Here is a 57,083-nt window from a genome sequence, read left to right as displayed (position 1 = left end):
ATTGAGGCGGTTGCTACGAATTTTGACTAATTTTTCTGGCTCACAGACCAGACCGATGATCCTACGCTTGTCCACCTTGTCTAAAACTTGAGGAAGCGGAACTTCTGGAATCAAAGGTAAATTGGAAACTTTGTAGCCCTTATTGGCCAAAAAAATGCTGAGAGGAGTTTTTGAAGTCCGTGAAACTCCCAGTAGAACTAGATCCGACTCCAAAAATCCTTGCGGAGATTTTCCATCATCATGCTTTACTGCAAACTCAATCGCTGATATTTTATTAAAATATTCCGTATCCAAACGGTGCAAAGTTCCTGGTATCTCAATCGGGCTAATCCCGGTCTTTTCTCCTATGATTTCAAAGAACGGGTGCATGAGATCAATGTATGCCAGCTTGTGGTTTTGGCTAAATTCTCTAGCTAGTCTAGCTAATTCTCCATTTACCAAGGTACTGATGACCAAGGCATCATCTTTTAAAGCATCTTGCAAAATTTCCAGCAATTCTTGCTCTTTGTCTATAAAAGGAAAACGGTAGCTATTATTAAATGTCAAATCTGGATACTGCGCACTTACAGCTGACAAGAGTCGCTGCGAGGTTCCTCCTAGAGAATCCGAAATGCTATATACAATAATTTCTTTCTTCATTGTCACTACTCCTGTCTCTTTACTTCCGCTTGGCGCGCTTCCTGAATGATATAGTCCAGCAGAGCTGTCTTAGTCACCGTCCCTAAAATCTTGCGCTCATTATCTTCCTCTACCACAGGCAGGGAGTCAATGGCAAAATCCTGCAAAAGAGCGGCCACCTCTAGTATATTCATATCCTTATGGCAGGTTCTAAGATGAGGCATCCGCGTCATACAAACTGCAATAGGCGTTGTTCCTATACTACTGGATAAAGCCGCCCGTAGCAAATCCTTGCGCGAGACAATTCCTAAGAGTAGCTTCTTTTCATCAATGACATAAAGAACATCCGCGTCATACATAAAGAGCCTTATCACCGCATCCTGTATGGAAGTGTCTTGAGACACCAAAACGGGAGAAATCATAATATCTTCCGCTTTCTTGCGAAAAGTATCAAAGAAAAACAAGGTTTCTAAATCATTCCCTGAATAAGTATAGCCAACCTTTGGCGTCGCTTTTAAAATGCCAACCAGCGTCAAAAAGGACAGGTCTGAGCGTAAAGTTGCTCTAGAAATCTCCATCAATTCCGAAATCTTTTCCCCGCTGACGGGCTGCTCTTTCTTGACAATGTCAACAATCTGCTTTTGGCGTGCTGATAATTCCAATGCAATATGTCTCCTTTTTAGAGATAGAATACTCTATTTTTCATCTTTTTCTGTCATATTATATCATATTTTTATCTTATATCAATGAAATATAACGATTTTTTCCATTGACAAATATATGTGATGTATATTAGAATATAAACCAGATATATATGACACATTTTTGTCTATTTGGAGGTAAGATATGACGAAATGGATTTATTCCTTTGAGGAAGGACGAGCCGAGCAAAATGCTCTTTTGGGTGGTAAAGGGGCCAATCTGGCTGAAATGACCAATTTGGGACTGCCAGTTCCACCAGGATTTACCATTACGACGCAAGCCTGTATTCATTTTTTAAACAGCCCCTATTTTTTTGAAGAAACATTAAGAGAGAATATTTTGCAGGCTATTTCTGAACTGGAGCAAAAAACCGGCCAATACTTCTCAGGAAACGAAGAGGAGCAACTGCTAGTCTCTGTGCGCAGTGGTGCCAAGTTTTCTATGCCTGGTATGATGGATACGATTTTAAACTTAGGACTAAATGACCTGCGAACCCAAACCTTGGCTTCCAAAACCAATATGGCTTTTGCCTATAATTGCTACCGCAGGCTGCTCCAGATGTATGCAGACGTCGTTTTCCAAATTCCCAAAGAGGACTTCGATCACTTGCTCTCCTATTTTGAGAAGAATGCTGGTAAGACTGCCAACGAGTTTAGCTTAGAAGAGCACCAAGCTCTCATCGATCAATACAAGCAGCTCTATCGTGAGCATTATCAGACTTTTCCTCAAAATCCTAAGGAACAACTCTTCGCTGCTATCAAAGCCGTTTTCCGCTCTTGGAATAATCCACGCGCCCAAGTCTATCGCAAGCTCAATCAGATTCCAGAAGATTTGGGAACCGCCGTTAATATTCAAGTCATGGTCTTTGGCAACTTTGATCAAGAAAGTGGAACTGGTGTCGTCTTCACTCGAAATCCAGCAACTGGTCAAAAAGGCCTCTTTGGCGAATTTCTTTTAAATGCCCAAGGAGAGGATGTCGTTGCTGGTATTCGTACGCCCGAACCTATTCAAAATCTGCAAGAAAAGATGCCAGAAGCCTATGCTGCTTTTCAAGAATATGCCCACATCCTTGAAGATCACTATAAGGATATGCAGGATATCGAATTTACAATCGAAAAGGGCAAGCTCTATATCCTGCAAACCCGTAATGGTAAGCGAACGGTCAAGGCTGCTTTGAAAATAGCTCTACAATTAGTGAAAGAAGGCAAGATAGACAAGTCCGATGCCATTCGTCGGATTAGCCCTGCTCATATCAATCAGCTGATTCACCCAGTCTTTGATGAGAATAAGCTCCAGCAAGCGACAATTTTAGCGCAAGGATTGCCAGCCAGTCCCGGTGCTGCAACAGGAAAAATTGTCTTTACTGCCAAGCGAGCTAAAGAACTACATGAAGCTGGCGAAAAAGTTGTGCTGGTCCGGCAAGAAACTTCTCCCGAAGACATAGAAGGAATGATTGTTAGCCAAGCAATCGTCACTAGCCAAGGTGGGATGACCTCACACGCGGCAGTTGTCGCCCGAGGGATGGGAACCTGCTGTGTTACAGGATGTGGAGATCTGCTTGTCCAAGAGGACAGCAAGACCATCCAGTGCGGAGATATCTTGCTCAATGAAGGAGATATTCTATCTGTGGACGGTCGGACTGGTTTTCTTTATCTGGGGCAAATCCCGACTGTCTCTGTAGAAAATGATCAGGATTTGCAGCTCTTGCTGACTTGGGCTGATGAAGTAGCTAAACTCTCCGTCCGCGCCAATGCTGAAACGATCCACGATTTGCAAACCGCTATTAGCTTTGGAGCTCAAGGAATTGGACTAGCAAGAACAGAGCATATGTTTTTCGGTGAGGAAAGAATCCTGCAAATGAGGAAATTAATTCTGGCCGAAAATGAGATAGAAAGACGAGAGGCACTTGCCCATCTCCTTGATTACCAAGACGAAGACTTCTATCAAATGTTCCAGACTGTTGGCCAAAAGCCCATGATTGTCCGTCTATTGGATCCTCCAATGCACGAATTTCTCCCTAAAGACCAACTTGAAATTGCCCTACTGGCTGAAAAGCTCAATAAAAAAGCCAGTCAACTAGAAAGAAAAATCACGCAATTGCAAGAAACAAATCCTATGCTAGGCCATCGCGGCTGTCGCTTGGGAATCACCTTGCCAGATATTTATAAGATGCAAATAGAAGCTATCTTTAGCAGTGCCATTAGACTACAGCAAGAAGGAAATCCAGTCCGTCCTGAAATTATGATTCCATTGATTGCTACAAAATCAGAGCTTGTCTACCTCAAAGAGCTGCTCATCAAGCATATCGAATGGATTTTCAAAAAGTATCAATGCCCTCCATTCCCATATGATATCGGAACCATGATCGAACTGCCGAGAGCCTGCTTCATTGCTGATCAGCTGGCTCAGGAAGCGGACTTCTTCAGCTTTGGAACCAATGACTTGACCCAGATGACTTTTGGCTTTTCAAGAGATGATATCGGAAAATTCCTCAATGATTATAAAGAGAAAAAGTTGCTGACGCAGGATCCCTTCCAAAGCCTTGACCAAGAAGGTGTCGGCCAATTGATGAAATTGGCGATTGAAAAAGCTCGCCAAGTAGATCCAACCTTGTCCATCGGAGTTTGTGGCGAAGTTGGAGGTGATCCGACTTCCATTCCTTTCTTACAAGAAATCGGAGTCACTTATGTCTCCTGCTCCCCTTATCGAGTCCCAACAGCTCGGCTAGCTGTAGCCCAAGCTGCCCTTAACTCTGAAACAACTCCAAAGCAGCTCTAACATTTTGATAAAACAAACAGCTCTAAGAGGCTTATCTCTCCGCCTTTTAGAGCTGTTGTTCTTCATTCTTTTGTGTGCGTTTTCATTTAAAAAATTCAGATTTTTGGAAGACTTTTCTAAATAAAAGACGTATAATAAATTAAGAACGAAAAGGAGCGACTTTTACATGGAAAACTATTCTCGCAAAGAAAAAAATAACGGCACTTCAAATCGAAAACCGACTAGTCAGCATATCAAAACTGGCTTTTCTGCCCTACAAAAGACTATTGCTACAATTGCCAGTCTTCTTTCAATCGTCATTGCTTGCTTTACCATCATGAACCTTATGAACAACAATGACTCAAAATCAAAAACTGATACAGGCAACTCGACTACGACTACTACCATTATCAAAGAGGTAGAAAAAGAGTCTACATCTGTTAGCTCGACTCCAACAGAAACTTCTGCTGCTACTGAGACCGAAACATCCTCAAGCTCTTCAAGCGCAGAAACGAATACGAGCCATACAACTACTTCCACTGACAGCAGTTCGACAAGCCAAGACCAGCATACAACAACAGAGTCCAGCACTCAAGCATCCAACTAGGAACATTTGGAAGAGTGCCCCTTATCCAATCTGTCCAAGAAAGCCTGAGTGTCACTCAGGCTTTTTTCTATTGCCAACCTTATTTTACTATTTGAGAAAAATTCTTGGCCTTTCTCTGATTTTTGGAGCCAAAAAAGCTGTGAGGCCAAGAAGCCTCACAGCTTTTCCAGAAATCAAAGTTCCAAAATTTGATAATCATAGCCCAGATGAGTCAAGAATTTAAAAAGATCTCGGGTCGCGACAAAAATCGTCTTTTCATTGGTATTGGGATGGAAAGTCATGGTATCCTCTGATACAATGTCCCTATCAAAATAGACCTGAATGTCTCGCTCAGGATTATTGAGAAGGCCAAAAGGTGATACTGTTCCTGCTGGTAGGTTCATCTTCTCTGCCAAGGAGTCCAATGAGGCCATGCGAATCCGATCGGCTCCCACTTGAACTTTAAAGTCATCCATATCCAAACGTTTCTTGTCGTCCATGATGAGCAGATAGTACTGGGTTTTCTTCCTGTTAGTCAAAAACATGGACTTAGTCCGGACTCCTTCCATTCCTTCAATATAGCTATCTGCCTGCTCTGTCGTAAATACAGGTGGGTGCTCCACCACATCAAAGGTAATTCCCAACTCTTGCAACTTGTTAGCTACTTGTTGATAAGCATCCATAGTTTTCCTCCTTTATTGATGGATAATCTTTTGTACCAATGCTTGCAATTCTGGCACCACTTCTGCCTCAAACCAAGGATTTTTCACCATCCAGATTTGGTTGCGGGGCGATGGATGAACCAAGGGAAAAAAGTCTGGCAGGTAGTCTTGATAATGCTGGACCGTCTCGGTCAGCTTAACTGTACCTTTTTGATGCAGATAGTATTTCTGTGCATACTGGCCAATCAAGATAGTCAACTCAATATCTGGTAGGAGCTCTAAAATCGGCTGGTGCCATTTGTCTGCAAAGCCCTTGCGAGGCGGTAAATCTCCAGACTTGCCATGCCCTGGGAAATAAAAATCCATGGGCAAAACCGCAAAATATCCAGACTGATAGAAAGTTTCCTCATCAACACCCAACCATTCTCTCAAGCGATCACCACTCTTGTCCTTCCAGTAAAGCCCCGCCTGCTGGGTTTTCAGCCCCGGCGCTTGACCGACAATGTTAATCCGAGCATTCTTAGGCGCTGCAAAGAGTGGATTAATGCCCTGCTCTGTGAAAGCTTTATTCTGTGGGTCAGCTATAATGGCCTTGGTAATATCTTCTATTGTCCGCATCATATTTCCTTCCTTGAAAAGAAACTCACCTGGCATAGCCAAATGAGTCCTTATTTTATTTGATCAATTCGTAAATGGCTTCAGCATAAATGGCAGCCGCGCGAAAGAGATCTTCTACATCGATAAATTCATTGGCTTGGTGCATAGTGTCGATATAGTCTGGGAACATCGCGCCGTAAGCGACACCACGTTTCAAGAGGCGTCCAAAGGTACCACCACCGATAACTTGCTCATGACCTTTCAGTCCAGTTTGTTTTTCATAAACAGCCAGCAAGGTCTGCACCAGCGGATCTTCCATTGGTACATAGTGAGGAGTATGTCCATGCTCAGACAAGGTCACTTTGGTCACTGGCAGCTGCTCTAAAACATTTTGAATGGCTTCTGGACTAGTTCCCTTAGGATAGCGAATATTGAGGGCAATTGTATTGTCCACCTTGCTTTCGTCAAAACGGAAAACGCCAGCATTCATTGACAGAGCTCCCATCTTCTCATCCACATGAGCAATCTTCAAGTTCTTACCCTCATGGTCATTTAGGAGAATATTTCCAGCCACATCTAGGTAATCCTTAGCAGGACCCGCAAATTCAAATTGCGTTAGGAATTTGGCCAAATAGGTTGCACCATTGACACCAGACTGAGGAGAAGCACCGTGAGCAGACTTACCGATAATGGTCACAGTGACTTGGCCACCAGCTAGTTCTTCACAAGTAAAGTCTAATCCATTTTCCTTAGCAAACTGCTCCAATTTATCAACTAGATTTGGCAAGTGACCTGACAAGACAGCTGTACCAGACTCAGGAACCATGTTCTCCCGCAAGCCACCAGTAAAGCTATGCAGGCGTGCTGCGCCAGCATTTTCACCAGCAAAATGCAGGTACTCTGTGATATTTCCTTTTTCACCATTGATAATCGGAAATTCAGCGTCTGGCGAGAAGCCGAAATCAGGCTCAGGCAGGCCTACATGAGCAAAGTAATACTCCATGTCTTTCCAGCCAGACTCTTCATCTGTCCCGACCACAAAGCGCACGCGCTTAGATACAGGCAAGCCCAATTCTTTGATGATTTTCAATCCATAGTAACATGCCATAGTTGGTCCTTTATCATCACTAGAACCACGGGCATAGAGACGACCATCCTTAATCGTCGGTGTATAAGGATCTGTATCCCAACCACTTCCAGCAGGCACCACATCCATATGGGCAAAGATACCCAGTTCTTCTTCTCCTTGACCAAATGTAAAGTGACCAGCATAATTGTCCACATTTTGAGTCGGATAACCATCACGTTCAGCAATCTCCAAGAACTTATGCAAGGCCTTTACAGGACCAGGTCCAAAAGGATGCTCCTTATCTGCCTTAGAATCATCCCGCTCTGAATTAATTTCTAAAAGGCTGAACAAGTCTGCCAATAGAGCCTCTCTACGTTTCTCAACTTCTGCTTTAAAATCAATTGTCATTTTCTCACCTCTATAAAACACTTTGATTTAAAATGAATATTTTGAATTAAATCAAACTATTAAAATCTTACTTTATTAACGCTTTTCGATAATCTCGTCAACTGGTAAACGATAGCTAGGTTCTAGCTTGTCGTCTGTATAACCAACAGTAATCAAGAGTTCCGGACGGAAACGCTCATCAATCTCCAAAACTTCGTTGACTTTTGATTTATCAAATCCTAGGATGATATTAGAGCCAATACCTTGATCAGTCAAGGCCAAAACAAGGTTCATAGCGACCAAGCCAGCATTAAGGGCCAAGTAATCGCTCTTTTGTTGGTCATTATAACGAGCAAACTCAGCTGGTAAATTTTGCATGTAAAATTGCAGCTGCTCATCAGAAAAATTTCTTACCCCAGCGACACGCGCGATCTTGCGTGCCCGCTTAGCCAAATCTGTATCTGTAAAGAGGGCAATTGTCACTGGAGCTTCCTTGATTTGCTCTTGGTTGGAGCCAAAAGCAATGCCCGCTAGGGCTTCATTTCGCTCACGCACTACTACAAACTTCCAAGGCTGACTATTATGAGCACTTGGTGCTAAGGTCGCAATCTCAATAGCTGTACGGACATCCTTAGGATCTACCGGTTTGTCATTGAAATGCTTAGTCGCATGACGCTTTTTGTTTAATTCAAGAAATTTCATAATTGATTTCCTTTTCTAATTTCTGTTACTCTTATTTTACCACAAATTGAAAGAGCTTGCAGAGGTTTTTCACAAAGGATTTTTTCATTCTCTATCAAATAAAGCTGTCTGCCCTTGCCACTTGATAAGATTATTCCCTGGTAGAAGTTTCACTTTATCCATTCTGACTACTTGACTCTCTCAGCGCTTGATCAAATCACTACAACTTGAGTTTCTTTCTTACTCAAAGCCTCTATATAGTTCTTGACTTAACTTATGAATTTCAACTTTTGGTTCAGGTTTCCGCACGGAAAAATCAATAGTTCCAAAGAGTAGAACCAGCAACAAGACAAATATCGTCCACAAAGTCTCTTTTTCTGGAAGAGGCACTCCTTTGGTCGGGAAACCTTTCCAACGAGGATACTGCTGCAAAAATTCATTTATCTTCATCTCATTGGGATAGAGTGTCAAAAAACCATACATGGTAAGAAAGAAAAACGAAAAACTATGCATAGATACCCAACTAAACTGAATCCTCATTTTGAAGGCTTTATAGCCTGACCTAGCCATATAAATCTCTAAGCCAAAAGCTATAATCATCAAGATAAAGAACATAAAGACCTGCAGTTTCCAGAGCTTTCTCAATCCTAAGTAGGACCGTTTATCTGCCTGCTCTTTCACACTGTCTTTAGCTTCTCTCTCTTGAGTCTGAATTTTTGGTGTAGGTTCAGTTACTTCTTGACTTGCTTGAATCTCCTGAACCACCTCATTTTCAATCTGTGGCTTATGTTTTAGACCATACCCCATCACTTCTTTTAAGACTAACTTAAGATTTGCTTCGGTTAGTTTGTAGGGATACCCGCGTAAGGGCCATTTCTCTCTTAGTTCTGGATGATCTGGACGAGACACTATTACGTAAAAGTGCTGCCCAATCAACGTAATCGTGAAAGAAACCCGATAAAATCTAGATCTTACAAAGAAATATGCCCTATAAAGGGAGTCACCTTCCATTTCCTTCGTCGTTTTGTCAAATTCAATCTTACCTAAAAACAGCTCTTCTATAATTTTCTGTATTTCTAAAACCTTTGTATCAACCGTATCCAGACTAAGGGGAGCCTTTAAAATCTGCTCTAAATCAGACATATAATCCATAGAAAAACTTATGCTAGATTTGTCTTTTTCTAAATGTTCTTCTAAATAAGTCTTACACTTGCTCAGAAAAGAGGATAAATTGGAGGAATTTAACTGTACTGGATAATCAAGCAGCAATTCTTGACTTCCTACACTAGAATCTAAGGGGACAATATCTCTCACAATGAAATCTTGTTCTAGTAGCTCCAGAGTAAAAGAAGCTTTGTAGCTAGGTAGGATGCTTGTAATAATGACTCGATAATTTTCGCCCTTTTCGACAGGTTTTTCCCACTTATCCGTTTTCGTTTTCCCATCAAAAATATTCTCAATCATCGCTTCAATAGCTCGTATTTTCAGATAATTATTTTCGGGAGTAAGAGGTTCAAGAAAAATCTGCTCTGGCTTATCTAGGTAGTTTTTTATTCTTCCCAGTCCTTCCGCCAATGTTTCTGGCCGATACTTGTATTGTATCCCGTATGTAGGCTTTTCGCCCCACTTCAAGTGTAAATCGCTACCGTCTACTAAAATATCCAATTTTTCTTTATAATCTTCTAGATTGATTTTAAAGAGAAAAGTCGGGCAGTATGAACTCAAGACAATATCAGAAATGCCTTCTATTTCAAAACCAGATCCAAATTTTTTTCGGAGCTCTGCACGGATATCCTTCTCCAAATGTTCTTTATGCTTGTCAAAATTCAGCCCCATCTGTCTTCAACTTTCTTTTTACTTTTCAAAAATAGCCCCACCACACACTTGGTCGCATGGAAAGCATTTTGCCTCTACTTTTCTATCATTCAACTAGAGATTGTCGCAATCATTAAGCTTGAGTACTGTTCTTCGCTTCCTCAAACCATTTTTCAAACTCTAGACGTGGAAGCAACTCTTCATCCTTGTCATAACGCCCTTCATAGCTATAGCGACTGTCAAGACTATTTGTCTGAGCATCATAAATCAGCCACATTTCAGTTGGGTGTTCACGATTATATTCTTGGCATAGCTTAACCATTCTTTCTATATCTTGTGCCCCAATTCCTAATAGACTAAACTGAATTTCATCTGAACTATCTATTTCATTAGGAAGGTAACTCGCAATCTCATCTCTATCCAGATAATGATTGTTCGTTTTAAAAAATACATCAAAGCTATAAAAACCATCAGCAACACAATAAATAAAAATTTTATCTGCTTGATTTTGGACATATTCCATAGCTAATGAAACCATGTCAATCTGGATTTCCATAAATTTATCTTCAAATTGTATCATATTATTCTCCTACAGTTGCTCGCCTTTCACTTCCTCAAACCATTTTTCAAATTCTAGTCGTGGAAGCAATTCTTCATCCTTGTCATAACGCCCTTCATAGCTATAGCGACTATCAAGACTGTTTTTCTGTGCATCATAAATCAGCCACATTTCAGTTGGATGTTCACGATTGTACTCTTGACAAACATCAAGCAATTTCTGTATATCTTCAGCTCCATATCTCAATAGAGCGAATGCCATATTATCAGAATCATCTACTTTTTTTGTTGCAACCTCATTAACTTTATCCATTTCTATTACAACATCATTAATCTTATAAAATACTTTATATGATTGTAATGCTTCTTCAGAAATGCAATAAATATATACTTTTTCTGCCTGATCTTGTACATATTCCAGTGCTAACGAAATCATGCTAGCCTGAACTTCCATAAATTCATCTTCAAATTGTGCCATGGTCATCATCCTATCTAGTTTATTTAGCTTTTGAAGTTAGTGGATACTATTGATAAAGCGCTCAACCTTTTCAACATGATTATAAAAATCGGTCTTTAGCTCTGTTCGCCAAAAAACTCCAGCTATATCAAGTCATAATAGAAGGTATCATCTTCCATAAGCCGTTCTAGAAGCTCAACTAAATTAGGAGCAATTTCCTCATCATAATAGTAGATTTTCCCTTTATTTTCAGCAACAAATCCGATAGATAGCATTGCTACTTCATTGGCTTCAAAGAAAACTAATTTATCATCCTCAAATTGATTGTAGATTTCAATATCTGAATAAAACTCAAAATCATGTTGCCTCAATCTAAAGTCTAATACGGACTCTGGATCCATGATGCGATTTATATTGTCCACCTTGCTTTTTAGAAAGCCATATCCAACTTCTGCATAAAATTCTTTAAGGAGCTCAGGGATTTGAATGCCCAGCTTTGATTCACTATCCCTAATCTTATCCAGATTCACTTGATAAAACTGGTTTAAAGGATCTAATTTAATCTTCTCAAACATCTAAGCCCTTCCTTTAAAACTCAATGCTCTCTCTTCAACTTTCACCTATCTGAAAAACTGCTTAACATCCTCTACGTAACCATACTTGTCATTCAAGTAAGCCAATAATTCTCGGTTGTGGCCTTGGTAATTATCTTCGCGACGTAATTCTTCGTACATTTCGATGAAAGGAAGAGCTTTTTCTTTGGCCAATTCCAACTCTGCCTCGTAATCATAGGCGACTTTTCGGAATTGGATGTTTACCAGTTCCCCGTCTTCAACTTCTAGCAAGGCATACTGGGCACGGTGATTTTTCAAGGCTGGCCAATCAAAATAGGGCATGCCAATTGAACCGGGATTGATAATTTGTTGCCCTTGGCTGCCATAGCGAAGCAACTGCTTATGGACATGACCGTAAACTGCCACATCTGTTTCCTCATCAAGTAGCTGGTCAAAGTTGTCCGTATCATTGTCAACCAATAAGTCACTCCCATAATTCTTGTCAGGCAAGTTATGCGAGAGCGAAAAACGCAGGCCATCAATTTCTTTCCTCGCAACCATCGGCAGACTTCGTAGCCAAGCGATCTGACCGGGATCCATTCGCTCCATCAAATACTGCGTCATACGCAAGAGCTGGACTTCCTGTGGGTCTTCTATGCCATATTGCCCATCTAATGCCTCTAATACACAATCATCCCAGTTTCCGCGGACAGTCGCTGTGATAGGAAGGTCTTTTAACAAGGCTAGCAAATCATTTTCCCCCGGACCAGGGAGAAAAATGTCTCCTAAAAACCAATATTCTGTCGCTTCCTGTCTTTTAGCATCTGACAGAACTGCCCGCAAGGCCGTGGTATTCCCATGTATATCAGAGAGAATCGCGATTTTATGTTTCATTCTTACTCCTTCACCAACGATTACTAAGTTTGAATCTAGTATAACAAAATATCTCAAAAAACGTAAAAACCATCCCTAGTCCTTTGGATGGCTCTACCATTTATTTCATTAAATGACTACATTCAAATCTTTGCCCGAAATGCCTTCAAGGAATCGTTCATCAATTTCTGGTTTTAATTTTTTTAGTTTAAATTTTTGAATCGTCGTTATTTCAGGCTGAAAAGAAATAGTCCCACTTGGAAAATGGCCTCTGAGCATTTTATCATAGACATCTTTTACAAAACCTTCCCACTCCTTTGATAGCGAATTTGCAAAGGCTGCCTCTCCCTCAAGTAAATACCTGATACCATCTGCACGATAAAAAGCTAATAAAGCCACTGAAAGACTACACTTGGAATGAGTTAGCACTGCTTTTGGCACTTCAAATCCATTATTCCAGTTAAAATTGTCTAGCAAGACAAACAGTTCATCCTCTGTTTGAAGCTGCTCAAGGCTCGCCACAACTTTAGCATTGCTTTCAGCATACAAAATATCAGATATTTGTTGAATTTGTCGATTATCCATTTCAAATGTCAACTCCCTTCTAATAATCCTAAGCTTTCTAATATTTGAAAGTCAGTATTTTTTGAAGGCGATGAAGCAATACGCACAAAATTTTCAATTTCTTCAAGATGATTATAAAAATCGATATTGATTTCTTTTAAATTCACAATAAATAAGTCTATTAAGCTTGAATCAATATTTTCCAAAGGGGAAGGCAGTTGTTGCTGATTGTCCAGCAGATAGGCTTCTTTAGCAGTTGCTCCGATTGCATAGCTAAGATTGTCCCAAGATAGAAGATTAGCCTCATTCTCGTCTAATTGCATATAGATGAATATTCCCTTAAAATCGGTTCCAGCATCTAGCAGACTATAAAGCTCTTTGCCCGTTTTGTTTTTATTTTCCATAAAACTCCAGCAAGCATCCAAGGCAACTCGTATTTGAGGCTTATATTCTGTTTCCATATGGCTTAAAATAGCTTCTGAATAGACCAGCATGAGATAAAGTTGATTGGTATTCATATGCTCGCATTACTCCTCAAACAAAAATTCTAAGTAAGGGCTAACAGACGGATCTAGGAAGCTCGCCTCCTCCTCAAGCAATTTCGTTCTCCTTGCAATGTCATTGTACCTTTTAACCAATTGCTTATAATGAATAAAATAATCTTCGAGCGTATCTTCATCCACACACTCTATTGTTTGGGGCAAGTACCGCTGTCCAACAGCTTTGTATGACTGATAAACTACTAACGCAATGAAAGAATCAATACATCTCCACACAGCTGGATCTATGCTTTTATCCAGCTCCGAATAGGTTAAGATGTCTTCCTCGTCTAAATTTTCCAGTCTACCATACAGCAAGTCTGGATCGGACTCACTAAGCCTATCAATAAATCGGCCTGCAATTTCTAACGTTTCATGCACATATTCCTTATAATCCGAGTTTCCTATATATGTTTCTAGCGGTTCTGTTAATTTTCGCATAAATTGCAAAAGATCGAGATTAAGAGTAAATTCCATTTTGATTCCTTTCTGAATCTAGGACACTGAAAAAGCTATCACAGCTCTAGAAAGTTGATTTGCATTCAAGCTAGTATCTAATTTCATTCTTCATCTCCTGTAGCAGCTTTCAAAAATGCTTGCTTGAAATCTTCATACATGTCAAAGGCGATTTTCATGACATCTCTAAAATCAACGTAATCAGAAATTACAGGATCCAAAATGATATAGTCCCTTGAGATTAGCCATTTGGCATAAGATGCAAAGGGGCTACCCATGATGGCTTTATTTCCCTCGTAGATAACCCAAATCAATTCCAATCTTCCGCGTTCAAAAGCAAAATGAAAGCCGAAGCGAAAATTTCCGATTTCCTCCAAATCAATATGGAAAAAGCGTTCTCGTTTATCATACTGAACTTTGTAGCCTAATAATTCCACAATTTCCATCAAAAAATCACCGTCAAAATAATCCAATTCTTGACCTTTCGGAGTTCTTTTCTGGCTATAATATGTCGATAATTTTTCATATCTCTCTACAAAGTTGATGTCGATTAAAGCCTGTTTAATTCTAGTATCTAATTTCATTCTTCATCTCCTGCAGCAGCTTTCAAAAATGCTTGCTTGAAATCCTCATACATGTCAAATGCGATTTTCATGACATCTCGAAAATCAACATAGTCGGAAATAATTGGCTGTTTTATAATATAATCACGCACAATCATCAACCTTGGATATCTAGTCCAAGGAGAACCAAGGACAACCTTATCTCCTTCATAAACAACCCAAATCAATTCTAATCGACCATACTCAAGAGCAAAATGAAAGCCAAAACGAAAATTTCCGATTTCCTCCAAGTCAATATGGAAAAAGCCTTCTCGTTTATCATATTGAGCTTTGTAGCATAATAATTCCACAATTTCCATCAGAAAATCACCGTCAAAATAATCTAATTCTTGGCCTTTTGGGGTTCTCTCCCTATTGTATTTTTTAGAAATATTTTCATATCGTTCTACGAAATTGATTTCTATTAAAGCTTGTTCGACTCTAGTATCTAGCTTCATTCTTCATCTCCTGCAGCAACCTTCAAAAAGGCCTGCTTGAAATCCTCATACATGTCAAAAGCGATTTTCATGACATCTCGAAAATCAACATAGTCGGAAATAATGGGATCCATCATCTTATTGTCAGCTGAAGTTAGCAATCTTATAATGGTAAACAAATTAGTCCCTAGCAAGACATTTTGGTTCGAATCTTTTAAATCCCAGATGAATTCTACCATTCCATATTCCAAAGAAAATTTAAAGCCGAATTCATATTGACCATTTTTTTTCCTTTTTTAGCGCGAAAAAATACTCTTTTTTGCTAAATTTCACTTCATAACCTAAGGAATTGATTATTTCCATCAAAAAATCACCGTCAAAATAATCCAAAGCTTCTTCTTTCGGAGTTCTAGCCCTACTAAATGTATGGGACAATGCTTCATATCTCTTTACAAAGTTGATTTCGATTAAGGCTTTTTCAACTCTAGTATCTAGCTTCATTCTTCATCTCCTGCATCCACTATTTCTACATTTAAAATACCATCATTCAGGAATTCTTCCTCGGATATTTCTCCACTTTCATACATAAAGTGTTTATTCATTGCTATTGACATGTGTTTTAGTTCAGAAAATGCATCCTCCAGACCGTCCAGAGCTAAAAAGATATCTACAAATCCAGATGTATAAGAGGGATCTTGAGATAATGAAATTTCATTTTTCTTTTTTTCTAACAAGCCAAGCCCGCTATTTAATTGATTCAAACATTCATTTATAGCTTTTTCACAGCTTTTTAAATCATCTAGCATCTCATCACTCAAGAGATTTCCATTGCAGTTCTGATTTAACTTCTCACAAAAGTTGATATATCTCGTTACTAGCTCATTCATTATCCTACACCTATCTATAATCAACTGTCGCAATAAATTTGATATTGGGCTGCTCTTTGACTAGCCCACAATATTTATAATTGTAAAACAAAATAATGGAATTGCTTTCAGGTATAGCTAAGTCATCTTCAATCTTCTTTAAATTATCTATGACAACATCTGCATATGAGGCATCGATTAAATGATCATATACATTTAAAAATCTTGAATCAAAATATTCTTTTTCAATTAGGTAGTCGTCAATATCATCGATATCAATTTGAAAAGCGTCATAAAACTTGGAACTGACGATTTCTCCGTCATCATCATATCTTAAGTCGATATAGGTATCCAGCTCTTCCCTACTTGCAAAATTTCCAACCCAAATTGATACTGTATTTTCAGTCTCCATATTCTCACCTCTATTTATACTGAAAGTCGCGATATTAAAAATTTTAAGCTTATTCTAAAAATGCTACTGATGCTGGAATTTATAGCTTTTATACCTCACTATCGAGCATTAGTCCATCTAGTTTTTCTCTGTCAATCGCAATATTTTTATAGGTTTCAATGGTATTGTTTAGAAATACCATGTCCACTTCAGCTTGTCCTTTGTACAAGTTAATCTCTGCACCTAAACCTATGAGACTGACAAGAATTTCTTGCATAACTATTAACTGGTCTAGATCCAGATAATCACTTTCTAACAAAGTCTCATTTCTCTCTATTCTCGTCTTGATTTCACCAATTGGCAAAGTGCTATGTTTCCTCATTATTTTACATGCCTGTAAGATATTATCTGACATTTTGACCTTTGCGTAGATTATTGACACCACTCGCTCCTTTATAAACATCTTCCATTAAAAGCATTCCTTCACTCGGTAAACCCATCTTTAGTTATGCGAGAAAAGTGATTTAATCTGAGTCACCATCTTCATCCAGATATTTAACATTTAGGATTCCATCATCTAGGTATTCTTCCTCGGATGTTTCTCCGCTTTCAAACATCAATTTCTTATTTAGGGCTACCAGCAAGTCATCAGCATCATCCAATAAAACCTCTAGTCGTCTCAGTCCCCAAAAAATTTCAAGAATCCCTTTTGTATAGGCTCTATTTCTTGAAGATTCAATTGATTCAACCTGACTTTCCAAGATCTGAAGACCACCTTTTGTTCAAAACTTGAATTCCAGTCATCACGAATGTCCTCCAAAAAATCATTTAACTTCTCCTGATCAAGCAGTTTTCCATTAAATTTATCATTAAGTGTTGAGCATACCTGATGCAAATTTTCTAGTACTTCTTTCACTTTCTACTTTCCTTATATATTTATCATCTACTTCTATCTTCAAAGACCACAATCTTGACTGAGAGGGAACAATTCCGCATTATTTCTATATTGGAAAGTCGGAACCATTACTTCGCATCATCGAACATATAGAAATCGTCTTCCTCAATTTGATTTTTGGTATCTTCTTGTGACTCAATGACATGACTCAAAAATTGCATGGTTACCTTTTCATCTTCAAGGAATAATTGAAGCTCCCCACCCAATTCTATTATCTCTTCTACTGTCTTTTTAAAGCTCTTTAGGCGCTCTAAATTCAGATATTCTGTTTCAAGCACAGCCATATGATGAGTCATTTTTTCCTTGATTGCTCCGATTGGCTCATGACTGAAATCTCTAATTATTTTCAAAATTTTCGTATCGCTATTATCTGACTTTATTTTGGTAATAAATTTATGCATGACTGCTCCTTTTTAAAATTATCCATTCACCGAGTAAACTCATTTTCTATCTTCTCTGCCAGTCACATCTTCATCAACAATTTCGCCATTGATTTCTCTAATCTTCTTTGAAATTTGAATGTGAATCTCCCTTAAATCAGCTATATAATTTTCAATATTTAGCAATGAAGTATAGATATCATACATCCCATTTAGATAAGCTTGATTAGCAGTATCATGTATTGATTCTAAGTCTAAGTTCTTCATTGTAGCAAGCCCTCTGGCAAGATTATCGAAGTCTTCTTGGAAATCTTCATGAATGTCATCATAAACATCCGCTATCTGCTCTGGATTTATTAAATGCTCATTATAATGGGAATTTAATTTGGAATAAAGGGTTGTTAACTCTTGCAATAATTGTTTCATAAGTATCCTTTAGTTCATTCTATTCAGGAAAGTATTTGACTTCAAAACAATATCTGCCTCTCGCAAAATAGGCAGGTTGTTAAAAATCAATGTCCAATAAAACTAGTATAACAAAAACTCTAGGAAAAATGAAAATGTGATAACGTCAGGTTATCACATTAAACGAAATAAGACTATAGCTTAACAATCACTTGGTCACGACCAGCATACCTATCGATTTCTTCTTGCCAGACTGCTTTCAATTCATCGTCAACAATGACTGGACTATTTACCTCTTTCATTTTATGAATTCTTTCGTCAATAGATTTAATCTTACACACTTTACTTTTAATAGTGGCCAGAAATTCTTTAAACGAAAGATGGAAGGGAATCGTTTTTTGTTTTTCATGATCAAAAAATGCTATGATATTATAATTTTGTTTAGAAATTCCCAAAAGAATATAATTACCAAAACTATCCTCTGCAATCGGTAGGTAGCCAGCTTGAATATGCTCGGATAGAAAATCATGGTCAAGGAAATACTGGAAATTGTATTCGTAATCAGCATTTTCAAAGCCATAAAAGGCTCGAATATCAGAACTCTCTTTCTTTATTTTAAAGCTTGTCTGTAAGGTATTTCCACCATTATAGTTTATTAAAAAGGTTCTATATTCTTCCGGCAACAAAATGTCATGATTTTTTTCAAATTGAACCACTGCCTCTGAAACACCTGTTTTATCAAATGGAAAAATTCTTAGCATTTTTCCTCCTTTTCTTTGACCTTGAAAGTCAGCATACTTGAATTTCAGCTTTTTCTATCTATTTCATCGGAAAGTTTAAGCAATATGTCACATAATTCCTCAAAATCCAAAGATAGATTGTGTAGACCTACTATCATCTGTGAAATTGCTTCTCTATCCAACTGATTGTCTTTTGTAAGGGACTGAACCAGCTTTTCATTTCCCTTTTGTATCCAACCTACATGATTTGGAATATAGTATCTTAAATAGTCTGTAAAGTCTTCTAAAGCCTCTTCTGAAAACGGCACCTCAGCTTGGCTCGTTTGAATCAATGAAATGCTTTCTGCTATTTTATTTAACTCTTTCTCAATTGTCATTTTATTCTTCTTTCATGATAGAAATATGTTCCGATAAATTATCCATCTTTGACTGAGATAGATTGATAGTGCTAGTTCCTTCAGGGGTCTAGCTTAGAAGGTCAATGATGAACAAATCTAGTATAACAGAAACTTTCGAAAAAATAAAAATGAGTCTGGGACAAAAGTCCTAGCCTCTCAATTGTCTTTGGATTGTCGAGCAAGACGCAGTGGTTGAGTGGGCTCTACTACGCTAGCTTTTACAGCCCTACTCAACTGTGCGGAGGTGGGACGACGAAAGCGAATTCTAACGAATTGCCGATTTCTGTCCCACTCTCATTAAATCAAATAAGACTACAACTTAACAATCACTTGCTCACGACCAGCATACTTATCAATTTCTTCTTGCCAGATTTCCTTTAATCTAGGTGTAATTTCTTTTTTACTGCCTACGGCTCTCATATCAGCGATTCTTTCTTCAATCGTGCGAATTTTTTTCTTTTTGCTTGTAAGTTTAGCCACCCAGTCTTCAAAATTGATTTCTAAAGGCTGCACGAGCTGACCTTCATGGTCAAAAAAAGCTAGCTGATTGAAATTTTTGTCTGTAACACCAAGAAGAATAGAATTCCCAAAACTATCCTTCGCTACGGGAATAAAGCCTCTTTCTAAAACTTCTTCTAAAAAACCATTATCAATCAAATATTGGAAATTATTGTATTGGCTCGCTTTATTAAATCCATAAAATGCTCGAATGTCTGAAGTTTTACGATTTATACTAAAACTAGTTTGTAAGCTATTCCCACCATTATATTTAAGTAGAAATTCTTTATATTTTTCTGGAAACTTGATTGTAAACTCATCTTCAAAATCCGCTATAGCCTGATCTACACCTTCTGTATCGTAAGGAAAAATTCTTAACATTTCTAACTCCAAATTTTGTACTATCTTGTGAAGTTTTAATTCAATCAATCCACTATTTTTTAAAATAATTACTGAATAAAAAGAGGGACTACACATTATCCCTCCCATTTTAACATTAATTTTGGACTAATTCTAGAAATTCGGTAAAAGTGCGAGCTAGAAAATAGGCATTGTTTTCATCACTTGAAGCTTCTAGATTATATGTATCATCATAGTAATAGATACCTTCATCCTCATCACCACTCAACCAGAAAACTAGAAAACCATGTTGCAAGGAATTGCCTATAATTATTGAATGAGAAAAAAGATCATCTAAATATTCATCGGTCCAATCTTCTATATCAGAGTTTTTTACGCCAGTCTTAATCCCATATAAAACAACAATATTAATTTCTTCATTGATGTTCTTTATCTCAATAGAATTTTCAAACTTATAGGAAGGACATCGTCCACCATTGTTTTCTTTCAAAAAGTTTTTATAATCTTCTGGAAGAGTTAGGTTGTATTTCTCTTCCAAATCTTTTATTTCCTTATCACTAGCACGACCTAGTGCATGGATCATTAAGCTCATCTTATTTTCCTCTTCTTTTTAATTTCTGGCTTGTAATCTTTGTTGCATATATTCCATTTGAAGGGCCATTTTACTTAAGGCACTTGATTTTTAAGACCATCTTGCCCATCTTTCGCAAAAGCAGAATAAACTCGGAAAGTCAAAAATCAATAAAGCTAGTAAAGAATAGTATTACAGCTTAACAATCACTTGCTCTCGGCCTGCAAATTCATCGATTTCTTCTTGCCATAAAGCTTTTAACTCATCATCCACTACAACAGGACTTCCAATTTCTTCCATTTCTTTCATTCGCTCCTCAATGGATGGAATATGAACAACAGGACTTTTTATCTTTTTTAGAAATTCAGTAAAATCGATAGTGAATGAGATATACGTTTGCTTTTCATGATCATAAAATCCTATTTTATTATAAGTACTAGCGCTGATGCCAAGTAAAATATTATTAGCAAAACTATCTTTAGCTATGGGTAGATAATGATTTTCAATAAAATCTTCTAAAAAGCCTTTTTCGACTAGATAGTTAAAATTACTAAAATGGTTAGCCAATGAGAAACCATAAAACGAGTGGATATCTGAACGAATTTTCTCAATTTTAAATCTTGTATCAATCGTATCTCCGCCATTATACTTTAATAAAAATTCTTTATATTTTTCAGGCAAAGAAATAGAATAATTTTTCTCCAATTGTTCTATTTCAGTTATGACACCATCGGTTTTAAATGGGAAAATTCTTAACATATCTACCTCTTTTCACTACTGGCATCAAAAATATCCTCCATCAATCTGGTTGAGCAATATCGATGAGTACTTGAAAGCTGTATCTGAATCTCTCTAAAAGATAAATTTTTCTTTCAATCTATGCCTACAATAGGTTCCGCCACTTCTAACAAAGGTCGGGATGGCTCTGTTTGATTGAGTTTTGCCTGCACAGCCTCCGCCACTGCTCGCGGCACGCCCACTTCGACGATTTCATCGACACTGGCTTCTTTAATCTTAGTCAGAGATTTGAAATGCTTCATGAGATTTTGCTTGCGTTTTGGTCCCAAACCTTCGATACCATCGAGTTGCGATGAGAAGGAATTCTTAGACCGAAGCTGGCGGTGGAAGGTAATGGCGAAGCGGTGGACCTCATCTTGGATGCGCTGGAGGAGGAAAAATTCCTGAGAATTACGGGACAGTTCTACGACTTGAAGAGGATCGCCAAAGAGCAATTCATGGGTCTGGTGCTTGTCATTCTTTTGCAGTCCAGCGATGGGAATATCAAGCCCCAACTGGTTCTGGATAACTTCTTTAGCAATATTGACCTGGCCTTGTCCTCCGTCAATGACAATCAGATCTGGTGGCGTCAGACCGTCACGAATCACCCGACTATAGCGGCGCTTGATAACCTCTCGCATACTGGCGTAGTCGTCCGGCCCTACTACGGTCTTGATTTTGTATTTGCGGTAATCCTTCTTGCTAGGCTTACCATTGACAAAGACCACCATAGCTGATACGGGACTAGTTCCCATAATATTGGAGTTATCGAAAGACTCAATCCGAACCGGCGTCGGAATGTTGAGGAGCTTCCCTAGATTTTCGATAGCGCCCTGCGTTTTCTCAACGGATTTCTCCAAAAGATCAAATTTCTGCTGGAGGCTGACCCGAGCATTCTTAATAGCCAGATTGACCAACTGCTTCTTTTCGCCTCGCTGAGGCTTGACTACTTTGGTATCCACCATAGCCCGAACAGCTTCTTCATCAATGTCTGCTGGAATTAAGATTTCATTGGGCTTGAGGTGGGATTTTTCCTGATAAAACTGGCCAATATAGGTCAGGAAATCTTCGTCGGGATCATTGTAATAGGGGAAAAGATTGACATCACGCTCAATTAGTTTGCCCTGGCGGACAAAGAAAACCTGCACGCACATCCAGCCCTTGTCCACATAGTAACCAAAAACATCGCGATTCTGCAAATCCTTGGCCATGACCCGCTGCTTGGTACGCAAGGTCCCAATAGCCTGAATCAGGTCGCGGTATTCAGCCGCTCGCTCAAACTCCATAGCTGCAGCTGTTTTATTCATCTTATCACGGAGCTCATCGATAATTTTATCGTCCTGACCTTTGAGAAAGTCCGACACTTCCTGAGCCATATTCTTGAAATACTGGCTATCCCGCTTGCAAATCGTATGGGCTTCACATTGCCCCAAGTGATAATAAAAGCAGACTTTTGCAGGTGGATTGGTACATTTTTTGAACGTAAAAATTCGATCGAGCAGGCGCTTGATTTCATTGGCCGCACCAACATCGGGGTAAGGACCAAAATAAAGTCCGCCGTCTTTTTTGACTTGGCGCGTGATGATTAGGCGCGGATAGGTTTCGTTGGTAATCTTGATAAATGGATAGGACTTATCGTCCTTGAGCATGATATTGTACTTGGGCTGGTTTTCCTTGATTAGATTGATTTCCAGAAGCAAAGCCTCAATGTTGGACTCGGTGACAATAAACTCAAAATCCTCAATCTCGGAAACCAGAGCCTCCGTCTTGGTATCGTGGCTGCCACGGAAATAAGAACGGACCCGATTGCGCAGATTTTTAGCCTTGCCGACATAGATAATGGTGCCATTTTTATCCTTGTGAATGTAACAGCCGGGACTAGTCGGCAACAGTTCCAGCTTGGATTGAATTAGCTTGTTTGTAGACATATTTCTCCAAAACCCTATCTTTTCAATAGAAATTTTTCATTTTCCTAGAACATGCACTGTTACAAATGTTTATTTCTAGGCTAGACTTACTTTGATTCTTGCGCCCTTTTTTCTAACATTTTCTTTATGAAATAAGGCATTTTGACATTTTCTCTGCCCTTTTTCTCTATTAACTTTTTGACAAATTCAGGCATCTGAAGTTCTTCTGTTTCGCTTAAGATTTGATTACTTTCTTCTGAAGGGGCCAATTCGTCAAAGGTTGTTTCTTCTGGGTGCATGTATCGAAGCTCTTCTGTTTCATGCTGACGAATAGTTGCTAATAATGCATCAATCAAACGGGAGTCTGTGTTAGGCATTGGTGGACGATGATAAGCCACACCGAGTTCTTGGCACAATTCCTGACACTCCACGTCATTATCAAACAGTACCTCGATATGTTCGCTGATGAAACTAATTGGGACAAAGATATAATGTTGCGGGTGGTTCGTTTGATCTCGGAGATATTCTAAGACATCTGGCTTGATCCACGGCAAGCCAATATCGCTTTCGCTCTGCCAGGTATTGGTATATTCAGATGGAGCCAAGCCCAGCCGATGTGCAATTAACTGTGAGTTTTCAATAATCTGATCAATATATGGATCTTCAAAATCAAGCGCCAAGACTGGTACACTATGAGCTGAGAAGATGACCTTAAAACTTTCATCTTTGACTTGCGTTTGCAAGATTTTCCTGATTTCTTCCTCCCAAAAGCGAAGCAAATCCTCAGCCTGATACCATTCTTTGATAATATGGAATTTAATTGTCTGGCTCGTAATAAATTTTTCATACCCCATGACAGAGTAAAAAGAATAATGCGGTTCTAAAATCAAGCAGATACATTCCTCAATCCCGTCATCCTCCATCTGCTTAATAACATCTGGAATAAAGGGGCGAGAAAATTTATTAGCAAAATAGACAGCATACTCTCCTTTTAAAGCTTCCTTCACCAGCTCAACCTCTGTCCGCGTGATGCGTTGCAGGGGGCTGCCACCAATACGCTGATAATTATCATGAAGGTGCTGAATCTCCTGATCAGTAGGTCGCACACCACGACGGATATTCGTGAAAAATTCTGCAATATCCTCAAAAGTATAACCCTCTGGCGATCCAAAGGTCATCATTAGAATAGCTTTTTTAGTCATAAGTTCCTCTCTTTGTATAAAATCCTCTGCTATTATAACATGATATCCCCTGAAAAGCAGATAAAAGGAATGTTTTCTAGCTAAATTAAGAATTATTTTAGTCTCAAAAAATTTTCTTCCACAATTTTTTCAATCAAACTAATTCACCAATAAAAAATGAAGCGAGCTGTAACACTCACTTCACTGTTATCTGCTATAAAGTTTTTCTACGGCGATGTTTCACTGCACCTGCGAGAAGAGCTGCACCGAGAGTCATTCCAAGGAAGGCTAATTGTTCCGCTTCCGTTCCTGTATTAGGAAGGACAACTGACTGGCTAGGCGAAGCTTTAGGAGTCGCTGGAGCATTAGTATTATTATCAGTTTTTGGCTGAGCTTTAGTAGCTACGTTAGCCAATGTTTCAACCGATGCATCCTTCTCATCTTGAGAAACTGAATTTGCATTCGAAGTCAGAACTGTTTGACTACCTGCACCTGCTGCTGCAAAATTAAGTCCACCATTTGCTTGATAGGTAGTTGTAGTGGCAGATACTAGGGCTTGGCGCACTTCTTTTGGAAGAAGGTCTAGCAAATAATTGTAATTTGCTAGCAACTCATTGTAGATTGTTTGCAAATCAACTAATTTTGCATTCTCAGTCTCAGCAACAACTTGTTTAGCCTTCAGGTCAGCCTCTGCTGTAGCCAAGTCTTGCTTAGCTTTTTCCAATTGTTGTGGAGCTGTTTTCAGATCTGCAACTTTCTTCTGAGCCGCTGCTACACGATTTTGAGCAGCGACCAATTCAGCTTTAGCTGCTTCTAAGGCCTTATTCTTGTTTTCTTCAGCCGTCTTCAAGGCTGCAAGTTGGTTTTTAGCCTCTTCCAAGGTTGCTTGGGCCTTTTGCAATTTAGCTTGGTATGGAGAGAGGGCAGATGCGATTCTCGCTGTCGCTGATCTCAAAGCAGTCTTTTTATCTGACAAGTTTTGTTGAGTCAGGGCTAGACCTTTCTCAGCAGCTTCAAGATTCTGTTTGGCTTTTACAACAGCAGCCGCACGATTTTTCTGTGCTTTGTATGAATCTGTCAACTGATTATTTAAAAGATTCAGGCTAGACTCTTGGCTAACTTTCTGAGCTTGCAACTCTGCCAAACGATTCTTCAAGGCTGTCACATTAGCACTTGAAGCAGCCCCACGACTACCGCCACTGCGAAGAAGTTTCTCCATCGCTTCAACTGTTAGCAGTGTACCATTATTAACTCTTTGATTAAAATTCCGAACATTATGGAATCCAACTTCTGAAGTTCCGTATGGAGTTCCAAACTGATTTGGATAAGTGTCATAAGCAGCAGAGATTGCATTGGCCTTGTTATCCATCATTTGGACATAGTGACCGATTTGCGCAAAGACGTTAGGCCCCACCTTCATATAAATGGCATTGGCATCCAGTTGTCTTTCATCAGTTGGCAGACCGTATTGAGCAGCAATCTTCTGATACAGGGCCTTTTCACTATGCCAGAAATTAACTGCACCTTGAGGATTGAAGCTGATTGCCACGTTTTCATTGCCAATCAGCTTGCCCATGTGCCAGTTAGCCTTTTCAAAGTACAAGGTCTGAATCTGGCTGGCAACATTGGCATATGGATCCACCAAAAGTTCTGGCAGTCCTGCATTACGACGGTAGGCATTGATAGCCTTAACCAATTCCAAAGCCTGCAAGTTATTTTCCAAGCTAGCTGGGCTAGATGGATCTGAACCGACAGTGATCTTGAATTCATTCTGACCACGCTTGTAAAGGGCTAAAGCATCAGCTGCAGCATTTCTTACAGCTTCGTTATTCGAATTATCTCGAAGATTCTCTAAAAATTGCGAATAGGTCGTATTCTGTAAATCAACTGGCGCCGTACTTGCGTTTTTCTGTTCATGCACCAACTCTGTATTTGTTGCAGCAATCAATTGCTTAGTCTGCTCTAACTTAGCCTGAGTTTGATTGATTTTGTTTTGGATTTCTGCCTGATTTTGTGGCGCAGCGTTTGCTTCTTGTTCTGCTTTTGCTAGTTCATTTTTAGCATGCTCCACAGCTGTTTGAGCTTGATTTTCCTGATTTTTAGCAGTTTCTACAGCTGCAGTTTCTGCATGAACTGGTTCTTTAGCTTTGTTTAGTTCAGATTCTGCCACATCCACCAATGATTGTTGACCAGCAATTGTATTTTCTTGGTCTTTAACTGCCTGACTTGCTTCCTGGACTGCAGTCTCTGCTTCTTTGACAGTTTCTGATTTTGCTGTAACTTCTTCTTCAGCTTTTTTAACACTGTTTTCTGCTTGAGAAATGTTTTCTTCAGTTGCTACCTTTTCATTCTCAGTAGCAGTAGTTACTTTCTCTTGAGCCTCTGAAACTGCAGCTTTAGCTCCTTCGAGGTCTGCTTCAGCTTTCTTAGTTTGCTCTTGTTGCTGATTTACATTTTTCTTGGCAGCATCTGCTTTTTCCTTGGCTTCTGCTACATCCGCTGTCGTAATTGGTTTCTCGGTAACTGCTGTTGCCTTTGGTTTCGTAGCCGTTGACTCAACGAGTTCATCCGCTTTTACCTGATGGCTGAGCGCACCAGAAATAATCGTTGTCGCTGCAATGCCAGTCGCTACAACGGATTTACCAATTTTCTTGTCCATAGACATCTCCTTCTAATAGCACATGTATCATTTCATATTTTAGTCCTATGCTATAATACTAACATAAAATGACTGGTTAAACCAGTCAAAACCATATCATTTAAATAGAAATTTTATTACAATTCTATGACAAAAATCGAACGCTTCATCCTAATAAAGTGGAAATAGAGCGGATTTAAAGCGTTTTCTAGCTTCTTCCGCTCCTTATTCCATTTATTTCGAAAAAATCTTTACTGCTTATTTTCTTCTGGTGTCACTTGACTGTCAGCCTCTTTTTCTGAAGAAGCTGGTGCATTCGCTTCTTCTACTTTAGGAGTGGCTGGGGAGCTTGACTCTTCCACTGTTTCTTTAGTAGACTCGCTAGTTTTTTCTTCCTTAGTCTCCTCAGTCAGACTAGCCTCCGTCTCAGTTTTAGCCTCAGTCGGAGCTGGCTTGTTGGCTTGAAGCTGATTAAAGAAGGCTTCTGCTTCGGCTAGCAAGGCTGCTTTATCCACACTCGGATCGGATAATTTATCCAATAGAGCATCTACCTTAGCAAATTGCTCATCTGTCCCCTGTTGTTCCTCAAGCATCTTGTGGGCGGACATCAGCAAATTGTAAATTTTCAGATAGGTCTCTTTATCCTTGAGCGCTGCAGATGTCTGCTGTTCTTTTAATGTTTCAACGATTTGAGTCAAGAGCGTTTTCGTTTCTGCTAAGATTGTTTCTCTATCTTTGCGGGCTTCTTGCAAATCAGTTCCAAGTGCTGCGAGTTGCTTTTGATAATTTTCTTGCAGAGTCGAATCCGTTACTTTTTCCAAAAGTTCTTGACCTTTTTGGAAGAGAGCTTGGAGAGTTTCTTCTGAGATTTCCTCTGTAGGCTGTGGTGCAAATTCTCCGTACAATTCTTTCAAGAAACCATAGATAGCCGTCTTATAACTGTGATCGTCCAGCTTTTCGGTATCCAGAACCGTTTTATCCTTGGCTGAAGCAGCCTCACCACTTGCCAGAGCCTTATCAACTTCTAGCTTGGTTTGATAGAGTTCCAAGAAAAGAGCTTTCAGATCGACCGCTTCGATAAAGGCCTGAGATTTATAAAGCTTGAGCGTCAAATCAGCAACTTTCTTACGAAGTTCTGGCTGCAAACGAGCATCATCAACCGCAAGATAGAAAGCTTTGAGATACTCAACGGAGGTCACTCCTGTTCGGTCTTGATAATCTTGCAGACTTTCCAATAGTTGCTCAATCTCAGCCATCTTAGCTTCATTTTTTTGTACCTTAGCTGTCTGCAATTCACTGAGCAAGTTGGTTTTATTCACATTGTAGCTGTCTGTTTCCAAACGTTTGATCTTGTCAACCAATTCTTGATATTTTTTATCAACTTCTGTCAGCTCTTCCGTTTTCGCTTTCTCGTCAACATGAATGTAGTGCTTATCAAATTGATTCAGGCTTGCCAAATATCCCTCTGTTGAGTTGCTTGGCAATTGCTTCATAGTTTCTACAAAATTACCGAGAGCTAGCTCGATTCGACGCTGCATGAGCAAGTCTTTAGCATAAATGGTTCGGCTAGCTGCCAAGAGGGCATCTACCTTTTCAAGAACAGCCTTTTCATCATAGCCTCCTGCTTGATAAGCTGATTGTAAGGCTGGGATTTTGTTCTTCATGCCTAGATTCAATCCTTTGGATTGGACACGGATGTAGTGGTTGTGATCTCCATGCGGAATGACAAACTGACCATTTTCAACCTGAATACTGTATGGAGACAGACCTGAACGCAAGGCTGTTGTATAAAGCTCGTTCAGGAAGTCCAGCTCTGGATTTCCAGTTTCTAGAGGAATCCGAACGTGCTCTTTTCGAACAGCGTATGGATGGATATGTGTCGGATCGTAGTCTTGATCTGGATTATTAAAGACAAAGAAACCTTTTGAAATCTTGATTGCTTCACGCGGTACGCCATAAGTCTTAGAAATATAAGCGATTTTCTCTTCGTCACTGGCGTCACGAGAAAAACGGTCATATTCTGTGCTGACTTGACTAGACTGGCTTGTATCCTTGTGCTTGGCAAGGTTAGCTTCTGCCGCTGCAATCTGATCTTTGGTCAAATCTTTTTTGAAGAAATAATGTGCATGGCCGCCGTGTTGGACAACATAACCTTCCTCATCTTTTGAAATAACATGTTCAGCATGGAAACCATGGTCGTGCTCATCTTTATCAGCTGGTTTGGCTGGCTGGCTTGGATTTGCTGGTTGGCTAGGCTGGCTTGGTGTACTTGCAGCAGCCTTAGGATAAGTCTTCTGACCAGCAACAGGAATGTTTCGAGCTATTTCTTCTTCTAGGGCAGACAGTTTGCTGTAAGGGATAAAGTGGTAGTGATTTCCATGTGGAATGGCCACTCCTTCTGCGGTCCGTCTAACGATTTTACTTGGATCAAAGACAAGCCCATCTTTTTCAACATAGCGTTTTTCTTTTGGTGTATGGTAGAGTTTCTCAAGTAAGGTTTGGTAACTTGATGGTGCATCTTCTGCTTTTTCAGCTGGTTTAGCTCCGTGCCCAGCATCTGATTGGGCAGGTTTGGACGGTTGAGCTGGCTTAGCAGTCTGTCCCTTGTCAGCTTGATCCGCTGGCTTAGTCCCAGTTCCTGCATGTTGATTTTCCGATGCTTTAGCTGTAGGAGCAGAAGCTTCTCCCCCTGTAGTAGGATTTTCAGCTGGAGTAGCTGCTTGCTTGCCTCGCTGCAAGGAATCCCAGTAGGCTTGGGCAGCCGCTAATTCACCTGGCGACAGATCACTTTTAGGAATATAATGCATATGACCACCATGTGGCACAAGGAATCCATCTCCTGTATCCGAAATCACATCAGATGGACTGAAAACATAGCCGTCATCTGTTGTATAGGCGCCATTGCTCCGACTCGATGCAGTGCCTTCTGCTTGATAGGTTCTCTTTCCTGCAGCATAAGCGGCACTTGGACGACTGAAGTCTTGTGTTTTTCTGCTAACAGTTTGACTCGATTTAGCTTCTGAACCGCCTTCGCCTTCTTCCTTGCTAGGATGAATCTGTCTTTGCCGTGCGATTTCATCAACTGAACGAACATTGCTGGTTTCTTTGGCATTGGTCAGATATAGGTAATATTTGCCTGCAACCTTGATAATATAGCCATCTTTCACTTGGTTGACAATATCTGATTCCTGCAATTGATAGTTTGGATCCCGCATGATCAACTCTTCACTTAGAATTGCATCAAAGGGAACCTTGCCATTATAGTAATGATAGTGATCGCCATGTGAAGTCACATAGCCTTGATCCGTAATCTTGACAACGATCTGCTCAGCAGTAATGCCTTCTTTGGCCTGAATCTGCTCAGGTGTCAATTTCTCAGCTTTTTGAGATTTATTGTCCTTCTTATTTGCAGATTTCTTTTCTACATAGGCAACTCGATTTCTTGCTTGTTCTTGTGGCTTATCTGCTTGATACTGCATGATCGCATAGCCGCACACACCAAGTGTAGCTAGTGCCGCAACTGAACTAATAATATATTTCTTTTTCATACATCACCTCAATGTTTTAATTCTTTGGCTAAAATTTCTAAATTATCTTCTAAATTTTCAAGATAGGTCTTATCATTTTCAGGATCTGCTTCGAGAGGATTTAGCACCTTTAGGTTGACTCCTGTCGCCTTCTTCAAGGTTTCAGCCAACTTAGAAGAAGCATTGCTCTCAACAAAAATCGTCTTGACTTTATAGGTCTTGATAAAATCTTGTATCTCCGTCAACTGCCTTGGACTAGGCTCTTGATCTGGCGAAATGCCTGAAATCCCCAGTTGCTTGAGACCGAAACGCTTGGCTAGATAAGAAAAGGCTGTATGCTGGGTCACGAAAGTTTTTTCATCTAGCTCGCTAAAGACTCCTTGATATTTTTTGCTCAGAGCCTTTGCCTTCTCTGAAAATTTTTGAGCATTTTTTTGATAGGTAGCCGCATTTTTACTATCTAGCTTGGACAATTCTTGAGCGATGAGTTGCGCCTCTTCTGCCACTTTTTCTGGATCCAGCCAAGTATGTGGATCATAGAGGGTCTTTTCATCAATCCCTTCCTCAGCGGACACTTCTTCTAGACCGGCCACCTTGTCCAACTGCATCCCATTACTGGCTTCTACGACCGCTACTTTGGACTTTTGTAAACTAGGATCCAGACTACCAGCCCAAGACTCCAAAGTCCGCGAATGATACACAAAGACATCTGCTTCATAAATAGCCGCTACATCGCTGGCTGACGGCTCAAATTCATGAATCCCTGCACCCGACTGAATCATCCGGACATCATTCAAATCTCCTGAGACTTCTTTGACCATTGAATAAATCGGGTAAAAACTCGTGACAATATTGAGCCCGCGTTTGCTAGCAGCACCGCTTGCTTCCTTTTTACTACAAGCGGCAAGGCCAAGCCCCAGCAAGACTAGACTTAAAGCTATCAAAACTTTTTTGATTTTCATTTCAACTCCTTAACCAGTTTAGCAATCATTCAAAGAAAGAACTATTTTCAAAACATTCTTTCCCATGAATTGCTTTCAAAAATAGCTTGATTTATTAACCGGTTTATTAACTAGTTAAGATAATACTCCTTTTTATTTTTTCTGTCAAGAAGGAAGTTTGAATTTTTTCAAAAATTTTCCAGCCCTTCATCCAAATAAAAAAAGCCACAAACGTGGCTTTGAAAAATCGATATATAAATTTTGCTATTTTATAGAAAGGACTAGTGTTCACTATCCCTACTATTGGCTCGAATTTCTTCCAACATTTTAGCTTCTTCGGCTGTACATTCATAGTTTTCCAGCAAGTCCGGACGACGCTCATAGGTTTTTTTCAGACTTTCATAGAGACGCCACTTGCGGATATTCTCGTGGTGCCCACTCATGAGCACTTCTGGAACGACCATGCCCCGATAGTCATAAGGACGAGTGTACTGAGGATACTCCAAGAGTCCAGACGAAAAGCTGTCATCCGTGTGACTGACTTCCTTGCCAATAACCTCTGGAATCAGGCGAACTGTCGCATCAATCATGGTCATAGCCGCCAATTCTCCTCCGGTCAGCACATAGTCACCCAGCGAAATCTCGTCCGTCACCAAGGTCTTGATCCGCTCATCATAACCTTCGTAATGGCCACAGATGAAGATCAATTCCTCTTCCCTAGACAGTTCCTCAGCATAGGATTGGTCAAAGGTTCGTCCGGCAGGATCCAGCAAAATCACGCGCGGCTGCTTCTTTTCAATGGCATCATAGGCATCAAAAATAGGCTGAGCTCGCAGCAGCATGCCCTGACCGCCACCATAAGGCTCGTCATCCACATGCCGAGATTTTTCCGCATTTTCTCGGAAATTGTGATAATTGATTTCCAAGAGGCCTTTTTCTCGCGCTTTGCCCACAATCGAGTGCTCCAAGGGCGCAAACATCTCCGGAAAGAGGGTCAAAATATCAATCTTCATCGTCCAGTCCTTCCGGTATCTCTACATCAACCCGACCTTGCTCGATGTCAATTCCCAGCACCACCGGCGGAATGTAAGGCAGCAGCAAATCACGTTTGCCTTTACGCTTGACTACCCAGACATCATTGGCCCCTGGCTGGAGAATCTCCTTTATCGTACCAAGTAGAACGTCATTTTCATAGACTTCAAGACCGATAATCTCATGGTAGTAAAACTCCCCATCTTCCAAATCAGCCAAGTCTTCTTCGGCTACTTTCAGACTAAAATCACGAAATTTCTCGATATCATTGATATGGTACATGCCCTTGAACTTGATGATATCAAAGTTCTTGGCCTTGCGGTGGCTAGCAATCTCCACATCCATAACAAACTGGTCTTTCTTATCGAAAAGAGCCAGTTTATTGCCTTTTTTAAAACGCTCTTCCGCAAAATCTGTCACTGATAAAACCCGCATCTCGCCTTGCAAACCTTGGGTATTGACGATTTTCCCAACATTAAAATAATTCATTTTTACTCCAGTTAATCTTTTTACTATTCGTTTTATTGTATCATTTTGCTGGCTTTTTCTCAAGACAGGCAGCTAGCTCAGACAGCAGAAAAGCCTATAAGTCAGTGCCTTTTTCTCTGAGATTTTGCAGGCATTCCTCATAGTAAGCCGCATCATGCTCGGGGTAAATAGGGCTCGCCACAGCCATTTCTTCCAGATGTACATAGGCTGGACAAGTCTTGCCACGATAGTCCCGCTCCAGCCACTCTGGAGACACACGATAACCTCGCTTGCTCATCTCCTCCATAATCAGCTCATGGTAGCAATAAAGCAAGTAAGGAGAGTGAGTAAAAACATAGTCAACGGTCGCATGTTTCTTGCCCCAGCCATTGCCACGAAGAGCGCAGCATTCCCGATGCTGGCCAAGCAGTTGCGGACGGGGAAGTTTGGGAATCAGTGCTTGATGCCAGAGTCTCATTCTAACCTCCATTTAGTAAAAACAAAGCAATCTTTTGTTGCTCCAAATCGTAATTGAGCTCCAGAGAACTTCCTTTTAATAATCACTGAAACGTCTATGTTTGATTTCAAAGTCAAAATAATTCTCTTCCTGAAGCCGGTGGAATATGTCCCGATAGGCCTCTTCGTCAAAAGACTCCCCTCGATAAAGGATTTCAAAGCTAAGATCCTCATATTCCAGAAAGGCATTGGCTGACCGGAAGCCCTTGCTGTGATAGAAATCCCAGCGAGCTTGACGTTGCTCAAGATTGTCACAAGGCTCGTCTAAACGCTCGATTTCTAAAATCATGGTTCTCTGATAGAAATTGACCAGCTTTTCAATAATTTCACCGCCATAGCCATGGCTGCGCAGGTGAGGCATAATCGCAAAGAAACTAACATAAAAGGCTTGCGCGTTGGAAATGGCAAAGGCAAAACCAACAAACTCCTTTTCATGATAAAAGGCGAAAAAATTAGCATCTTCCTGATCCTCATATCGTAAAAATTCACTGAGCGGTATCCTTTCCTCTTCTGGGAAAGCTTCATTATTCAAGGCTTCTACCTTATCCAAATCTGGAAAATCTGCTGTAATGATCTGGCTGGTTAAGCTCATAAAATCACTCCTTTTCTAGTGATAGTATAACAAATTTTGCAAAAGGGTTCAAAAAAGAGCCCTGAAAGAGCTCTTAGGTATTTATTTTTCTGAAGTTATGGTAAGATTCCGAGTTCCTAGGAACTACTGATAGTTGGTCCCGATTGGACTCCTAGCCACTACTTCACTATTTCACGTAATTTATCCAAATGCTGGTTATCCGTCACAGCCATAATGCTGACTCCTGCTGGCCAGACAAAGTCTGGAGTAAACTGACTTTCCAAAGGCTGATTTTTTGTCAGACGATAGCCAATAATATTGAGATGATAAAGCCTACGAGCGTCTACTTCACGAACTGTTTTGCCAACCCAGCTAGCAGGCAGCTCAAACTCAGCCACCACTACATCGTCATCCAGCTGGAAAACCTCAATCGAATGGTTAAAGAGAATGGTCTTGGCCAATGAAATGCCTGCCTCCACTTCAGGCAGGATAACCAAATCAGCTCCCACCTTTTCCAGTACCTGCTGGGTTACTTCATCCTTGACCTTGGCAATGACATTTTTAACGCCCAAAGCCTTACAGTGCATGACCGCTAGAACACTGGATTCCAGACTTTCTCCAGTCGCCACGACGACCGTATCACAGGAACCAACGTCTGCCGCCTCCAAAAGCTCCATATCAGTAATGTCCCCGATCACACCGACGGCAATCATGTCTTCATACTGATTGATTGTCTCTTCGTGATTATCAATCGCAATGATTTCTACATCTTGAGAAATCAAGGCCTCAATGATACTCTGTCCAAAAATCCCCAAGCCAAGGATTCCAACTGTTTGATTTGCCATTTCTTTTCTCCTATCCAATCATAATGTCCGCCTTGCTGTAGTGCAAGGTAGTCGCTTTCTTCGGTTGATAATGGCTGAGACTGACCATAAGAGTCAGCGGCCCCACCCGTCCAATAAACATCAGCAGCATAATCACAATCATACCAGCTGTATTGAGGCTGGTAGTGATATTGGCCGTCACACCAACTGTAGCCAGTGCCGACACAGTCTCAAATATCAGGTAAATAAAGCGATGACTGCTATCGGTCACTAGCCCAAGAGCCAAAAGACCAAGTAGAAATGTCAGCTGAAAAATCACTGTCACACCAAAAGCCTTCTGCACCAGCTGAGGAGCCAGTGTTCTGCGACCGAGATTAGTATGTGGCAAGCCCAAAATCTCCTTACGAGCGAAAAGCAAAAGAACTAAGAAGGTCGTAATTTTCAGACCGCCCGCTGTACCACCCGGAGCTCCTCCTAAAAACATCTGGAGCAGATAGATAAACAGGGTTACTGGACGAGCAGCCGTATAATCGATGGAAGCAAAGCCAGCTGTCCTCATGCTGACTGTCTGGAAAAAGCTGACTAGTAGCTTATCGCCAAAGGAAAGATTGCCAATCGTTCCAGGATTATTATACTCCGTCCAGAGACTCGTGACCGTCCCAAAGACGAGGAGGCCAGCTGTCAGAAGCAAGACTACCTTGGTATGAAAGTGCAGCCCCTTCTGTTTTCCTCCTAATTTAGTAGCCAAGTCAAACCAGACCATAAAACCAAGTCCGCCAGTAATGATGAGGAGAGCCAAGGTGATATTGGCCAAAACATCTGTCTGCAAGCCTAGTAGGCTATCATTGCCAAAATTATCAAATCCTGCATTACAAAATGCAGAAACAGCTAAAAAGATAGAATTAAAAATCCCTTTCCCCAAGCCAAACTTAGGAATGAAGCGAATCATAAGAAGGAGAGCGCCCAGTCCTTCGATAGTAAAAGTCGTGATAAAAATCGAACGGACAAATTGACCCAAGGTACGATTGTGCCCATAACTAAAACTATCCCGCAGAATGCGGCGATCCTTGAGACTGAGCTTTTTCCGACTTTCCATGGTGAAAAATCCGATAAAGGTTAGGATTCCCAAACCACCAATCTGAATCAGCAGCATGCAAAGGAGCTGCCCCCAGACATTGTATGTATCTACAACCGATCGAGTAAAAAGTCCTGTCACACAGACCATGGAGACCGCTGTAAAAAGATGATCCAGATAGCCCGCTTGGGAACTTGCCGTCTGCACCCAAGGCAGACTGAGTAGCAAGGAGCCACAAAATATCACCAAAAGAAAAGACAAGATAATCTTTTGCGCTGGTGACAAGCGTGAAAATAAATGCTTCATAAAGTTTCCTTTCCCGATCTAATAAAAGCAGAGGCTAGCTCTATCTGCCCTTTTCTTTCCTTAACAGCCAGCTGTAAATCATCTGGACTCTGCAAGTTTCTGACTTTGATGGCATAATCTGCTGCGACAATAGCATGCCCCCGCATATGGGCTGCTGCGACTGCTTGGGCAAAGACACGCGCAGCATATTTACCGATTTGTGATTGAGCCTGCTGAGACAGTTTGTTAGCCAAGAAACCAGCCTTTCTTAGTTCATAGGCAGATGCCCTCCCATCAAGTCGAGCTTGAAAAACCTCTCTTACTTGAGTCAAAATCTTCTGCTTTTCAAACTCATCTTCCATATCTATCAGAGCTATAAAGCTTGACGCCATTTTCATAGCCCATCGAGCCAGTTGCCCCTGAGGAAGCTGCTCCAAAACAAGCTCCAATTCTAACCTCTTCTCACTATCATCCAAGATTTTCAGTTTGTATGGGCTCGGTAAAATCACTTGATCATTCTCATAACACTTGCGCTCATGGGCGTTCCAAGCATACTCTTCTGGCTTCATATGTCCTCCGATTTCGGATTTCTCTAAACTCGCCCCTGCATTTCATTCTTCTCTTAAATGAAGTGTCAAGTTCTCGCGGAGCTCAAGCTACATCAATGGCCCTAAATTCAACTGCGCCTAACGGCTTGTTTCATTAAGGATAATAAGGAACGTAGTTCTCGCAGAGCTCGAACTGCATCAATTTCTCTAACCTCACTTATGTACTAGGCACTCAGTTCGCTAAAAGAAATAGAAAAACGGGACACATGGCCCCGCTGCTTCTTATTTCTCATCAATGACGATGCGAACTTTTTTGTACTCGGTTGGGACAGAGTAAACAATCGTCCTTATAGCGGAGATAGTACGACCTTTACGACCGATCACACGTCCAACATCGCTTGGATCAAGATCAAGATGATACTCTAAAAACTCAGGTGTATCTTCAATCTTGATAGTTAAGGCATCTGGCTGTGAAATCAAAGGTTTCACTATCGCAATAATGAGATTTTCAATCGTGTCCATATATCAACCTGCACTTCTATTATTTAGAGTATTTTGAATCGTGGAATTTCTTCAAAACACCAGCTTTTGAAAGGATGTTGCGAACTGTATCTGAAGGTTGAGCTCCATCAGCCAACCATGCAAGAACGCGATCTTCTTTCAAAGTCACTTGGTTTTCTTCAACAAGTGGGTTGTAAGTTCCAACTGTTTCGATGAAACGTCCATCACGTGGTGAACGTGAGTCTGCAACGTTGATACGGTAGAAAGGTTTTTTCTTAGAACCCATACGAGTCAAACGGATTTTTACTGCCATTTTTAAAATTTCTCTCTTTTCTTATTTTTTATTTCGGTGAAATAGCTGAGCTATTTAGCACATGTTCTATTATAGCAGATTTTTAAGAGGTGTCAAGTTTTTTTCTTGACAGACTTAAAAATTTTTTCAAATCAGCAATTTTTTAATTTCTTCATAGGAGGATACCGTATAAGTCGGCTGCGCGCTGCTATTATTAATCAACTTCTTGGGATTGTACCAGAGAGAGTCCAGTCCGGCATTATTAGCGCCTGCAATATCTGCTGTCAAGGAATCTCCAATCATCAAAGCCTGAGACAGGTCAAAATCTGGTATCTGCTCTGCTATTTTTTCATAAAACAAAGCTTCAGGCTTCTGAGTCCCCATCTTTTCCGAGATAAAAATGTGATTAAAATAGGGCGCAATACCAGAATGAGCCATACGGCCGGTCTGAATAGCCGTGATGCCATTGGTCGCTCCGTAAATCTCATAATCAGCAGCTGTCAAGTTGTCCAAAAGCTCGCTCGCTCCAGCGTAGGTTTGTCCTTGCTGAGCAATATGCTGCTGATAGAGAAGGGCCAACTCGGCCCCATCCTTCTCAATGCCAAAATGATCAAAAAGACGAGAAATACGGGTATTGACCAGCTCCGGCTTGGTGATTTTCCCCTGCTCCAAATCCCGCCAAAGCCCCTTGTTCATGGGAATATAATAGTCTTTGTAGATCTGGATCTCCGTCACGCCCTGCTCCTCCAAAAAATGAGTCAGGGCAATGTCTTCTGCCGTATCAAAATCCAGCAAGGTATGGTCAAGGTCAAAAAGTAGAAATTTGTATGACAAAATCGAAATCCTTTCTGCAACTGTAGTAGATTTATTATATCATACTGTACCTAGCAGTCCAATAACCAAAGTATACTCTAAGCTCAACTAAAAAAGTAACCTCAAAGGCGCTTTTTAGGCTCTAATTAAACCAATCAAATACCAACCTTTGGATTTTTTAACTTTGGCAACTTTAAGAAATGAATCTTTCTCACTCTGAACATAAAAAAGGAGAGGACATCAATTATCCTCTACAGATTTTAAAATTTCATTAATCCACTACAGTTGACAAAGATATCTAACTGTTGGGATTTAGGTCATTTTTTGGAAAGTCTCTTTTATAATAAATTACGAATTTTTTCTTTTATAAATACGTTAATAGGATAGTGTTTATCAAGATATTCTAGGAGTGCCTGAGCAGATTCAGAGATTCGTTCGTAACCTTGCAAAAAGTAGGGTAATTGTTTGGCCTCATTTGGATAACCTTTTTCAAATCGTCTGTTGCTGTTAAAAATATCTATAAAATCAGATTTAGAAGTTTTTTCCAAATTGATTAATTCAGTCCAAAGCTTGACGGATCTGTTTTGGATGAAATCATAAGCAGCTAATTTTTCGCCTCGTTGATAGCGACCTAGTCCTATATATAGATTGCATAAAATTTCTCCCAACAGCCATTCACGGTCTCTATTTTCTTTTGATGGCAATCTTTGTGGTTGGCAGATTGTTCCATCAAAACCGACCTCCTTCCAGATAATCTTGCCTTCAGCGAAGGGAATGTTTACTAGTTCATGAGCTTCAAAGACAGCAAATTCACAAAAAACATCATCTTCAAATAGAACTTTATGTCCATCCACTGTATTTTGGTAGTGAAATGCAATTGGTTCTAGCTTACTTAACCAGGTTAGGTCCTGGATATAGGCATGCTTGTAGCCATCTTTTACTATAACAAAGAAGTCCAAATCCGAGTACTGATCCAATCGTTCTCTTTCTGCTCCGCAAGAACCAAGTGCCAGCAAAGCTAGTGCTTGTCTAGAATCTTTTAGAGACTGACCAATATCATCTAGTCTTTGTAACAGTAATTCTGTTTTATTCATATCGTTACCTCATTATTTCTTGTTTACAGACATTATATAGTTAATGTTTTCGAAAGTCAATTTCATCCAACACCAGACACATACCAATATAATATGGTGTTTTTCCGGTATTTTTTTGTTATGATAAATTGAATCATTTTACGGAGGTTTTCTCATGTTATCAAGAGTTGAAAAATTTGAAGTAGTCTTTGATTAATTAGAAAGTGGTTCTTATCTTTAAAAAGATTAAATGATTTGGAAAATATTTGAGAAGGAAAAATATATCGACTTAACCATCAATTTGAAAACGGTAAGATCTTCCCTCAAACGATGAAAATATAAATACGACCGCTCGAAGAATGGCTAATTTACCTAATTAGGCATGAAACAATCATTGCAAAATATATTTTTAAAATTACCCATAAAATGATGAGTTGAAGCGAGTTATTCAAAGTCATATGTATTGCTGATATTTAAAAGAGCGATCTGAGACTCAATCTATATATAAAATTAGGACTGCTAAGTAAAGTGCGGACATTATACCACAAGCCATAAAAAAACCAGCCCCTCAAAAATGAACGGCTGATTTCTAATCTATTTCACCACTGGTACCCAGAGTTCCATTTGGTAGTCTGGGGAGGACATGTCACCCTTGCTGTATACTTCAAAATCTGGCGCTCCTGAGTGGCGATAGCCAGTTTCTGGGAAAAAGACTTCCAATACATATTTCCAGGCATGGTGGATGCTGGCTGGTATAGCTCCCTTGACTGGTACGATGGCATATTCAGCTTCTGCGATTTCTTTGATTGACAGACCTAGTTCTTCTGCTTTCGCTTTATCTGCGACATCATAAGCGGCCATATAGTTGATGATTTCGCCTTCTTTGACATTCGAGCAGATGCCAAAGGATTGGCCACTGCCCAGACTTTCCAGGCTTTCAAAGCTGTGATTGGTATAGAGCTGCTCCCATACAGACGGGCACTGGCTATTGTCAATAGCTTCCAATAGGACGCCTGCCACGGTAAAAGCAGGTTTCTTTTGAATCTTGATATCCATGTTTTTTCCTCCTGTAATCTTTAAGGATAATTGAAGTCTAGGAAAGACCCGATAAGGTTTTCCATTTCGAACTTCTGAGGGAGTCGCACCATGGAATTTCTTGAAGGCTGCGCTAAAGGCATCGGCAGACTCATAGCCGTATTTCATCGCTATGTCAATGACTTTCTCAGAGCTTTCCCGCAAGTCTGTCACAGCTTCTGACAGCCTGCGATTGCGCAAGTATTCTGCTAAAGTCATATCTGCTAAAATAGAAAAGAGCCTGCTAAAAAGAGCATAAGAATAGCCCGATAGCTGCTGAAATTTCTGCAAGTCAACTTCTGCGTCCAACTTACTTTCCAGATATTCCATGGTTCGATTGAATTGATGCATCATATTCTTTTTCACCTCACAAAAGATACTAAGGCCATTAAAAGCAAAGTGAAAATAGGAAAATTGACGGAGGGGCTCCTGCTCCGAGAAAATTTCATCTTTTTCACACAGCTTTTAGGCCGTGTTCAATTCTAACTATAGTCTAACAAATCTAAGATACTTCCGCCCTAGAATTTTTGTACAAGATTTAGAGGGGGATTCTACAACCTATCCCGCAACTTCTCCACAAAGAGATAAGCCGCAGGACAGGTCAGGGTATTTTTGATTGTCAGATGATTAATCTGATGAATCTTCTTGCGATCTGTGTGAGGGAACTCACGGCAGGCCTTGGGACGGACATCGTAGATTGAGCAGAGATTGTCTCCACCTAAAAAAGGACAAGGCATAGCCTTGAAAACCTTGTCACCGTCTTCGTCCACCTGCAGAAACTCCTCTTCAAAAGCCGGCAGCTTCATCTTGAAATACTTGGCAATACGGACAATATCGGCTTCCTTAAAGTCTGGTCCCAGTGTCTTGCAGCAATTTGCACAGGCTGTACAGTCAATCTCCTCAAAGACCTCATCATGGATTTGCTGGGCAATCTTATCTAGATTTTTTGGTGGCTTTTTCTTGAGACTGGCTAAAAATTTTCGGTGCTCTTTCTGCTTTTGCAGGGCTAGTTGGTGGTACTTTTCAAGGTCAATTTCTTGGGTCATAAACTACTTTCTAATCAGTTGATTTTCGTTAGCATTATATCATAAATCTCAAAAAAATGAGACTGGGACAAAAGTCCTAGCCTCTCAATTGTCTTTGAATTATCGAGCAAGACGCAGTGGTTGAGTGGGTTCTACTACGCTGATTTCATCAGCTTTTACAGCCCTACTCAACTGTGCGGATGTGAGACGACGAAATCGAATTCTAACGAATTACCGATTTCTGTCCCACTCTCATTTACTTTGTTTTAAAGATTGTTAGTTGGGCCTTTTTTCATCAAGACTCCATGTTTCCTCTATATATGAGATGACAGAAGCCAGAGTTTTTCGGTCTCCTTCAAAAGAGATCAAATATACTTTGTCGTCTTTTTGGAAAACCCAAGAAACAACTAGTTGCCCTGATTTCATAATTACATTCAGTTGGAAAGCTTCATTGCCAGAAACAGTGGATTTTGCTCCCCACATTTTTTCTACATCTTTATTATCATTCCAACTATAGGCTAGTCGCTGGGCAATTAACTCAGCATTGAAAGTTTCCCCATCTTGGACATGAGCTTTTTCTCTAGTATAGCCATTCATGGTAACGATATTATAAGCTGAGCCATCCGTGAACTGAACGCTGTCGCCACCATCTACGTCGGTGAACTTGATCCAATTACTTGGAATATCGATATAGCCGTAATCAGCCGAACCAATGCGCTTGGTCTCGGTTGTAGTGGAAACATCTTTGTCACTAGCTTTATCAGATTTGCTGCTATCTTTTTGAGAAACCTGACTAGATGTACTACTAGAAGTAGACGATTTCCGATTACCATAATTTTTAATAAGGCCACAAGAAGCCAGAGACAGACCAACCAGAACTGTCAAAAAACTAAGAAAATATTTTTTTGTCATAATACCCCCCTTTTTTAACTACATGGACCCGAACTATCTAGATTTTCATACTATCGAAACATTATAGATAACATCAACTTTTCAAGATTACTTCCCTATCTTATTTTTGGAAACAGATCTACTGTTTTTCTTCGCTTTGTAATACTGAACTCAGGCGATTAAAGCCGACTTTATTCCTCATCCATACTCAAGACGCTGAGGAAGGCCTCTTGTGGGACTTCGACAGATCCGATAGCTTTCATCCGTTTTTTACCGGCTTTTTGTTTCTCTAGAAGTTTGCGCTTCCGAGAAACGTCACCACCATAACACTTGGCAAGAACGTTTTTACGGAGAGCCTTGATATCTGTCCGAGCCACAATCTTGTGGCCAATGGCTGCCTGAATAGGTACCTCAAACTGCTGACGAGGAATGATTTTCTTAAGCTTATCAACAATCAGCTTACCACGCTCATAGGCAAATTCCTTGTGGACGATAAAGCTGAGAGCATCGACCTTGTCGCCATTGAGTAGGATATCCATCTTAACCAGCTTGGATGAGCGATACACAGAGATTTCGTAATCAAAGCTAGCATAGCCACGAGTAGAGGACTTGAGCTTGTCAAAGAAATCAAAGACGATTTCAGCAAGCGGAATTTGATAGATGACATTGACCCGATTATCATCGATATAGTCCATGGTCACAAAGTCACCGCGCTTGCGCTGAGCTAACTCCATCACCGCTCCGACAAATTCCTGCGGCACCATAATCTGCGCCTTGACATAAGGCTCTTCAATGGAATCAATCTTGGTCGGATCCGGAAACTCACTCGGATTAGAGACATCAATAGCTTCACCATCTGTCAGATTAACCTTATAGATAACAGACGGAGCCGTCATAATCAAGTCAATATTGAATTCCCGCTCCAAGCGCTCCTGAATGACATCCATATGCAGCAAGCCCAAGAAACCGCAACGGAAACCAAATCCAAGCGCCTGTGATGTTTCTGGTTCAAACTGCAAGCTAGCATCGTTTAACTGGAGCTTTTCGAGCGCCTCACGCAGGTCATTATATTTATTAGACTCGATTGGATAGAGACCAGCAAATACCATGGGATTCATCTGCTTGTAGCCATCTAGTGGCTCAGATGCTGGATTGTTCGCCAAGGTCACTGTGTCTCCGACCCGAGTATCCTGTACCGTCTTGATAGAGGCTGCGATATAGCCAACATCCCCTGTCGCTAGGAAATCGCGGCCAATGGCCTTGGGAGTAAAGATGCCGACCTCAGTTACATCAAAGGTCTTGCCATTGCTCATGAGCTGAATGGTATCGCCTGGCTTGACCACACCGTCCATCACCCGCACCTGCAGGATTACTCCACGATAGGCATCATAGACCGAGTCAAAAATCAAGGCCTTGAGCGGTGCTGCTACATTTCCAGTCGGTGCTGGAACTTTTTCCACAATCTGCTCTAAAATATCTTCAATTCCAATACCAGTCTTGGCAGAAGCCAATACGGCTTCGCTAGCATCCAGTCCAATCACGTCTTCAATCTCTGTCCGCACCCGCTCTGGATCCGCAGCAGGCAGGTCAATCTTATTGATAACAGGCAGGATTTCCAAGTCATTATCCAGCGCTAGATAAACATTAGCCAAGGTCTGAGCTTCAATCCCCTGAGCCGCATCCACGACCAGAATAGCCCCTTCACAGGCTGCCAATGACCGCGATACCTCATAGGTAAAGTCCACGTGTCCCGGCGTGTCAATCAAGTGGAAGATATAGGTCTCCCCGTCCTTGGCAGTATAATTAAGCTCGATAGCATTGAGCTTAATGGTAATGCCGCGCTCCCGTTCCAAGTCCATGCTGTCCAAGAGCTGAGCCTGCATTTCCCGGCTAGAAACAGTCTCCGTCGCCTCCAAAATTCGGTCAGCCAAGGTTGATTTCCCGTGGTCGATATGGGCAATGATGGAGAAATTGCGGATCTTCTCCTGACGTTTTTTCAAATCTTCTAACTTCATTTTTCTCTTCCTTTTAGGGTATTCTATTTATTATATCATGATTTGTCGAAAATAAAAACGACTGTAACCAAGACAGTCGACTTAATTTCCATTTATCTAAAGTCTCATAAATGCAGAGACGATTAGTCATGGGCTTTTCTGAGTTTTTCAAGAGTTTCTAGGAAAATAGCTGGCGCTTCAGCCGTAAATTCTAGCACTTCGCCAGTCCGAGGATGGGTGAAGCCCAATGTTCGCGCGTGCAGAAATTGACCATGGCCCTTCAGGGTCTTACGAGGTCCATAAACCTCATCTCCAGCGACTGGATGACCTATATAAGCCATGTGAACACGTATTTGATGCGTCCGCCCAGTCTCCAGCTGCAACTCAACCAAGGTATAGTCCCCAAAACGTTCCAAGACTTGAAAACGTGTCAGAGCGGGTTTTCCCTTGGCTATAACCGCCTGTTTCTTGCGGTCTTTTTCACTACGGCCAATCGGCGCCTCAATCACTCCTCGGTCATTAGGCAGATTTCCATGGACAATCGCCCAGTATTTACGCAAGGATTTCTTGTCCTTAAGCTCATCTGCAAGTGCTAGATGGGCCTGGTCATTCTTGGCAATCATCAATAGACCAGAAGTATCCTTATCAATCCGATGGACAATTCCCGGGCGTAACACACCATTGATGCCAGAAAGGTCTTTGATGTGGTACATGAGAGCATTGACCAGAGTACCGCTAGTGTGCCCAGCGGAAGGGTGAACCACCATGCCTTGTGGCTTGTTGACGACAGCCACATCTTCATCCTGATAGACAATTTCTAGCGGAAGATCCTCTGCCACATACTCAACCACTTCTGGCTCAGGTACTTCATAGGAAATGACATCGCCCTCTTTGACAGCGTACTTGGCTTTTTTTGCTTCTCCATTGACCAAAATCTGGCCATTTTTTATCTGCTCATTGGCTAAACCACGGGATAGCTCCGTCAAGTCCGCCACTGCCTTGTCCAAACGCAGGCCTGCGGCTGCTGCATCAATTTTCAATTCCATTTGTTTCTTCCTTCAACATCACCAGTAATAAAATCGCTACTCCAACAGTCAGGTACATATCCGCTACGTTAAAAATAGCAAAATTGACAAAATCTAGCTGGAACATATCCACTACAAATCCTTGCTGGATCCGGTCAATGAAATTGCCCAATCCACCAGCAATAATTAGAATTAGTCCCGTCAGCATCCACTTGGAAGCTTGGATATTTTTAATCAAATACCAAACAGCAACTCCAATCACGATACAAGTTATCAGAGCGAAAAACCACTGCTGATTTTCCAAGATAGAAAAGGCTGCACCAGTATTTCGCAGATAGGTCAAACTGACAATCTTAGGAATAAACTTCCTGACCTGCCCCAAAGAAAAATTGGAAACAATATAATACTTGACTGCCTGATCAAGAGCAATCAAAAGAATGACTAAAAAAGGAATCGCAATTTTACGTTTCATACTTCTCTTTTCTGTGCAAAATATTCTTTCATAACAGCTACAAAAGCTTCGCCGACCTGACTCAACTCTACATCTTCTCTCTTGACATAGACCATATGATTGTCTAAATTGTCTCGTAGTTTGATGACAGTAATCCCATTTACACTGTTGCTATCCAAAAAGCCAGATCCAGTCGCATAAGCATCCGTCCGCTCCAAAATCCCATTCAGCGTTGCTCGATCCGTTACATTAAACATCTGGGAGCTAGCGCTGGTATCGACAAAATTCTCAGAATAATAGAGGTACTCATCCTTTTCCTGTGTGAAGCGAACAGTTGGCAAAGTAGCCAAATCTTCCATAACCAGTTCCTCCTTTTGAGTCAGAGGATGGTCTTCCCGCAAATAAATGTGGGTCTGGAAAGGAATTAGCTCAATGACCTCCAAGCCGAGCTTCTCCACCCGCTGCATAATGCCCTTGCTATTCTGATTGTTGAGATAAATAATCCCAATCTCGCTGTGACCTTGAGCAACTTCGTCCAAAATCTGCACCGTTGTTGATTCAAAAATCCGGAAATTCTTATATTCTGGATACTTTTGAGAAAACTCCGTAATCAAAGGTGGCAAAAAGTCATAGTGCTGACTGGCAATGGAAAATTCATCCTTTTCCTCTTCAGGATTGGCATATTGATTTTGAAAGATATCAAACCCTTTGACCAATTCCTGAGCTCTCTCGTAAAATTCCATCCCCCGTCTGGTCAAAAAAGTTCCGCTACTGGTTCGACGAAAAACTTTAAATCCCAGCTCCTTTTCCAAATCTCGCACCGCGATAGATAGACTGGGCTGGCTGACATACATCTTTTCTGCTGCTTCGCGGAAAGTTCCGCTGTTGGCAATAGCCACTACATAACGCAATTGTTGAATATTCATATCTTTTTCCTTTTACAAATACTCCTAATTATACCACAAAATCAGCCTTCCTAAAAGGCAGGCAGCTACTTTCCTCTTGGAGATAATCTGCATCATTTGCCTAAAATGTCCTTTGTATATAAAAAGGTGACATAAAGAACGACGAGCAAGGCTATTAAGACCTCAAAAGCAAGCAAAATTTGCCCGACTAGACCGAAATCCAATACGTTTAAAGATTGCTTCAAGGCTACAGCAGAAATAACCAAAGGGAAGGTAAAGGCCGAAAATCCTGCTGAAAAAGGACGATTGATCAAACGAGGCAGTTGCCACAAAATAAAGGCATAAAAGCATTGACCTGAAATCAAGAGCAAGCTCAACAAGACAGGATTTGGCTGAGAAAAAGTAGCTACATAAGCCGCCGTCATCAAGGAAATAGGCGCACAAATCGTTGTCGTATTCGGGCGAACATTCTCTACTAAGCCAATTTTATAAGTCTTATAAAGGACGATTGGCAAGACCAAAATAGTCGCTAAAAGCCCGTACCAAAAGACCAGCTGGCCCAAAGCTAACTGCTGGGGAACTGAAATGGTCAGAGGAGCGACACCAATCCCGACAAATAAGACCGTCCAAGCGGGAAAGACATTCTCCCACTTAAAAGGAAATACAAAAGCTAGAATATAGTAGACCATCAAGAAAACCAGCCCGCTGAAGCTCAGCCACCACAGCACTTGCGCACTAATTCGGGCAAAATTTCCCAAAAAAGTCCAGCTCGTTAAATAAGTCGAAGCCACCATTCCCTGCATGAAAAAGGTAGGGAAGACCGAGGCCACTAGCGCTTGACCTAGTTGCTCTTTGACTTGCTTGGTATGCGTCAGCATTCCCATCAATAAATGGAGGAAAAACAAGAGTGCCAGACTTGCTAAAAGATAACGTAAGAGCTGACTAACATCGCCAACTAAATTTCCCAAGGCTAGTAAGCCTAGTACCAAGCCAGCCTGAACTAAGAATGGCTCTTTTCTCTTTATCATAAACAGATCTCCTGACCTTAAAAGCACTTTTCTCTGAAGGATAATTCTTTTATTTTCTCTTTAAATAAACTGCTTCCGATTTTCGTTTAAAGCCTAATCTTTCATACAGCCTTAAGGCACCTGTATTTTGAGCTTCTACTACTATCTGACAGACTTGTCCATTTCGGATAGCGAGGTCATTCAGGATAGATCTGACTAGGTGACTCCCTAAGCCCTGTCCCTGAAAGACCTGATCCACAGCTAGGGCGAACAGATGATTACTTCCAAAAGTTGTATCCACTGAGCAAGACGCCACGATTTGACCGTCTTTTTTCAGGACGTAGAGCAGGCTATCTGAGCTCTCCAGTGCTTGACTGGCATAGTGAAGCGCAGTATCTATTGGCATTTCAAAAATCTGCGACTGAAAAGCTGCAATCTCCGAAACCATTTCCTTTCTACCCAGAAGAACTTCCACGCCTTCTTTTTCTTCTTCAGGGAAAGTCTCCGCTGCCTGCTCCAGCCAGATTTCCGTTTCTTTCAAATCATAATCAAACTTCTCAGCAAAGGTCGGATGCTCTGCTAAAAACTTGACTTCACTGATGTATTCGATTTGGGATAAATCGTATTTCTCTGCAATTTTGAAAAATTCCTGCAAAAGAGCGCTCGCTATGCCCTGTCTGCGATAGTCGGGCAAGACATAGACAGATACCTCCGCTTGACTCGGCTCATCCGCATAAACCGATAAAAAACCGACCGTTTGATGATCTAAATTTGCCAGAAAAAATGCTGGCATATCAACATCAAAATTATAGGCGTTATCCAGATAAGGAAGACGATAGGTCCCATCTGTAGCATGACAGCTTTGAACCAGCTCAAAAAGCTGATCCTTGATTTCCTGACTAGGCTTGCTATAAATCTGTATTTCCATCATTCTCCCTCACAAACTTGTATCCATAACAAATGTACTACGTACTATTCTACTCCAACTCACTCAGATACTCATAGCGCTCATACTTTTCAAGAAGCTGCTCATTCTTGTCATCCAGCTCCTTCTGAAGTTCCGATAGCTTGGTAAAGTCCGAACCGTTCTGCTCCATTTCTATCTCAATGGCAGCGATACGTGCCTCCAGCTCCTCGATATCCGCCTCGATGGTCTCCCACTCTTGCTTTTCAAAGTAGCTCATCCGCTTCTTCTGCTCCCGCGCCTTGACGAGCTTTTCCTTTTCTTTCTTTTGGGAAATAGCTGCGCTGGATTGTCTAAAAGCCTTCTCATCCAGATAGTCCGTGTAGTTGCCAAAGAACTCTCTGACCTGTCCATCTTCAAAAGCTAAAATCTTGCTGGCTACCTTATCGAGGAAATACCGATCGTGGCTAACTGTAATTACCGGTCCTGCAAAGCCCTGCAGGAAATTTTCTAGAACTGTCAAGGTTGCAATATCCAAATCATTGGTCGGCTCGTCCAGAAGCAGGACATTGGGCTTTTCTAGTAAAAGCTTGAGCAAGTAAAGCCGCTTCTTCTCTCCGCCAGACAATTTCTCAATCAAAGTACCGTGGCTTGAGCGAGGAAAGAGAAACTGCTCCAAGAGCTCAGCAATGGAGGTTGTGCCGCTCCCACTCTTAACTTCTTCTGCGACTTCCTGCAAGTAATTGATGACCCGCTTGGACTCATCTAGACCTTCAATACGCTGAGAAAAATAAGCCACTCGGACTGTCTCGCCGATTATGACCTGACCAGATTGAGGCTGCAACTGACCAGCAATTAGGTTAAGCAGAGTAGACTTACCCACTCCATTATCTCCGACAATGCCTAGTCGATCTTTGTTTTGCAGCAAGAGATTGAAATGCGACAAAATCTGCTTATCCCCATAAGCAAAATCCACATCCTGAAACTCGATGACCTTCTTCCCGATTCGACTGGTTTCAAAGTTCATCTCTAAGTCCATCTGATTGGTCTGACCAGCCAAATCACTTTTGAGGTCATGGAAACGATTGATACGTGCTTGCTGCTTGGTCGCCCGCGCCTGAGGCTGACGGCGCATCCAAGATAACTCCTGCTTATAAAGCTGCTGTTTCTTGTGTAGCAGGGCAGCATCGCGCTCATCCTGCTCAGCCTTGAGTCGGACATAATCCTGATAGTTGCCCTGATACTCAATCAAGCTCCCGCCGTCTAATTCAAAAATCCGTGTGGAAATGTTGTCCAAAAAATAGCGGTCGTGAGTGATAAAGAGGACCGTCTTCTTTGAATTTTTCAAGAAATTTGTCAGCCATTCAATCGTATCAATGTCCAGATGGTTGGTTGGCTCATCCAGCAGCAATAAGTCTGCTTCTGAAAGTAGGACCTGCGCCAACTGAACTCGCCGGCGTAGACCACCAGAAAGCTGGCTGATTTTTGCTGCCAAATCCGAGATACCAAGCTTGGATAGGACGGTTTTTACCTGACTCTCAATCTCCCAAGCATGCAGCGAGTCCATTTCTGCCATGACCTTCTCCAGACGAGCTTGCTTGGCTTCATCATAAGTAGCCATGAGCAGTTCATATTCTCGAATGAGCTGCATTTCTCGCAAATCACTGGACAAAACAGTATCCAAGACCGTCTTCTCTTCATCGAAGTCTGGTTCCTGAGTCAAATAGGAGATTTTATAGTCCGATTTTGCTGAAAAGGGATATACATCACCGTCAAAGCCTGATTTGCCAGACAAGACATCCAAAAGAGTGGTTTTTCCTGTCCCATTGACTCCAATCAGTCCAATCCGATCCAAGTCGTGAATGATAAAAGAAATCTCTTGAAAGACTGTCTTATCCCCGACAGACTTGGTCAGCTTTTCAACGATAAAGTCACTCATCCAACTTGCTCCTTAATAAAGTTCATAATCTCTTCCTTGCTATTTGCCAATTCTCCGTCGACAATGGCCCATTCAATTTTAGTCAGGATTTGTCCCAATTCTGGTCCGGGTTTAAAGCCGTAATCTCGAATCAAATGACTGCCCGTCACCACAATCTCATGTTTGTCATGAATTGTCAGAGCAGCATGTGTCGCTTCAATAGCCTCAAATTCAACCGACAAACCTGCTGCTTGTCTCAAACTTTCCGCCTGCAGAATCAAATCCAAATCATACTGATAGCAATCACGCTTAGAAAGACTCCGTTCCTGCCGAATCTCATAAACAGCTACCAGCTGATTCACTCGCTTTTGAAAGTCATTGGACGTTTTCCAATGCTTCAAGAACTTGCGAACATCTTTTACCTTTAAAGCCAGCAGAAGCGCAGCCCAAGCCTGCTCAGAACTAGCAAATTGAAAATCTTCTGCTAAACCGTCTAATAATTCCTGCAAAGCCTCCGCTGAATGCTTCATATCAGGAAGAAAGTCGTAGGCAGCAGCTTTGATCAGACTCTCCAAGCCTTTCCGCCAGAAAGGTGCCATCAGTAGCTTGTCAAACTCGATAAAAATCCGCTCCACTGATATCTTTTCCAAAAGCGGCGCGCAATCTGCCATAGCCTGAAAGGTCAACTCTTCCAAATCAAAGTCTAAACCAGCCTGAAAACGGAAGCCCCGCATGATGCGGAGAGCATCTTCATTAAAACGCTCTGCGGCTACTCCGACTGCCCGCAGAGTACGATTTTCCATATCTGCCAAACCATCAAAAAGGTCTACAATCTCGCCCTCTTGGTTTAAAGCAAGAGCATTAATTGTAAAATCCCTGCGCTTCAAGTCTTCTTCCAAAGAGCGCACAAAAGAGACCTGACTAGGCCTGCGGTAGTCCACATAGACATCCTCAGTCCGAAAGGTCGTTATCTCGTATTCTCTCTGGCCTTCCAAGACCAGAACCGTTCCATGCTCAATGCCAACATCGACAGTCCGAGGAAAGATTGTTTTGATTTCCTCGGGATAGGCTGAGCTGGCAATGTCCACATCGTGAATCGGCCGATTCAACAGAGCATCTCGTACAGAACCGCCGACAAAATAAGCCTCAAAACCGGCCTCTTTAATCTTCTCTAATACTGGCAAAGCCTCCTGAAACTCAGAAGGCATCTTCTCTAATCTCATAGCAAATGTTCCAATCCATAGACCAATTCAGAGCGCTTCACTACCTCTTTGATACCCAGATTTACCCCAGTCATAAAGGAAACCCGATCATAGGAGTCATGCCGCAAAGTCAGTCCTTCTCCTTGACTACCAAAGATAACTTCCTGATGGGCCACCAAACCCGGCAAACGCACTGAATGAATCCGCATACCGTCAAAGGCTGCCCCACGGGCACCAGCCAACGATTCTTCTTCGTCGGCCGCTCCCTGCTGCTTACTCGTCCGAACTTGACTGATTAATTCAGCTGTTTTGATAGCCGTGCCGCTCGGTGCATCTTTTTTGTTGTCATGATGCAGTTCAATAATCTCAACATCTGAAAAATACTTGGCTGCTTGGGCTGCAAACTGCATAAGCAAAACAGCCCCCAGAGCAAAATTCGGCGCAATCAAACCGCCAAGATTCTTTTGACGAGATAGTTGGGTCAAGTCTTCAATCTGCTCAGGCGTGAAACCTGTCGTTCCGACCACTGGAGCAAATCCATTCTCAAGGGCAAAGCGAGTATTTTCATAAGCCACTTTGGGAGTCGTAAAGTCAATCCAGACATCTGCCTGAAGACCGGCAAGTTCTTCTTTAGTATTGAAAACTGGAACTCCCGCTACTTCCTTTTCATCTGTAAAGGGATCTAGTAGACCGGCCAATACCAACTCAGGATCTTCTGTTACCATTTTATAGGCTGCTTGTCCCATCTTTCCCTTGAAACCAGCAATAATGACTTTTATACTCATCTAGAACCTCTCTCTATTCTTGACTAACCGCTCTGGCAAACTCTAGACCAGCGGAATGTAGGCCAAAGCGACACTACCCTCGCCCAAGTGAGTTCCAATTACACTACCGAAGGTAGCAAGAGAAATATCGTCCGCTATGCCAGCCTCTATCAGCTGCTGGCGTAAGCTTTCCGCCTTCTCTTCAGCATTCCCATGAATCACTATGATCTGATAAGAAGCAGAGGCAGTTTTTTCCTCCACCACTTCAATCAATCTCTTAATCGCTTTCTTTTCTGTCCGAATCTTTTCAAAGACTTCGATGACACCTGCATCGTTAAAATACAGGATTGGCTTGATACTTAGGAGATTTCCCAAAATAGCTGCGCCATTGGACAAGCGACCGCCCTTAACCAGATGATTGAGATCGTCAACCATGATAAAGGCACTGGTTCCATCGATTTGTCGTTGAATCTTGAGCAAAACCTCTTCAAAATTCTGCCCTTCCGCAGCCCAAGTCAAAGCATTTTCGACCATGAGCCCCAGCGGAGCACTGGTGATTTTTGAATCAGGAAAAGCGATTTTCAAATCAGGAAACTCGTCCTTGAGATACTGGATATTTTGATAAAATCCTGAAATCCCACTGGATAAAAAGAGCCCTAGTACATGCGTGTAATCCTCGCTGGCAAGACGCGTCAACGTCTCCTCCAACTCTGCCACACTAGGCTGACTTGTCTTTGGCAAATCATCTGCAACAGCCATTTTTTCATAAAACTCACTGGCTGTCAGATTTTTTCCTTCCACATAAGTCTCTCCAGCAATCACTACTGGAATATCGAGCACACAAAGATGGTCATTTCCACGAAGGCTATCCGGTAAAAAAGCGGACGAATCCGTTATAACCGCTAATTTCATCATTAGAACTCCAAATTAATACCTGGCAAATCTAGCGCAATTTCAGTCACTTCATACGTCAAGCGATTGAGCATAGTCAAGCAAGGACGCGCCAATTCTTCCACTTCTTCATGCTCAAACTCACTAGGTTCCTGCACCAAACGTCCTTGAATGTGATTTGTCTGCGTAATCGTTCCACTAATTACAAAACGATCAAACACAATCATGAAAGTCAAAATCACAATCATGGATGTTGAATTCTTTTCTTCATTTCTTTCAATCAGCTGAAAATTCACGTCAACTTTTGTTTCCGGTGTTCCATTTTCTTTTTCCCATTCAAAATTGCGTGCATCAAAATGATATTGGCTGACAAATTCTTGTTCACGTTGTAATTCCATTTCTATTCTCCTAAAAATATACGATAGTCCATTATAACATAATTTGATGTATCTTTCTAGCGATAATTATATTCAGAACTTTATCCGTTATGAGATGGTGACGGATTCTCACAAAGTCTGAAGCTGATTTTGCGCGTAATTTTTCCATACTTCTAAATACTCGCTCGTCTCGCCTGCTTCTCTACGCTTAAAGAATAGATTAAATAAAAATCCAACAAAGCCTGGATAAGATTGTGTTCTTACCAATTGGCAGCTCGAAGAAGTCAAAGGAATCACTTGACAATTTAAAATCGAATGCAAGAGAGAGTGTCTCGCATGTATCTCAATCCAAAAGGCTTCCTCATTGACCTCGCTTATTTCGCAAGACATTTTTATTCCTTCTTTTGTCACAATATCGTATTTTCTTCCTTCGTAGAAAAAGTCTTCTCCGCCCTCAAAGTGAATGGCTTGATTTGTTGATAAATTGGGAAGCCATTTATCCATCATTTTCAATGATTCCCAAGCAATTTTTGCATTCATATTCACAACTAACTTATCTGTATATATTTTCATGATCTTATCCCATCTATTCAAATTATGGCAAAAAGAATCTTGACAAGCCATCAAGATTCTTTCGCGTATATTTTATTTTTCCAGCGGTTTACGCAAATATCCGAAAAGAATACCGCTGACAACAGCACCAATCAAAACATACACAAGGTAAAGGATTGGGTTGTTTGTCAAACCAATGACGAAGATTCCTCCGTGAGGAGCCATAAGTTTGATACCAGATAGACCGACAAGTGCACCTGTAAGAGCTGAACCGACGATAAAGCTTGGAATTGCACGGGCTGGGTCAGCAGCACCAAATGGAATCGCTCCTTCTGTGATGAAGGACAGACCCATAACGATATTTGTCAAGCCTGAATCACGTTCTTCGGTAGTAAATTTATCTTTGAAAAGTAGAGTTGCCACGAATACTGCAAGCGGTGGAACCATACCAGCTGCCATAACCGCTGCCATTACTGGAGAACCACCAGTTGAAACAGTGCTTGCCAGCGTACTTGTACCAAATACATAAGCTGCTTTGTTCACTGGTCCACCCATATCGACTGCCATCATACCACCGACCAGGAGACCGAGAAGGACAGCAGAGCTTCCGCTCAGACTTGCCAAGAAATCGTTGAGGGCTGTATTGATTGCTGACATAGGGATATTGACTGCCAGCATAAGGAATCCAGTCACAAGAACACCAAGAAGTGGCAAGAGCAAGATGGAACGGATACCTTCAAGTGAGCGAGGCAGACCTGCAAGTAATTTGCGAAGGACTAAAATCACACCACCAGCTAAGAATCCACCGACCAGAGCTCCAAGGAAACCAGATGATACACCCGCTAGAGATAGTGTCTTCTCACCACCTGCAGCATAGGCAACACCACCAAATGATGCACCGCTGCTAGCAATTGCACCAGCTACAAAACCAGAAACCAAACCTGGTTTTTCAGCGATTGAATAAGCGATATAACCAGCCAATACTGGCAACATGAAGCCAAAGGCTGCACCACCAATTGCCTTAAATTGAGCTGCAATCTCATGATAGCTTCCCAGATTAGAAAGCTGATCCTTTGGCACGCCTAAAATCTGATCCAGCAAGAAGGCAATGGCAATCATAATCCCGCCACCAATAACGAATGGCAACATTTGAGAAACACCGCTCATCAAGTGCTTGTAAAAAGCTCCGCCCAAGCTAAGTTTTTCATTGCCGCTAGCTACTGTAGCGCCACCATTAGCAGCCTTGTAGACTTCGGCATTGCCAGAAAGAGCTAAATTGATGAGTTCTTCTGTCTTGCGAATACCGTCAGCAACTGGGCGACTGATTAAAGGTTTGCCGTCAAAACGATCCATTTCAACAGCCTTGTCTGCTGCAATGATAACTGCTTTAGCTTTTTTAATGTCTTCTGCTGTCAGTTTGTTGCCAACACCGCTGGCACCATTGGTTTCAACCTTGATACCAACACCCATTTCAGCAGCCACTTTTTGAAGGGCTTCTTGAGCCATGTAAGTGTGGGCGATCCCTGTTGTACAAGCTGTAACGGCTACGAGGAAGTCACCAGATTCGTTGGCAGGAGCAACAGTTGCCGGTTCAGCTGCCTTTTCAGACGCTTGGTCAAAAAGAGCGATAACTTCGTCTGGTGAAGATACTTTGCGCAATTTGTCAGCAAAACCGTCTTTCATCAAGTATTGAGACAATTCTGCTAGGGCTGCCAAGTGAGTATCGTTAGCACCTTCTGGAGCTGCAATCATGAAGAAGAGATCAGTTGGCTGACCATCCAAACTTTCATAGTCAACACCCTTGTTTGACTTAGCAAAGAGAACTGTCGCTTCTTTGACAGCAGAGTTCTTGCTGTGCGGCATAGCGATTCCCTCACCCAAACCAGTTGAAGTCAAGGCTTCACGAGCCAAGATTCCTTCCTTAAATGTTTCAAAATCCGTCACATAACCGTGATCGACCAAGCTTTTAATCATCTCTTCGATGACAGCTGTTTTTTCAGTTGCCTGCAAATCCAGCAACATGACATCTTTTCTCAATAGGTCTTGAATTTTCATCGTTTTTCTACCTCAACTTTTTCATATGTTTCTTTAATAAATTCCGCAGTTGCCAAGTCATCCGAGAAGGTAGTTGCTGTTCCACAAGCTACTCCCCATTTGAAGGCTTCTACTGCGTCTTTGGATTTGACAAATTCACCTGTAAATCCGGCAACCATAGAGTCGCCAGCTCCGACTGAATTTTTCACTGTTCCCTTGATAGGTTTGGCAAAGTAAGCTCCCTCAGATGTGACAAGAAGGGCACCGTCGCCAGCCATGGAGATAATGACGTTTTGAGCACCTTTAGCTAGTAACTCACGAGCATAGTTCTCGATTTCATCTAAACTTTCCAGTTTCACTCCAAAGATAGCTCCTAGTTCGTGATTGTTTGGTTTGACCAAAAGTGGCTGGTAGTCCAAACTATCAATCAAGGTCTGTCCTTCAAAGTCACAAACCACTTGCGCACCAGTCTGGCGCGTCAAGGCAATCAGCTCCTTGTAGATGACATTTCCCAAGTTCTTAGCACTTGACCCCGCAAATACAACCGTATCTTCTGCTGTCAAACTAGATAAAATTGCTTTTAATTCTTCTAGCTGAGCTGGTTCGACATTTGGACCTGTTC

65 protein-coding genes (2 of these 65 cut by a window edge) are annotated in these 57,083 nt (G+C 41.2%); 2 read left to right on the top strand and 63 right to left on the bottom strand.

Annotated elements, in window-relative coordinates; translation table 11 throughout:
* Positions 1 to 639, bottom strand: the 5' portion of a protein-coding gene (locus O3644_RS02230; protein ID WP_371594955.1) for a pyruvate, water dikinase regulatory protein. 192 nt of this gene lie to the left of the window's left edge; only the first 639 of its 831 coding nucleotides appear in the window; it begins with the start codon at positions 637 to 639; the stop codon falls past the left edge of the window.
* 5 nt (positions 640 to 644) lie between these two features.
* Positions 645 to 1,280: a CBS domain-containing protein gene (locus O3644_RS02225; RefSeq protein WP_371594954.1), complete on the bottom strand. Its 636-nt coding sequence runs from the start codon at positions 1,278 to 1,280 to the stop codon at positions 645 to 647.
* A 184-nt stretch (positions 1,281 to 1,464) separates the two neighbouring features.
* Here O3644_RS02225 and ppdK point away from each other — a divergent pair, with 184 nt between their 5' ends.
* Together ppdK and O3644_RS02215 are read left to right on the top strand one after the other, a co-directional pair.
* The gene (gene ppdK / locus O3644_RS02220; RefSeq protein WP_371594953.1) at positions 1,465 to 4,098 is read left to right on the top strand and encodes a pyruvate, phosphate dikinase; all 2,634 of its coding nucleotides are present in this window, start codon (positions 1,465 to 1,467) and stop codon (positions 4,096 to 4,098) included.
* A gap of 166 nt (positions 4,099 to 4,264) precedes the next feature.
* Positions 4,265 to 4,684 carry a DUF6556 family protein gene (locus O3644_RS02215; RefSeq protein ID WP_371594952.1) on the top strand — a complete coding sequence of 140 codons (420 nt, stop codon included), beginning with the start codon at positions 4,265 to 4,267 and terminating at the stop codon, positions 4,682 to 4,684.
* Between the two features lie 173 nt (positions 4,685 to 4,857).
* On the opposite strand, the gene O3644_RS02210 is transcribed toward O3644_RS02215, so the two are convergent.
* The 61 genes from O3644_RS02210 to pfkB all read right to left on the bottom strand — a co-directional run.
* Positions 4,858 to 5,346, bottom strand: a complete 489-nt coding sequence (locus tag O3644_RS02210; RefSeq protein WP_371594951.1) for a prolyl-tRNA synthetase associated domain-containing protein — start codon at positions 5,344 to 5,346, stop codon at positions 4,858 to 4,860.
* A gap of 12 nt (positions 5,347 to 5,358) precedes the next feature.
* Positions 5,359 to 5,943 carry a uracil-DNA glycosylase family protein gene (locus O3644_RS02205; RefSeq protein WP_371594983.1) on the bottom strand — a complete coding sequence of 195 codons (585 nt, stop codon included), beginning with the start codon at positions 5,941 to 5,943 and terminating at the stop codon, positions 5,359 to 5,361.
* A 55-nt stretch (positions 5,944 to 5,998) separates the two neighbouring features.
* A complete protein-coding gene (pepV, locus tag O3644_RS02200) occupies positions 5,999 to 7,399 on the bottom strand; it encodes a dipeptidase PepV (RefSeq protein WP_371594950.1) in 1,401 nt (466 codons plus the stop codon).
* 75 nt (positions 7,400 to 7,474) lie between these two features.
* Positions 7,475 to 8,080, bottom strand: a complete 606-nt coding sequence (locus O3644_RS02195) for a nitroreductase family protein (protein ID WP_371594949.1) — start codon at positions 8,078 to 8,080, stop codon at positions 7,475 to 7,477.
* Between the two features lie 219 nt (positions 8,081 to 8,299).
* Positions 8,300 to 9,895, bottom strand: a complete 1,596-nt coding sequence (locus O3644_RS02190; protein WP_371594948.1) for a hypothetical protein — start codon at positions 9,893 to 9,895, stop codon at positions 8,300 to 8,302.
* 112 nt (positions 9,896 to 10,007) lie between these two features.
* Positions 10,008 to 10,454 carry a hypothetical protein gene (locus tag O3644_RS02185; RefSeq protein WP_371594947.1) on the bottom strand — a complete coding sequence of 149 codons (447 nt, stop codon included), beginning with the start codon at positions 10,452 to 10,454 and terminating at the stop codon, positions 10,008 to 10,010.
* Between the two features lie 9 nt (positions 10,455 to 10,463).
* On the bottom strand, positions 10,464 to 10,910 hold the full coding sequence (locus tag O3644_RS02180; protein ID WP_371594946.1) for a hypothetical protein: 447 nt from the start codon (positions 10,908 to 10,910) through the stop codon (positions 10,464 to 10,466).
* Positions 10,911 to 11,032: 122 nt separating this feature from the next.
* Positions 11,033 to 11,464, bottom strand: coding sequence for an SMI1/KNR4 family protein (locus O3644_RS02175; RefSeq protein WP_371594945.1), 432 nt, complete (start codon positions 11,462 to 11,464; stop codon positions 11,033 to 11,035).
* 45 nt (positions 11,465 to 11,509) lie between these two features.
* Positions 11,510 to 12,337 carry a metallophosphoesterase gene (locus O3644_RS02170; protein WP_371594944.1) on the bottom strand — a complete coding sequence of 276 codons (828 nt, stop codon included), beginning with the start codon at positions 12,335 to 12,337 and terminating at the stop codon, positions 11,510 to 11,512.
* A 108-nt stretch (positions 12,338 to 12,445) separates the two neighbouring features.
* Positions 12,446 to 12,901, bottom strand: a complete 456-nt coding sequence (locus tag O3644_RS02165; protein WP_371594943.1) for a DUF4274 domain-containing protein — start codon at positions 12,899 to 12,901, stop codon at positions 12,446 to 12,448.
* Positions 12,902 to 12,909: 8 nt separating this feature from the next.
* Positions 12,910 to 13,398 carry an Imm6 family immunity protein gene (locus O3644_RS02160; protein WP_371594942.1) on the bottom strand — a complete coding sequence of 163 codons (489 nt, stop codon included), beginning with the start codon at positions 13,396 to 13,398 and terminating at the stop codon, positions 12,910 to 12,912.
* A gap of 9 nt (positions 13,399 to 13,407) precedes the next feature.
* Positions 13,408 to 13,896 carry an Imm6 family immunity protein gene (locus O3644_RS02155; RefSeq protein WP_371594941.1) on the bottom strand — a complete coding sequence of 163 codons (489 nt, stop codon included), beginning with the start codon at positions 13,894 to 13,896 and terminating at the stop codon, positions 13,408 to 13,410.
* A gap of 83 nt (positions 13,897 to 13,979) precedes the next feature.
* Positions 13,980 to 14,459 carry a hypothetical protein gene (locus tag O3644_RS02150; protein ID WP_371594940.1) on the bottom strand — a complete coding sequence of 160 codons (480 nt, stop codon included), beginning with the start codon at positions 14,457 to 14,459 and terminating at the stop codon, positions 13,980 to 13,982.
* Entirely contained in the window at positions 14,456 to 14,935 is a 480-nt protein-coding gene (locus tag O3644_RS02145; protein ID WP_371594939.1) for a hypothetical protein, read from the bottom strand. Before O3644_RS02145 ends, O3644_RS02150 begins: the two co-directional genes overlap by 4 nt.
* Entirely contained in the window at positions 14,932 to 15,153 is a 222-nt protein-coding gene (locus O3644_RS02140) for a hypothetical protein (RefSeq protein ID WP_371594938.1), read from the bottom strand. The genes O3644_RS02145 and O3644_RS02140 overlap by 4 nt, the downstream gene beginning before the upstream one ends.
* 31 nt (positions 15,154 to 15,184) lie before the next feature.
* The gene (locus O3644_RS02135) at positions 15,185 to 15,415 is read right to left on the bottom strand and encodes a hypothetical protein (RefSeq protein ID WP_371594937.1); all 231 of its coding nucleotides are present in this window, start codon (positions 15,413 to 15,415) and stop codon (positions 15,185 to 15,187) included.
* On the bottom strand, positions 15,412 to 15,801 hold the full coding sequence (locus tag O3644_RS02130) for a hypothetical protein (protein WP_371594936.1): 390 nt from the start codon (positions 15,799 to 15,801) through the stop codon (positions 15,412 to 15,414). Before O3644_RS02130 ends, O3644_RS02135 begins: the two co-directional genes overlap by 4 nt.
* A gap of 10 nt (positions 15,802 to 15,811) precedes the next feature.
* Positions 15,812 to 16,192 (bottom strand): immunity 22 family protein, encoded by a 381-nt coding sequence (locus O3644_RS02125; protein ID WP_371594935.1) that lies wholly within the window; start codon positions 16,190 to 16,192, stop codon positions 15,812 to 15,814.
* An 88-nt stretch (positions 16,193 to 16,280) separates the two neighbouring features.
* A complete protein-coding gene (locus O3644_RS02120) occupies positions 16,281 to 16,586 on the bottom strand; it encodes a hypothetical protein (RefSeq protein WP_371594934.1) in 306 nt (101 codons plus the stop codon).
* A 109-nt stretch (positions 16,587 to 16,695) separates the two neighbouring features.
* Positions 16,696 to 16,833: a hypothetical protein gene (locus tag O3644_RS02115; RefSeq protein WP_371594933.1), complete on the bottom strand. Its 138-nt coding sequence runs from the start codon at positions 16,831 to 16,833 to the stop codon at positions 16,696 to 16,698.
* A gap of 17 nt (positions 16,834 to 16,850) precedes the next feature.
* Positions 16,851 to 17,087, bottom strand: a complete 237-nt coding sequence (locus O3644_RS02110) for a hypothetical protein (protein WP_371594932.1) — start codon at positions 17,085 to 17,087, stop codon at positions 16,851 to 16,853.
* A 107-nt stretch (positions 17,088 to 17,194) separates the two neighbouring features.
* A complete protein-coding gene (locus tag O3644_RS02105; RefSeq protein WP_371594931.1) occupies positions 17,195 to 17,527 on the bottom strand; it encodes a hypothetical protein in 333 nt (110 codons plus the stop codon).
* 39 nt (positions 17,528 to 17,566) lie between these two features.
* Positions 17,567 to 17,932: a hypothetical protein gene (locus tag O3644_RS02100; protein WP_371594930.1), complete on the bottom strand. Its 366-nt coding sequence runs from the start codon at positions 17,930 to 17,932 to the stop codon at positions 17,567 to 17,569.
* 173 nt (positions 17,933 to 18,105) lie between these two features.
* Positions 18,106 to 18,672 (bottom strand): SMI1/KNR4 family protein, encoded by a 567-nt coding sequence (locus tag O3644_RS02095; RefSeq protein WP_371594929.1) that lies wholly within the window; start codon positions 18,670 to 18,672, stop codon positions 18,106 to 18,108.
* 44 nt (positions 18,673 to 18,716) lie between these two features.
* Complete coding sequence (locus O3644_RS02090; RefSeq protein ID WP_371594928.1) at positions 18,717 to 19,028, bottom strand: hypothetical protein; 312 nt, start codon at positions 19,026 to 19,028, stop codon at positions 18,717 to 18,719.
* 333 nt (positions 19,029 to 19,361) lie between these two features.
* Positions 19,362 to 19,928, bottom strand: a complete 567-nt coding sequence (locus O3644_RS02085; protein WP_371594927.1) for an SMI1/KNR4 family protein — start codon at positions 19,926 to 19,928, stop codon at positions 19,362 to 19,364.
* A 115-nt stretch (positions 19,929 to 20,043) separates the two neighbouring features.
* Entirely contained in the window at positions 20,044 to 20,499 is a 456-nt protein-coding gene (locus O3644_RS02080; protein WP_371594926.1) for an SMI1/KNR4 family protein, read from the bottom strand.
* 171 nt (positions 20,500 to 20,670) lie between these two features.
* Entirely contained in the window at positions 20,671 to 21,237 is a 567-nt protein-coding gene (locus O3644_RS02075; RefSeq protein WP_371594925.1) for an SMI1/KNR4 family protein, read from the bottom strand.
* Positions 21,238 to 21,350: 113 nt separating this feature from the next.
* Positions 21,351 to 23,183, bottom strand: a complete 1,833-nt coding sequence (gene uvrC, locus O3644_RS02070; RefSeq protein ID WP_371594924.1) for an excinuclease ABC subunit UvrC — start codon at positions 23,181 to 23,183, stop codon at positions 21,351 to 21,353.
* A gap of 86 nt (positions 23,184 to 23,269) precedes the next feature.
* Complete coding sequence (gene hemH, locus O3644_RS02065) at positions 23,270 to 24,364, bottom strand: ferrochelatase (protein WP_371594923.1); 1,095 nt, start codon at positions 24,362 to 24,364, stop codon at positions 23,270 to 23,272.
* Between the two features lie 193 nt (positions 24,365 to 24,557).
* On the bottom strand, positions 24,558 to 27,002 hold the full coding sequence (locus O3644_RS02060; protein WP_371594922.1) for a CAP domain-containing protein: 2,445 nt from the start codon (positions 27,000 to 27,002) through the stop codon (positions 24,558 to 24,560).
* A gap of 230 nt (positions 27,003 to 27,232) precedes the next feature.
* Positions 27,233 to 30,529 carry a pneumococcal-type histidine triad protein gene (locus tag O3644_RS02055; RefSeq protein WP_371594921.1) on the bottom strand — a complete coding sequence of 1,099 codons (3,297 nt, stop codon included), beginning with the start codon at positions 30,527 to 30,529 and terminating at the stop codon, positions 27,233 to 27,235.
* Between the two features lie 8 nt (positions 30,530 to 30,537).
* Positions 30,538 to 31,470, bottom strand: a complete 933-nt coding sequence (locus tag O3644_RS02050; RefSeq protein WP_371594920.1) for a metal ABC transporter solute-binding protein, Zn/Mn family — start codon at positions 31,468 to 31,470, stop codon at positions 30,538 to 30,540.
* Positions 31,471 to 31,730: 260 nt separating this feature from the next.
* Positions 31,731 to 32,462 (bottom strand): tRNA (guanosine(37)-N1)-methyltransferase TrmD, encoded by a 732-nt coding sequence (trmD, locus tag O3644_RS02045; protein WP_048763183.1) that lies wholly within the window; start codon positions 32,460 to 32,462, stop codon positions 31,731 to 31,733.
* The gene (rimM, locus tag O3644_RS02040) at positions 32,452 to 32,970 is read right to left on the bottom strand and encodes a ribosome maturation factor RimM (protein ID WP_045497618.1); all 519 of its coding nucleotides are present in this window, start codon (positions 32,968 to 32,970) and stop codon (positions 32,452 to 32,454) included. Before rimM ends, trmD begins: the two co-directional genes overlap by 11 nt.
* A 94-nt stretch (positions 32,971 to 33,064) precedes the next feature.
* Entirely contained in the window at positions 33,065 to 33,427 is a 363-nt protein-coding gene (locus tag O3644_RS02035; RefSeq protein WP_048763187.1) for a TIGR02328 family protein, read from the bottom strand.
* 75 nt (positions 33,428 to 33,502) lie between these two features.
* Positions 33,503 to 34,057: a GNAT family N-acetyltransferase gene (locus O3644_RS02030; protein WP_048763189.1), complete on the bottom strand. Its 555-nt coding sequence runs from the start codon at positions 34,055 to 34,057 to the stop codon at positions 33,503 to 33,505.
* Between the two features lie 158 nt (positions 34,058 to 34,215).
* A complete protein-coding gene (locus tag O3644_RS02025; protein WP_045497627.1) occupies positions 34,216 to 34,881 on the bottom strand; it encodes a TrkA family potassium uptake protein in 666 nt (221 codons plus the stop codon).
* A 10-nt stretch (positions 34,882 to 34,891) separates the two neighbouring features.
* Positions 34,892 to 36,241 (bottom strand): TrkH family potassium uptake protein, encoded by a 1,350-nt coding sequence (locus tag O3644_RS02020; RefSeq protein WP_048763191.1) that lies wholly within the window; start codon positions 36,239 to 36,241, stop codon positions 34,892 to 34,894.
* On the bottom strand, positions 36,238 to 36,789 hold the full coding sequence (locus O3644_RS02015) for a putative immunity protein (protein WP_048763193.1): 552 nt from the start codon (positions 36,787 to 36,789) through the stop codon (positions 36,238 to 36,240). Before O3644_RS02015 ends, O3644_RS02020 begins: the two co-directional genes overlap by 4 nt.
* A 261-nt stretch (positions 36,790 to 37,050) precedes the next feature.
* Positions 37,051 to 37,290 (bottom strand): RNA-binding protein KphA, encoded by a 240-nt coding sequence (gene kphA, locus O3644_RS02010; protein WP_005590445.1) that lies wholly within the window; start codon positions 37,288 to 37,290, stop codon positions 37,051 to 37,053.
* Between the two features lie 19 nt (positions 37,291 to 37,309).
* Positions 37,310 to 37,582, bottom strand: a complete 273-nt coding sequence (gene rpsP / locus O3644_RS02005; protein WP_005590447.1) for a 30S ribosomal protein S16 — start codon at positions 37,580 to 37,582, stop codon at positions 37,310 to 37,312.
* A gap of 126 nt (positions 37,583 to 37,708) precedes the next feature.
* A complete protein-coding gene (locus O3644_RS02000; RefSeq protein ID WP_371594919.1) occupies positions 37,709 to 38,395 on the bottom strand; it encodes a YjjG family noncanonical pyrimidine nucleotidase in 687 nt (228 codons plus the stop codon).
* Positions 38,396 to 38,712: 317 nt separating this feature from the next.
* Positions 38,713 to 39,468, bottom strand: a complete 756-nt coding sequence (locus O3644_RS01995) for a hypothetical protein (RefSeq protein ID WP_371594918.1) — start codon at positions 39,466 to 39,468, stop codon at positions 38,713 to 38,715.
* Between the two features lie 573 nt (positions 39,469 to 40,041).
* Positions 40,042 to 40,875: a GyrI-like domain-containing protein gene (locus tag O3644_RS01990; protein ID WP_371594917.1), complete on the bottom strand. Its 834-nt coding sequence runs from the start codon at positions 40,873 to 40,875 to the stop codon at positions 40,042 to 40,044.
* A 197-nt stretch (positions 40,876 to 41,072) separates the two neighbouring features.
* Positions 41,073 to 41,567: a YkgJ family cysteine cluster protein gene (locus O3644_RS01985; RefSeq protein WP_002904626.1), complete on the bottom strand. Its 495-nt coding sequence runs from the start codon at positions 41,565 to 41,567 to the stop codon at positions 41,073 to 41,075.
* A 255-nt stretch (positions 41,568 to 41,822) separates the two neighbouring features.
* A complete protein-coding gene (locus O3644_RS01980; protein WP_371594916.1) occupies positions 41,823 to 42,458 on the bottom strand; it encodes a hypothetical protein in 636 nt (211 codons plus the stop codon).
* Positions 42,459 to 42,628: 170 nt separating this feature from the next.
* Positions 42,629 to 44,452, bottom strand: coding sequence for a translation elongation factor 4 (gene lepA, locus O3644_RS01975; protein WP_371594915.1), 1,824 nt, complete (start codon positions 44,450 to 44,452; stop codon positions 42,629 to 42,631).
* Positions 44,453 to 44,574: 122 nt separating this feature from the next.
* The gene (locus O3644_RS01970) at positions 44,575 to 45,477 is read right to left on the bottom strand and encodes an RluA family pseudouridine synthase (RefSeq protein WP_371594914.1); all 903 of its coding nucleotides are present in this window, start codon (positions 45,475 to 45,477) and stop codon (positions 44,575 to 44,577) included.
* Positions 45,461 to 45,928, bottom strand: a complete 468-nt coding sequence (lspA, locus tag O3644_RS01965; RefSeq protein ID WP_061422761.1) for a signal peptidase II — start codon at positions 45,926 to 45,928, stop codon at positions 45,461 to 45,463. Before lspA ends, O3644_RS01970 begins: the two co-directional genes overlap by 17 nt.
* Positions 45,925 to 46,833 (bottom strand): LysR family transcriptional regulator, encoded by a 909-nt coding sequence (locus O3644_RS01960; protein WP_048763209.1) that lies wholly within the window; start codon positions 46,831 to 46,833, stop codon positions 45,925 to 45,927. Before O3644_RS01960 ends, lspA begins: the two co-directional genes overlap by 4 nt.
* 92 nt (positions 46,834 to 46,925) lie before the next feature.
* Entirely contained in the window at positions 46,926 to 47,840 is a 915-nt protein-coding gene (locus O3644_RS01955; protein ID WP_048763211.1) for a TDT family transporter, read from the bottom strand.
* A gap of 49 nt (positions 47,841 to 47,889) precedes the next feature.
* Positions 47,890 to 48,747 (bottom strand): GNAT family N-acetyltransferase, encoded by an 858-nt coding sequence (locus O3644_RS01950; protein WP_048763213.1) that lies wholly within the window; start codon positions 48,745 to 48,747, stop codon positions 47,890 to 47,892.
* Positions 48,748 to 48,796: 49 nt separating this feature from the next.
* Positions 48,797 to 50,662 (bottom strand): ABC-F family ATP-binding cassette domain-containing protein, encoded by a 1,866-nt coding sequence (locus O3644_RS01945; protein WP_371594913.1) that lies wholly within the window; start codon positions 50,660 to 50,662, stop codon positions 48,797 to 48,799.
* Positions 50,659 to 51,864, bottom strand: coding sequence for a CCA tRNA nucleotidyltransferase (locus O3644_RS01940; RefSeq protein WP_048763217.1), 1,206 nt, complete (start codon positions 51,862 to 51,864; stop codon positions 50,659 to 50,661). Before O3644_RS01940 ends, O3644_RS01945 begins: the two co-directional genes overlap by 4 nt.
* Positions 51,861 to 52,628, bottom strand: a complete 768-nt coding sequence (gene dapB / locus O3644_RS01935; protein WP_048763219.1) for a 4-hydroxy-tetrahydrodipicolinate reductase — start codon at positions 52,626 to 52,628, stop codon at positions 51,861 to 51,863. Before dapB ends, O3644_RS01940 begins: the two co-directional genes overlap by 4 nt.
* A 42-nt stretch (positions 52,629 to 52,670) precedes the next feature.
* Positions 52,671 to 53,519 carry a DegV family protein gene (locus O3644_RS01930; protein ID WP_048763273.1) on the bottom strand — a complete coding sequence of 283 codons (849 nt, stop codon included), beginning with the start codon at positions 53,517 to 53,519 and terminating at the stop codon, positions 52,671 to 52,673.
* 2 nt (positions 53,520 to 53,521) lie between these two features.
* Positions 53,522 to 53,896 (bottom strand): DUF1149 family protein, encoded by a 375-nt coding sequence (locus O3644_RS01925; RefSeq protein WP_005590470.1) that lies wholly within the window; start codon positions 53,894 to 53,896, stop codon positions 53,522 to 53,524.
* Positions 53,897 to 54,004: 108 nt separating this feature from the next.
* The gene (locus O3644_RS01920) at positions 54,005 to 54,499 is read right to left on the bottom strand and encodes a hypothetical protein (RefSeq protein WP_080978265.1); all 495 of its coding nucleotides are present in this window, start codon (positions 54,497 to 54,499) and stop codon (positions 54,005 to 54,007) included.
* A gap of 21 nt (positions 54,500 to 54,520) precedes the next feature.
* On the bottom strand, positions 54,521 to 56,482 hold the full coding sequence (locus O3644_RS01915; protein WP_048763221.1) for a fructose-specific PTS transporter subunit EIIC: 1,962 nt from the start codon (positions 56,480 to 56,482) through the stop codon (positions 54,521 to 54,523).
* A protein-coding gene (gene pfkB / locus O3644_RS01910) for a 1-phosphofructokinase (RefSeq protein WP_048763222.1) crosses the window boundary here: on the bottom strand, positions 56,479 to 57,083 show its 3' portion. The gene runs 307 nt beyond the window's last position; only the last 605 of its 912 coding nucleotides appear in the window; the start codon falls outside the window, past its right edge; it ends in the stop codon at positions 56,479 to 56,481. Before pfkB ends, O3644_RS01915 begins: the two co-directional genes overlap by 4 nt.

Origin of the sequence: Streptococcus sp. 27098_8_113, assembly GCF_041432545.1 — a bacterium.
Taxonomy (GTDB): Bacteria; Bacillota; Bacilli; order Lactobacillales; family Streptococcaceae; genus Streptococcus.
This window is presented reverse-complemented; position numbering and strand designations above follow the sequence as displayed.

Coding starts and splice junctions, on each gene's coding strand:
- ppdK (WP_371594953.1), top strand. CDS start 1,465: ATGACGAAATGGATTTATTCCTTTGAGGAAGGACGAGCCGAGCAAAAT.
- O3644_RS02215 (WP_371594952.1), top strand. CDS start 4,265: ATGGAAAACTATTCTCGCAAAGAAAAAAATAACGGCACTTCAAATCGA.
- O3644_RS02210 (WP_371594951.1), bottom strand. CDS start 5,346: ATGGATGCTTATCAACAAGTAGCTAACAAGTTGCAAGAGTTGGGAATT.
- O3644_RS02205 (WP_371594983.1), bottom strand. CDS start 5,943: ATGCGGACAATAGAAGATATTACCAAGGCCATTATAGCTGACCCACAG.
- pepV (WP_371594950.1), bottom strand. CDS start 7,399: ATGACAATTGATTTTAAAGCAGAAGTTGAGAAACGTAGAGAGGCTCTA.
- O3644_RS02195 (WP_371594949.1), bottom strand. CDS start 8,080: ATGAAATTTCTTGAATTAAACAAAAAGCGTCATGCGACTAAGCATTTC.
- O3644_RS02190 (WP_371594948.1), bottom strand. CDS start 9,895: ATGGGGCTGAATTTTGACAAGCATAAAGAACATTTGGAGAAGGATATC.
- O3644_RS02185 (WP_371594947.1), bottom strand. CDS start 10,454: ATGATACAATTTGAAGATAAATTTATGGAAATCCAGATTGACATGGTT.
- O3644_RS02180 (WP_371594946.1), bottom strand. CDS start 10,910: ATGGCACAATTTGAAGATGAATTTATGGAAGTTCAGGCTAGCATGATT.
- O3644_RS02175 (WP_371594945.1), bottom strand. CDS start 11,464: ATGTTTGAGAAGATTAAATTAGATCCTTTAAACCAGTTTTATCAAGTG.
- O3644_RS02170 (WP_371594944.1), bottom strand. CDS start 12,337: ATGAAACATAAAATCGCGATTCTCTCTGATATACATGGGAATACCACG.
- O3644_RS02165 (WP_371594943.1), bottom strand. CDS start 12,901: ATGGATAATCGACAAATTCAACAAATATCTGATATTTTGTATGCTGAA.
- O3644_RS02160 (WP_371594942.1), bottom strand. CDS start 13,398: ATGAATACCAATCAACTTTATCTCATGCTGGTCTATTCAGAAGCTATT.
- O3644_RS02155 (WP_371594941.1), bottom strand. CDS start 13,896: ATGGAATTTACTCTTAATCTCGATCTTTTGCAATTTATGCGAAAATTA.
- O3644_RS02150 (WP_371594940.1), bottom strand. CDS start 14,459: ATGAAATTAGATACTAGAATTAAACAGGCTTTAATCGACATCAACTTT.
- O3644_RS02145 (WP_371594939.1), bottom strand. CDS start 14,935: ATGAAGCTAGATACTAGAGTCGAACAAGCTTTAATAGAAATCAATTTC.
- O3644_RS02140 (WP_371594938.1), bottom strand. CDS start 15,153: ATGGTAGAATTCATCTGGGATTTAAAAGATTCGAACCAAAATGTCTTG.
- O3644_RS02135 (WP_371594937.1), bottom strand. CDS start 15,415: ATGAAGCTAGATACTAGAGTTGAAAAAGCCTTAATCGAAATCAACTTT.
- O3644_RS02130 (WP_371594936.1), bottom strand. CDS start 15,801: ATGAATGAGCTAGTAACGAGATATATCAACTTTTGTGAGAAGTTAAAT.
- O3644_RS02125 (WP_371594935.1), bottom strand. CDS start 16,192: ATGGAGACTGAAAATACAGTATCAATTTGGGTTGGAAATTTTGCAAGT.
- O3644_RS02120 (WP_371594934.1), bottom strand. CDS start 16,586: ATGTCAGATAATATCTTACAGGCATGTAAAATAATGAGGAAACATAGC.
- O3644_RS02105 (WP_371594931.1), bottom strand. CDS start 17,527: ATGCATAAATTTATTACCAAAATAAAGTCAGATAATAGCGATACGAAA.
- O3644_RS02100 (WP_371594930.1), bottom strand. CDS start 17,932: ATGAAACAATTATTGCAAGAGTTAACAACCCTTTATTCCAAATTAAAT.
- O3644_RS02095 (WP_371594929.1), bottom strand. CDS start 18,672: ATGCTAAGAATTTTTCCATTTGATAAAACAGGTGTTTCAGAGGCAGTG.
- O3644_RS02090 (WP_371594928.1), bottom strand. CDS start 19,028: ATGACAATTGAGAAAGAGTTAAATAAAATAGCAGAAAGCATTTCATTG.
- O3644_RS02085 (WP_371594927.1), bottom strand. CDS start 19,928: ATGTTAAGAATTTTTCCTTACGATACAGAAGGTGTAGATCAGGCTATA.
- O3644_RS02080 (WP_371594926.1), bottom strand. CDS start 20,499: ATGAGCTTAATGATCCATGCACTAGGTCGTGCTAGTGATAAGGAAATA.
- O3644_RS02075 (WP_371594925.1), bottom strand. CDS start 21,237: ATGTTAAGAATTTTCCCATTTAAAACCGATGGTGTCATAACTGAAATA.
- uvrC (WP_371594924.1), bottom strand. CDS start 23,183: ATGTCTACAAACAAGCTAATTCAATCCAAGCTGGAACTGTTGCCGACT.
- hemH (WP_371594923.1), bottom strand. CDS start 24,364: ATGACTAAAAAAGCTATTCTAATGATGACCTTTGGATCGCCAGAGGGT.
- O3644_RS02060 (WP_371594922.1), bottom strand. CDS start 27,002: ATGGACAAGAAAATTGGTAAATCCGTTGTAGCGACTGGCATTGCAGCG.
- O3644_RS02055 (WP_371594921.1), bottom strand. CDS start 30,529: ATGAAAAAGAAATATATTATTAGTTCAGTTGCGGCACTAGCTACACTT.
- O3644_RS02050 (WP_371594920.1), bottom strand. CDS start 31,470: ATGAAAATCAAAAAAGTTTTGATAGCTTTAAGTCTAGTCTTGCTGGGG.
- trmD (WP_048763183.1), bottom strand. CDS start 32,462: ATGAAGATTGATATTTTGACCCTCTTTCCGGAGATGTTTGCGCCCTTG.
- rimM (WP_045497618.1), bottom strand. CDS start 32,970: ATGAATTATTTTAATGTTGGGAAAATCGTCAATACCCAAGGTTTGCAA.
- O3644_RS02035 (WP_048763187.1), bottom strand. CDS start 33,427: ATGAGACTCTGGCATCAAGCACTGATTCCCAAACTTCCCCGTCCGCAA.
- O3644_RS02030 (WP_048763189.1), bottom strand. CDS start 34,057: ATGAGCTTAACCAGCCAGATCATTACAGCAGATTTTCCAGATTTGGAT.
- O3644_RS02025 (WP_045497627.1), bottom strand. CDS start 34,881: ATGGCAAATCAAACAGTTGGAATCCTTGGCTTGGGGATTTTTGGACAG.
- O3644_RS02020 (WP_048763191.1), bottom strand. CDS start 36,241: ATGAAGCATTTATTTTCACGCTTGTCACCAGCGCAAAAGATTATCTTG.
- O3644_RS02015 (WP_048763193.1), bottom strand. CDS start 36,789: ATGAAGCCAGAAGAGTATGCTTGGAACGCCCATGAGCGCAAGTGTTAT.
- kphA (WP_005590445.1), bottom strand. CDS start 37,290: ATGGACACGATTGAAAATCTCATTATTGCGATAGTGAAACCTTTGATT.
- rpsP (WP_005590447.1), bottom strand. CDS start 37,582: ATGGCAGTAAAAATCCGTTTGACTCGTATGGGTTCTAAGAAAAAACCT.
- O3644_RS01995 (WP_371594918.1), bottom strand. CDS start 39,468: ATGAATAAAACAGAATTACTGTTACAAAGACTAGATGATATTGGTCAG.
- O3644_RS01990 (WP_371594917.1), bottom strand. CDS start 40,875: ATGATGCATCAATTCAATCGAACCATGGAATATCTGGAAAGTAAGTTG.
- O3644_RS01985 (WP_002904626.1), bottom strand. CDS start 41,567: ATGACCCAAGAAATTGACCTTGAAAAGTACCACCAACTAGCCCTGCAA.
- O3644_RS01980 (WP_371594916.1), bottom strand. CDS start 42,458: ATGACAAAAAAATATTTTCTTAGTTTTTTGACAGTTCTGGTTGGTCTG.
- lepA (WP_371594915.1), bottom strand. CDS start 44,452: ATGAAGTTAGAAGATTTGAAAAAACGTCAGGAGAAGATCCGCAATTTC.
- O3644_RS01970 (WP_371594914.1), bottom strand. CDS start 45,477: ATGGAATTGAAAATTGATGCAGCAGCCGCAGGCCTGCGTTTGGACAAG.
- lspA (WP_061422761.1), bottom strand. CDS start 45,928: ATGAAACGTAAAATTGCGATTCCTTTTTTAGTCATTCTTTTGATTGCT.
- O3644_RS01960 (WP_048763209.1), bottom strand. CDS start 46,833: ATGAATATTCAACAATTGCGTTATGTAGTGGCTATTGCCAACAGCGGA.
- O3644_RS01955 (WP_048763211.1), bottom strand. CDS start 47,840: ATGATAAAGAGAAAAGAGCCATTCTTAGTTCAGGCTGGCTTGGTACTA.
- O3644_RS01950 (WP_048763213.1), bottom strand. CDS start 48,747: ATGGAAATACAGATTTATAGCAAGCCTAGTCAGGAAATCAAGGATCAG.
- O3644_RS01945 (WP_371594913.1), bottom strand. CDS start 50,662: ATGAGTGACTTTATCGTTGAAAAGCTGACCAAGTCTGTCGGGGATAAG.
- O3644_RS01940 (WP_048763217.1), bottom strand. CDS start 51,864: ATGAGATTAGAGAAGATGCCTTCTGAGTTTCAGGAGGCTTTGCCAGTA.
- dapB (WP_048763219.1), bottom strand. CDS start 52,628: ATGAGTATAAAAGTCATTATTGCTGGTTTCAAGGGAAAGATGGGACAA.
- O3644_RS01930 (WP_048763273.1), bottom strand. CDS start 53,519: ATGAAATTAGCGGTTATAACGGATTCGTCCGCTTTTTTACCGGATAGC.
- O3644_RS01925 (WP_005590470.1), bottom strand. CDS start 53,896: ATGGAATTACAACGTGAACAAGAATTTGTCAGCCAATATCATTTTGAT.
- O3644_RS01920 (WP_080978265.1), bottom strand. CDS start 54,499: ATGGCTTGTCAAGATTCTTTTTGCCATAATTTGAATAGATGGGATAAG.
- O3644_RS01915 (WP_048763221.1), bottom strand. CDS start 56,482: ATGAAAATTCAAGACCTATTGAGAAAAGATGTCATGTTGCTGGATTTG.